Source organism: Xanthomonas hortorum pv. cynarae (assembly GCF_002939985.1).
GTDB lineage: Bacteria > Pseudomonadota > Gammaproteobacteria > Xanthomonadales > Xanthomonadaceae > Xanthomonas > Xanthomonas hortorum_D.
Map to the genome: position 1 here is coordinate 115,343 of NZ_MDFM01000004.1, position 57,671 is coordinate 173,013.

50 protein-coding genes and 1 pseudogene (1 of these 51 cut by a window edge) are annotated in these 57,671 nt (G+C 63.9%); all 51 read right to left on the reverse strand.

Translation table 11 applies throughout. The features are described 5' to 3' along the window. Positions 1 to 7, reverse strand: the 5' portion of a protein-coding gene (locus XcyCFBP4188_RS04150) for an ankyrin repeat domain-containing protein (RefSeq protein ID WP_110090235.1). Its footprint begins 827 nt before the window's first position; only the first 7 of its 834 coding nucleotides appear in the window; it begins with the start codon at positions 5 to 7; its stop codon lies beyond the left edge, outside the window. A 175-nt stretch (positions 8 to 182) separates the two neighbouring features. Then, positions 183 to 671, reverse strand: a complete 489-nt coding sequence (locus XcyCFBP4188_RS22490; protein WP_139051556.1) for a hypothetical protein — start codon at positions 669 to 671, stop codon at positions 183 to 185. A gap of 197 nt (positions 672 to 868) precedes the next feature. After that, on the reverse strand, positions 869 to 2,608 hold the full coding sequence (locus tag XcyCFBP4188_RS04155) for a type IV secretory system conjugative DNA transfer family protein (RefSeq protein WP_104591679.1): 1,740 nt from the start codon (positions 2,606 to 2,608) through the stop codon (positions 869 to 871). Between the two features lie 181 nt (positions 2,609 to 2,789). Next, complete coding sequence (gene flhA / locus XcyCFBP4188_RS04160; RefSeq protein WP_023903920.1) at positions 2,790 to 4,883, reverse strand: flagellar biosynthesis protein FlhA; 2,094 nt, start codon at positions 4,881 to 4,883, stop codon at positions 2,790 to 2,792. Continuing rightward, a complete protein-coding gene (gene flhB / locus XcyCFBP4188_RS04165; RefSeq protein ID WP_104591680.1) occupies positions 4,880 to 6,010 on the reverse strand; it encodes a flagellar biosynthesis protein FlhB in 1,131 nt (376 codons plus the stop codon). The genes flhA and flhB overlap by 4 nt, the downstream gene beginning before the upstream one ends. A gap of 252 nt (positions 6,011 to 6,262) precedes the next feature. After that, positions 6,263 to 7,825 carry a putative bifunctional diguanylate cyclase/phosphodiesterase gene (locus XcyCFBP4188_RS04170; RefSeq protein ID WP_104591710.1) on the reverse strand — a complete coding sequence of 521 codons (1,563 nt, stop codon included), beginning with the start codon at positions 7,823 to 7,825 and terminating at the stop codon, positions 6,263 to 6,265. A gap of 74 nt (positions 7,826 to 7,899) precedes the next feature. Beyond that, positions 7,900 to 10,821: a diguanylate cyclase gene (locus XcyCFBP4188_RS04175; protein WP_167393502.1), complete on the reverse strand. Its 2,922-nt coding sequence runs from the start codon at positions 10,819 to 10,821 to the stop codon at positions 7,900 to 7,902. Positions 10,822 to 11,111: 290 nt separating this feature from the next. After that, positions 11,112 to 14,060: a ligand-binding sensor domain-containing diguanylate cyclase gene (locus XcyCFBP4188_RS04180; protein WP_104591682.1), complete on the reverse strand. Its 2,949-nt coding sequence runs from the start codon at positions 14,058 to 14,060 to the stop codon at positions 11,112 to 11,114. Positions 14,061 to 14,167: 107 nt separating this feature from the next. Next, positions 14,168 to 14,959 (reverse strand): flagellar biosynthetic protein FliR, encoded by a 792-nt coding sequence (gene fliR / locus XcyCFBP4188_RS04185; RefSeq protein WP_104591683.1) that lies wholly within the window; start codon positions 14,957 to 14,959, stop codon positions 14,168 to 14,170. A 13-nt stretch (positions 14,960 to 14,972) separates the two neighbouring features. Continuing rightward, positions 14,973 to 15,242 carry a flagellar biosynthetic protein FliQ gene (locus XcyCFBP4188_RS04190; RefSeq protein ID WP_005917968.1) on the reverse strand — a complete coding sequence of 90 codons (270 nt, stop codon included), beginning with the start codon at positions 15,240 to 15,242 and terminating at the stop codon, positions 14,973 to 14,975. 365 nt (positions 15,243 to 15,607) lie between these two features. After that, positions 15,608 to 16,447 carry a flagellar type III secretion system pore protein FliP gene (fliP, locus tag XcyCFBP4188_RS04195; RefSeq protein ID WP_104591684.1) on the reverse strand — a complete coding sequence of 280 codons (840 nt, stop codon included), beginning with the start codon at positions 16,445 to 16,447 and terminating at the stop codon, positions 15,608 to 15,610. Between the two features lies 1 nt (position 16,448). After that, positions 16,449 to 16,856 (reverse strand): flagellar biosynthetic protein FliO, encoded by a 408-nt coding sequence (gene fliO, locus XcyCFBP4188_RS04200; RefSeq protein WP_006449776.1) that lies wholly within the window; start codon positions 16,854 to 16,856, stop codon positions 16,449 to 16,451. Then, the gene (gene fliN / locus XcyCFBP4188_RS04205) at positions 16,853 to 17,191 is read right to left on the reverse strand and encodes a flagellar motor switch protein FliN (RefSeq protein WP_006449777.1); all 339 of its coding nucleotides are present in this window, start codon (positions 17,189 to 17,191) and stop codon (positions 16,853 to 16,855) included. Before fliN ends, fliO begins: the two co-directional genes overlap by 4 nt. Beyond that, the gene (gene fliM, locus XcyCFBP4188_RS04210; protein ID WP_006449778.1) at positions 17,188 to 18,201 is read right to left on the reverse strand and encodes a flagellar motor switch protein FliM; all 1,014 of its coding nucleotides are present in this window, start codon (positions 18,199 to 18,201) and stop codon (positions 17,188 to 17,190) included. The genes fliN and fliM overlap by 4 nt, the downstream gene beginning before the upstream one ends. Positions 18,202 to 18,211: 10 nt before the next feature. Continuing rightward, a complete protein-coding gene (locus XcyCFBP4188_RS04215; RefSeq protein WP_006449779.1) occupies positions 18,212 to 18,763 on the reverse strand; it encodes a flagellar basal body-associated FliL family protein in 552 nt (183 codons plus the stop codon). Between the two features lie 164 nt (positions 18,764 to 18,927). After that, positions 18,928 to 20,229: a flagellar hook-length control protein FliK gene (locus XcyCFBP4188_RS04220; protein WP_006449780.1), complete on the reverse strand. Its 1,302-nt coding sequence runs from the start codon at positions 20,227 to 20,229 to the stop codon at positions 18,928 to 18,930. Continuing rightward, on the reverse strand, positions 20,226 to 20,681 hold the full coding sequence (gene fliJ / locus XcyCFBP4188_RS04225) for a flagellar export protein FliJ (protein ID WP_104591685.1): 456 nt from the start codon (positions 20,679 to 20,681) through the stop codon (positions 20,226 to 20,228). The genes XcyCFBP4188_RS04220 and fliJ overlap by 4 nt, the downstream gene beginning before the upstream one ends. Positions 20,682 to 20,684: 3 nt before the next feature. Beyond that, positions 20,685 to 22,067, reverse strand: a complete 1,383-nt coding sequence (fliI, locus tag XcyCFBP4188_RS04230) for a flagellar protein export ATPase FliI (RefSeq protein WP_006449782.1) — start codon at positions 22,065 to 22,067, stop codon at positions 20,685 to 20,687. Continuing rightward, the gene (locus tag XcyCFBP4188_RS04235; RefSeq protein WP_006449783.1) at positions 22,064 to 22,684 is read right to left on the reverse strand and encodes a FliH/SctL family protein; all 621 of its coding nucleotides are present in this window, start codon (positions 22,682 to 22,684) and stop codon (positions 22,064 to 22,066) included. Before XcyCFBP4188_RS04235 ends, fliI begins: the two co-directional genes overlap by 4 nt. Further along, on the reverse strand, positions 22,681 to 23,670 hold the full coding sequence (fliG, locus tag XcyCFBP4188_RS04240) for a flagellar motor switch protein FliG (protein WP_006449784.1): 990 nt from the start codon (positions 23,668 to 23,670) through the stop codon (positions 22,681 to 22,683). The genes XcyCFBP4188_RS04235 and fliG overlap by 4 nt, the downstream gene beginning before the upstream one ends. Before the next feature lie 10 nt (positions 23,671 to 23,680). Next, a complete protein-coding gene (gene fliF, locus XcyCFBP4188_RS04245; RefSeq protein WP_006449785.1) occupies positions 23,681 to 25,411 on the reverse strand; it encodes a flagellar basal-body MS-ring/collar protein FliF in 1,731 nt (576 codons plus the stop codon). A gap of 13 nt (positions 25,412 to 25,424) precedes the next feature. Continuing rightward, positions 25,425 to 25,796: a flagellar hook-basal body complex protein FliE gene (fliE, locus tag XcyCFBP4188_RS04250; RefSeq protein WP_006449786.1), complete on the reverse strand. Its 372-nt coding sequence runs from the start codon at positions 25,794 to 25,796 to the stop codon at positions 25,425 to 25,427. A 790-nt stretch (positions 25,797 to 26,586) separates the two neighbouring features. Continuing rightward, positions 26,587 to 30,090 (reverse strand): glycosyltransferase, encoded by a 3,504-nt coding sequence (locus XcyCFBP4188_RS04255; RefSeq protein ID WP_104591686.1) that lies wholly within the window; start codon positions 30,088 to 30,090, stop codon positions 26,587 to 26,589. 177 nt (positions 30,091 to 30,267) lie between these two features. Continuing rightward, on the reverse strand, positions 30,268 to 30,822 hold the full coding sequence (locus XcyCFBP4188_RS04260) for a class I SAM-dependent methyltransferase (RefSeq protein WP_104591687.1): 555 nt from the start codon (positions 30,820 to 30,822) through the stop codon (positions 30,268 to 30,270). Further along, a complete protein-coding gene (locus XcyCFBP4188_RS04265) occupies positions 30,819 to 32,690 on the reverse strand; it encodes a class I SAM-dependent methyltransferase (protein ID WP_104591688.1) in 1,872 nt (623 codons plus the stop codon). The genes XcyCFBP4188_RS04260 and XcyCFBP4188_RS04265 overlap by 4 nt, the downstream gene beginning before the upstream one ends. 198 nt (positions 32,691 to 32,888) lie before the next feature. Next, a pseudogene (locus XcyCFBP4188_RS04270) lies at positions 32,889 to 33,383 on the reverse strand (FkbM family methyltransferase); the annotation flags it as partial. A gap of 53 nt (positions 33,384 to 33,436) precedes the next feature. Next, positions 33,437 to 33,745, reverse strand: coding sequence for a hypothetical protein (locus XcyCFBP4188_RS04275; RefSeq protein WP_233368319.1), 309 nt, complete (start codon positions 33,743 to 33,745; stop codon positions 33,437 to 33,439). 345 nt (positions 33,746 to 34,090) lie between these two features. Next, positions 34,091 to 35,320, reverse strand: a complete 1,230-nt coding sequence (locus tag XcyCFBP4188_RS04280; protein ID WP_104591689.1) for an FkbM family methyltransferase — start codon at positions 35,318 to 35,320, stop codon at positions 34,091 to 34,093. A gap of 66 nt (positions 35,321 to 35,386) precedes the next feature. Then, positions 35,387 to 36,001 carry an LbetaH domain-containing protein gene (locus XcyCFBP4188_RS04285; RefSeq protein WP_104591690.1) on the reverse strand — a complete coding sequence of 205 codons (615 nt, stop codon included), beginning with the start codon at positions 35,999 to 36,001 and terminating at the stop codon, positions 35,387 to 35,389. Continuing rightward, the gene (locus XcyCFBP4188_RS04290; protein ID WP_104591691.1) at positions 35,998 to 37,137 is read right to left on the reverse strand and encodes an aromatic ring-hydroxylating oxygenase subunit alpha; all 1,140 of its coding nucleotides are present in this window, start codon (positions 37,135 to 37,137) and stop codon (positions 35,998 to 36,000) included. The genes XcyCFBP4188_RS04285 and XcyCFBP4188_RS04290 overlap by 4 nt, the downstream gene beginning before the upstream one ends. A 32-nt stretch (positions 37,138 to 37,169) precedes the next feature. Next, positions 37,170 to 37,829, reverse strand: a complete 660-nt coding sequence (locus tag XcyCFBP4188_RS04295) for an acetyltransferase (protein WP_104591692.1) — start codon at positions 37,827 to 37,829, stop codon at positions 37,170 to 37,172. Then, entirely contained in the window at positions 37,826 to 38,605 is a 780-nt protein-coding gene (locus XcyCFBP4188_RS04300; RefSeq protein ID WP_104591693.1) for an SDR family NAD(P)-dependent oxidoreductase, read from the reverse strand. Before XcyCFBP4188_RS04300 ends, XcyCFBP4188_RS04295 begins: the two co-directional genes overlap by 4 nt. Continuing rightward, positions 38,602 to 39,369, reverse strand: a complete 768-nt coding sequence (locus XcyCFBP4188_RS04305) for an SDR family NAD(P)-dependent oxidoreductase (RefSeq protein ID WP_104591694.1) — start codon at positions 39,367 to 39,369, stop codon at positions 38,602 to 38,604. Before XcyCFBP4188_RS04305 ends, XcyCFBP4188_RS04300 begins: the two co-directional genes overlap by 4 nt. Next, complete coding sequence (locus XcyCFBP4188_RS04310) at positions 39,366 to 40,406, reverse strand: ketoacyl-ACP synthase III (protein WP_104591695.1); 1,041 nt, start codon at positions 40,404 to 40,406, stop codon at positions 39,366 to 39,368. The genes XcyCFBP4188_RS04305 and XcyCFBP4188_RS04310 overlap by 4 nt, the downstream gene beginning before the upstream one ends. Before the next feature lie 5 nt (positions 40,407 to 40,411). Further along, on the reverse strand, positions 40,412 to 40,636 hold the full coding sequence (locus tag XcyCFBP4188_RS04315) for an acyl carrier protein (RefSeq protein WP_006452276.1): 225 nt from the start codon (positions 40,634 to 40,636) through the stop codon (positions 40,412 to 40,414). A gap of 63 nt (positions 40,637 to 40,699) precedes the next feature. Further along, entirely contained in the window at positions 40,700 to 41,809 is a 1,110-nt protein-coding gene (locus XcyCFBP4188_RS04320; protein WP_104591696.1) for a DegT/DnrJ/EryC1/StrS family aminotransferase, read from the reverse strand. Positions 41,810 to 41,930: 121 nt separating this feature from the next. Then, a complete protein-coding gene (locus XcyCFBP4188_RS04325) occupies positions 41,931 to 43,415 on the reverse strand; it encodes a sigma-54 dependent transcriptional regulator (protein WP_104591697.1) in 1,485 nt (494 codons plus the stop codon). Then, positions 43,408 to 43,791, reverse strand: coding sequence for a response regulator (locus tag XcyCFBP4188_RS04330; protein WP_005997154.1), 384 nt, complete (start codon positions 43,789 to 43,791; stop codon positions 43,408 to 43,410). The genes XcyCFBP4188_RS04325 and XcyCFBP4188_RS04330 overlap by 8 nt, the downstream gene beginning before the upstream one ends. An 8-nt stretch (positions 43,792 to 43,799) precedes the next feature. Further along, positions 43,800 to 45,203 carry an RNA polymerase factor sigma-54 gene (gene rpoN / locus XcyCFBP4188_RS04335; RefSeq protein WP_006452273.1) on the reverse strand — a complete coding sequence of 468 codons (1,404 nt, stop codon included), beginning with the start codon at positions 45,201 to 45,203 and terminating at the stop codon, positions 43,800 to 43,802. A 223-nt stretch (positions 45,204 to 45,426) separates the two neighbouring features. After that, entirely contained in the window at positions 45,427 to 46,059 is a 633-nt protein-coding gene (locus XcyCFBP4188_RS04340; protein WP_003482986.1) for a response regulator transcription factor, read from the reverse strand. A gap of 70 nt (positions 46,060 to 46,129) precedes the next feature. After that, positions 46,130 to 46,696, reverse strand: a complete 567-nt coding sequence (locus tag XcyCFBP4188_RS04345; protein WP_006452272.1) for a PilZ domain-containing protein — start codon at positions 46,694 to 46,696, stop codon at positions 46,130 to 46,132. Then, positions 46,696 to 46,989: a hypothetical protein gene (locus tag XcyCFBP4188_RS04350; protein WP_006452271.1), complete on the reverse strand. Its 294-nt coding sequence runs from the start codon at positions 46,987 to 46,989 to the stop codon at positions 46,696 to 46,698. The genes XcyCFBP4188_RS04345 and XcyCFBP4188_RS04350 overlap by 1 nt, the downstream gene beginning before the upstream one ends. An 8-nt stretch (positions 46,990 to 46,997) precedes the next feature. After that, on the reverse strand, positions 46,998 to 47,411 hold the full coding sequence (gene fliS, locus XcyCFBP4188_RS04355) for a flagellar export chaperone FliS (RefSeq protein ID WP_043910397.1): 414 nt from the start codon (positions 47,409 to 47,411) through the stop codon (positions 46,998 to 47,000). 150 nt (positions 47,412 to 47,561) lie between these two features. Further along, positions 47,562 to 48,887 carry a flagellar filament capping protein FliD gene (fliD, locus tag XcyCFBP4188_RS04360; protein WP_006452269.1) on the reverse strand — a complete coding sequence of 442 codons (1,326 nt, stop codon included), beginning with the start codon at positions 48,885 to 48,887 and terminating at the stop codon, positions 47,562 to 47,564. A 248-nt stretch (positions 48,888 to 49,135) separates the two neighbouring features. Continuing rightward, positions 49,136 to 50,335 (reverse strand): flagellin, encoded by a 1,200-nt coding sequence (locus XcyCFBP4188_RS04365; protein WP_006452268.1) that lies wholly within the window; start codon positions 50,333 to 50,335, stop codon positions 49,136 to 49,138. 317 nt (positions 50,336 to 50,652) lie between these two features. After that, complete coding sequence (flgL, locus tag XcyCFBP4188_RS04370; RefSeq protein ID WP_046932596.1) at positions 50,653 to 51,858, reverse strand: flagellar hook-associated protein FlgL; 1,206 nt, start codon at positions 51,856 to 51,858, stop codon at positions 50,653 to 50,655. After that, on the reverse strand, positions 51,858 to 53,732 hold the full coding sequence (gene flgK / locus XcyCFBP4188_RS04375; protein ID WP_006452266.1) for a flagellar hook-associated protein FlgK: 1,875 nt from the start codon (positions 53,730 to 53,732) through the stop codon (positions 51,858 to 51,860). The genes flgL and flgK overlap by 1 nt, the downstream gene beginning before the upstream one ends. A gap of 11 nt (positions 53,733 to 53,743) precedes the next feature. Next, positions 53,744 to 54,934, reverse strand: coding sequence for a flagellar assembly peptidoglycan hydrolase FlgJ (gene flgJ / locus XcyCFBP4188_RS04380; protein ID WP_006452265.1), 1,191 nt, complete (start codon positions 54,932 to 54,934; stop codon positions 53,744 to 53,746). A gap of 1 nt (position 54,935) precedes the next feature. Beyond that, on the reverse strand, positions 54,936 to 56,054 hold the full coding sequence (locus tag XcyCFBP4188_RS04385; RefSeq protein WP_006452264.1) for a flagellar basal body P-ring protein FlgI: 1,119 nt from the start codon (positions 56,052 to 56,054) through the stop codon (positions 54,936 to 54,938). A 10-nt stretch (positions 56,055 to 56,064) separates the two neighbouring features. Continuing rightward, a complete protein-coding gene (flgH, locus tag XcyCFBP4188_RS04390) occupies positions 56,065 to 56,757 on the reverse strand; it encodes a flagellar basal body L-ring protein FlgH (protein WP_006452263.1) in 693 nt (230 codons plus the stop codon). Between the two features lie 38 nt (positions 56,758 to 56,795). Beyond that, positions 56,796 to 57,581, reverse strand: a complete 786-nt coding sequence (flgG, locus tag XcyCFBP4188_RS04395; RefSeq protein ID WP_104591698.1) for a flagellar basal-body rod protein FlgG — start codon at positions 57,579 to 57,581, stop codon at positions 56,796 to 56,798. Positions 57,582 to 57,671: the final 90 nt, after the last annotated feature.

Sequence of the window (57,671 nt, forward strand, 5' to 3'; positions counted from 1 at the left end):
TAGACACATCGCATCCTTATGGCGCGGCGAGGGCGTAGGCACGCCAGCGGGAAGCTGCACGTATCGCTACCATAGACCTTGTAAGTGACCTGAGCGACTATGCCGTCAAGGTTACGGAGCAATCGCTTGCTTCGCCCTGTATGCATACCAGTATTTCAGATGTCAATGCCAAGAATAAAAAATTATAACTTCCCTTGCTGGACATCCTTATGTGTTCTTCCATGAATTGTATGAATGAAGTGAATTGAATAAATTCCAACCAAAGTTCCTGCTGGAGCTAAAAGGCAGCTTAATGCGGAAATTAATTTGAGTGATTTTGGTTTTTTGAAGCGATATAAGGCTCCTGCCGTTACTGTTAGTGTGACGGCAGAAATCACTCCATATGCCATTGCTACGAAGAGGCATGCTGGGCGAAAGAGATAAGGGATAAGGCCGAGGCCCCATGTGATCCAGATACCAAGCTTTTCGCTTTCGCTTAGATTGAGTCGCCAATTAAGCCACTCTGTCCATGCCCAGAGTGTAATGGCAAGTTGACATGTTGCAGCTAGCAAGTAAAGCCACGCAATGCGTCTAGCCTTTTCTCGTGCACCAAGTGCCCAAACGGCAGCATCTGGCAGGTGTGGCTGTTTTGATGAAAGTGGTGGGGCAATGGGGCGATCTGGCTTATTCATAAGATCTTTCCCGGTTTGAGTGGGATGTTGTATGCGTTGATCTTCATGTGCGGTGCAACATCAGTCTGGCGGCCAGTAGCATGATGTATGCTATTAAAATGTAATTACATGTTCGAAAATACTGCTGCAGTTTCATCCTTATAAGCAGGGCAAGTCGCACAGAAAAATATGTGCTAATGCCCCGCGCTGTGTTGTGATTAAGATTTAACCGCTGCTTGGTCGAGCGCCAGCGCAGGCACCGCTACCGGGTCCATGATGCGGCTCTTCAGCAGCTTGTCCTTGAAGAACCAGTTCTTTTCGCAGCGGATCGGCTTGCTGCCTTCGAAGAACAGCAGCTCATCGTTGCCGGGCAGTTCCTTGATTTCCTGCGGAAGCATCAAGGCGCGGCGTTCTTCGGTGTAGTTGTAGGACACGTTGCTTCCGCCACCGCCCTTGCTTGTCGAGCGGTGTTGTTTGCGGATGGTGCGGTAGCCCAGCATGTCGCTGTAGGCATTGGCGTCTTCCTGCTCGCGCGGGGTGAAGGCGATGCTGGCGGCGTGGTTGGTGATGAAGTTCTGGGCATCGTCGGGGCCATAGGTGGCGCGCAACTGCGACTGGCTCTGGATGATGCACAGATCGCGCACGCCATAGCTGGCCGAGATCGAGATGCGCTTGGCCCACACATCGACCCGGCCCATGGCGGTGAACTCGTCCATCAGCATCAGCATCTGATACTTGAGGGTGGGTTCTTCGTTGAGCTGTTTGTCCAGATTGTTGCCGATCACCGAGCTGAAGAAGATGTTGAGCAGCTTGCTGCTCTCGTCCAGCTTCTGGGTCGGGATGATCACGTAGACGGTGGTGAGCCGTTTGCGGATGGCGGTGACGTCGATGTCGGTGGCATTGGTGGCCGCCGCCAGGATCGGGCTCAGGAACTGCTGCAGCGGCGCCTGCATGGTGGCCATGACCGAGGAAAAGGTCTGCTCGGCCAGGCCTGCCAGTGCGCTGAAGGTAGAGCGTGTCTGTGGGCTGATGTATTGGAAATTCTTATGTGTAATGATTTTTTTCAGCAGATCGGATGTGCTTTCGCCACTGCCCCCACCGGTGGAAAAGCGCAGGATGCGTTCGAAGCTGGGAAACACCTCGCTGGTATTGGGGTTTTCCACGCCAGGGAATCCTGTGCTTCGCATGTCGTCCCAGTTCTCGAACATGAAAGAAGCGAACGCCACGAACGCGGCACGCGGCTGGGTCACCCAGAAGCTGTCTTTGCCGGGTTCGTCCGGATACATGATCGCGGCCATGGTCTGGATGGAGGCGATGCGCTCGCGCGGATCTTCCGGCACCAGCGTCAGTGGATTGAAGCGATGCGTTCTGCCGTCGGTGGCATAGGGCGCCCAGACGTAGATCTGTTGACCCTGCGAGGCCCGGTACCCGCTGGTGGCCTTGAACAATTCGCCCTTGAGGTCGAGCACCACCATGGACTGCTGGTAGGTCAGCAGCACGGGGATGGCAATGGAGGTGGTCTTGCCCGAACGGGTGGGGGCCACCACGATCACATGCAGCGCACCGTTGATGTAGATGGAGCGGCCCTTGAGCTTGCCGACCAGGATGCTTTCCGGCTTTTTGTCGAGCATGCCGGCTTTTTTCAGATCCGCGACGGTGGCAAAACTGGCTTCTCCGTGCAGGGATTCCTTCTTGGTCTTGAGCATCGGGATCAGCAGCAGCGCCCAGCCCAGTAACGGCAGACCGAAGCCGATGATGCCGCTGATCTTGATGCGCAGGACGTACGGCTTTACCTGCGGTAGATCGAGCGCTCTCCAATACTCGAGATAGGTCGTCGCCTTCAGAGGCACCTGCAGTTTCAGCAACATCAGCGTCATGAAACCGGATAAGTACACCCCGGCGACCAATGCGAGGATCAACATGATCGCTGCAAGCCCCGCCTTTCCCTTATTACTCATGCGTCCATCTCCATGTGTGACTGCTCCTCGCACGCGCACAGGCAGTGACCGGGATGCAGTCGTTTCCGAACCCGCGCTCATCATAGAGGAGTGCAGCCGGGTCTGGCATTGCGGAGACGGTTGAAAAAAAGGACGCTGCGTGCGTGCGTGCGTGCGTGCGTGCGTGCGATGCGTCAAGTCATCAGCTGATCGTGCCTACCAGCTTCAGGCGCTTGTCTTCCGGCACTTCGCTGTACGCCAGTACCGACAGGGTCGGCACGCTATGGCGAACCAGGCGGGCCAGCGCAGCGCGGACCTGGCCGGGTACCAGCACCACTGCCGGTTCGTTGCGGGCTTCCTGCTTGCCGACGCAATCGGCCAGGCTCTGGTGCAGGCGCTCGGCCAGGCCGGGTTCCAGTGCCACGCCGTTGCCGTGGGTGGATTCCTGCAGCACGCGCTCCAGCTGCGGGGCCAGCGTGTAGACCGGTAGTTCGGCCGACATGCCGGCGATCTCCTGCACGATGAAGCGGCCCAGCGAGGTGCGCACTGCGGCGGTGAGGGTGGTCGGGTCCTGGCTGTGCGGGGCATGTTCGACCAGCGCTTCGACGATCTTGCGCAGCTGGCGCACCGGGATGCGCTCGATCAGCAGGTTCTGCAATACGCGCACCACCACCGACAGCGGCAGCGCCTTGGGGGTGAGGTCTTCGACCATCTTCGGCGCGGTCTTGGCCAGGGTTGCCAGCAGTTGCTGCACTTCCTCGTGGCCGAGCAGTTCCGGGGCGTGTTCGCGGATCAGGTGCGACAGGTGGGTGGCAATGACGGTGGCCGGATCGACCACGGTGTAGCCCATCGATTCGGCATAGGCGCGCTGATGCGGCTGGATCCAGGTGGCGTCCAGGCCGAATGCCGGGTCCTTGCCGGGAATGCCGTCGAGCTGGCCGAGTGCACCGCCCGGGTCCAGCGCCAGTTCGCGATCGGGATAGATTTCGGCGGTGGCCACCGGCACGCCGTGCACCAGCAGGCGGTAGGCGTTGGCCGACAGCTCCAGGTTGTCGCGGATATGCACCGGCGGCACCAGAAAGCCGATGTCCTGGGTGAGCTTGCGGCGCACGCCCTTGATGCGCGCCATCAATTCGCCGCCCTGGTTCTTGTCCACCAGTGGAATCAGCCGGTAGCCCACTTCCAGGCCCAGCGGGTCGATCGGACGCAGCTCGTCCCAGCTCAGCTCCGAACTGGCCTGGGCGGCAGTGGCCGCGGCGGCGGCCTTGGGGTCGGTGGCGGGGTCGCCGGTGGGCGGGATGACCAGGCTGCGCTTGTACATTTTCCAGGCGATCACGCCCAGGATCAGGCCCAGCGTCAAAAACGCGACGTTCGGCATGCCCGGCACCAGGCCGACCAGGCCCAGGATGGCCGCGGCCACCGCCAGTGCGCGGTGCTGGCCGAACACCTGGCTGATCATGGCGCCGCGCATGTCCTGCGCTCGCGAGGCGCGGGTCACCAGCAAGGCCACCGAGGACGACACCAGCAGGGCCGGCAGCTGCGCCACCAAACCGTCACCGATCGACAGCAGGGTGTAGGTGGACGCGGCATCCACAAAGCTCATGCCGTGCTGGAACATGCCCACCGCCATGCCGCCGATGAGGTTGATGAACAAAATCATGATGGCGGCGATGGCATCGCCGCGGATGAACTTGTTGGCGCCGTCCATCGCGCCGTAGAAGTCGGCTTCCTCGCGCACTTCTTCGCGGCGGGCCTTGGCTTCCTCACGCGTCAGCAAACCGGCGTTGAGGTCGGCGTCGATGGCCATCTGCTTGCCGGGCATGGCGTCCAGGATGAAGCGCGCGGTCACTTCCGACACGCGCCCGGCACCCTTGGTGATGACCACGAAGTTGATGATGGTCAGGATCGCGAACACCACGATACCCACCGCGTAATTGCCGCCGATGACGAACTGGCCGAACGCCTCGATGACCTTGCCGGCCGCGGCGTGGCCGTCCTGGCCGTTGATCAGGATCACGCGGCTGGAGGCCACGTTCAGCGCCAGGCGCAGCATCGTGGTCATCAACAGCACGATCGGGAAAATGGTGAATTCCAGCGGGCGCTGCACGTAGATCACCGCCAGCAGCACCATCAGCGAGATGGCGATGTTGAAGGTGAACAAGGCATCCAGCACCGGTGCGGCCAGCGGCACCATCAGCATGGCCAGCATGGCCATCAGCGCCAGCGGGGCGCCCAGGCCGTTGCGCAGCAACTCCATGATGCGACGGGCATTCAGCGGTGCGGGTTGGGCGCTCATGCGCTGGCTCCCTTGCCGAACTCATCCACTTCGAGGGAAGGCAATTCCGGCATCGGGCCGCCGTTCCAGCCACGCAACTGGTAGACGTAGGACAGCACCTGGGCCACGACCGAATAGAGTCTCACGGGAATTTCCTTGCCAATTTGAGCTTCTCTATACAAGGCGCGTGCCAAAGGAGGGGCGGTGACGATCGCCACCCGGTGTTGTTCGCAGACTTCGCGGATGCGGAAGGCCATTTCGTCCACGCCCTTGGCCACCACGATCGGGGCGCGCATCTTGCCGCCCTCGTACTTGAGCGCCACCGCGTAGTGGGTCGGATTCATCAGCACCACGTCGGCCTTGGGCACCGCTTCCATCATCTGGCGCTGCGACATCTGCATCTGCATCTGGCGGATGCGGCCCTTGACCTCCGGGCTGCCCTCGCTTTCCTTCATCTCGCGCTTGATCTCTTCGCGGGTCATCTTGAGCTTCCGCATCCAGTTCCACTTCTGGTACGGCGCGTCGATGGCGGCCAGCAGCACCAGCGCACCGGCGGTGTAGAACAGCAGGCTCTTGGTGAAGTCCAGACCGTTGCCCACGGCCTGTTCCAGCGGCTGGTTCACCAGCGAGCGCAGGCCGTGCAGGCCCTTGGAGATGCACAGGCTGGCGGCCAGCCCGACGAACAGCAGCCGCAGCACCGACTTGACCAGCTCGGCCAGGCTATTGCTGCCCCACATGCGCTTGATCCCGTTGGCCGGGTTGAGCTTGTTGAGGTCGGGCATGATCGCCTTGCCGGAGAAGTGCAGACCGCTCATCAGCAGCGGGCCGGCCAGGCCGGCGGCCAGGCAGATGCCGATCAGCGGCACCATCACCCACAACAGTTGCAGCAGCAGGTCGCCGAAGTGGCCGAACAGCGCCATCGGGTTTTCACGCATTTTCGGGTCCGGGCTCAGCGCGGTCTTCATCCAGACGCTGGCGCCATCGCCGATGCCGCGGGCCAGGGCCATCAGTCCGAACACGCCGGCACCGAACACCGCAGCGGTGGACAACTCGCGCGACTGCGGGATGTTGCCCTGCTCGCGGGCTTCGCGCAGGCGTTTTTCGGTGGGAAGCTCTGTACGTTCGCCGCCGTCTTCGGACTCGGACATGGAGGTGCCGGTGACTTGTCAGCCCTGCCTCATGCAAGCGGCGTTCCAGATTGGTGGGGCTGGGATTGGGGAATCGGGACGCAGCGGCCGCGCGTGGAGCCGCTGGCGGGGTGTTGTAGTTGGGTGGTTAGCGGGAGGGCCGCAGGTCGGGAATCGGGCGCGAGGGCTGACCAACTGCAGGCTGGGGCTCGGCTCGGTTGGCGGGTCGTCGAGCGTGGATGCAGGTCTACGGTCGTTTTTGATGCTTTTTGCTCAGCTGGCCTGGCGGCGCACGCCATCGCGCTGGGCCACCACTGTTGCGATAAAGCGCTCTGCGTCCATTGGCGCGCCCAGCAGATAGCCTTGCAGCTGGTCGCAGCCCAGCCGTTCCAGGGTGTTGCGCTGGGCAGTGGTCTCCACGCCCTCGGCCACCACCTGCAGGCGCATGGTGTGGGCCAGCGCCACGACAGCAGCGACGATGGCGATGTCTTCGGGGCAGGTGTCCATCGCCTGCACGAAGCTGCGGTCGATCTTGAGTTCGTGCGCGGGCAGCTTGCGCAGGTAGAGCAGGTTGGAATAGCCGGTGCCGAAATCGTCGATGGCGATGCGCACGCCCAGCGCGTTGAGCTGGCCGAGCGTGCGCAGGCAGGCGTCGGCGTCGCGCATGGCCATGGTTTCGGTGATTTCCAGGGTGAGCTGGCCAGGCGGAATCAGATGCTCGGCCAGGGTGGTGGCTACTTCGTCCAGCAGGCTGGGCGAGGCCAGCTGCGTGGCCGAGAGGTTCACCGCCACCCGCCAGTCGCCATGCCCGGCCTCGCGCCAGGCGCGCATCTGCCGGCAGGCCTGCTGCAGCACCCAGCTGCCGAGCGGGCCGATCATGCCGCTGCGTTCGGCCAGCGGGATGAAGCTGTCCGGCGGCACCAGGCCGCGTTCGGGATGTTGCCAGCGGATCAGCGCCTCGGCGCCGATCGGGCGGCCATCCTCGGCGCAGTATTTGGGTTGGTAATGCAGCACGAACTGGCCCAGCTCCAGCGCGCGCGGCAGATCCTGCAGCAGCTGCAGGCGCTCGCGGGTGGTGCCGGTCATCGAGCGCTCGAAGAAGCTGTAGCGGTTGCGCCCGGCCTGTTTGGCGTGGCGCATCGCCGCATCGGCATGCGTCATCAGCTGATGCTCGCTGCCGGCGTCGTCCGGTCCGGCGTCTTCGGGATATAGCGCAATGCCGACGCTGCTGCTCAGGCGCAGCTCCTGGTCGCCGACCAGGAACGGCACCGCCAGCGCCTGCAGCAGATGCGCGGCGATCGCGGCGGCGTCCTCGGGGTCGGCGATGTCGGACACCAGCGCGAACTCGTCGGCGCCCAACCGCGCCAGGCTGCCGTTGGCGCGGCGGTGCGCGCTCATACGCCCGGCCACCGCGACCAGCAGCTGGTCGCCGAACTGGTGCCCGTAGCCGTCGTTGACCGCCTTGAAGCCATCCAGATTGATCAGCATCACCGCAAAGCGCTGCCCGTCGTGCTGGGCGCGGTCGATGCTCTGCAGCACGTGTTCGTGCAGCAGCACGCGGTTGGGCAGGCGAGTGAGCGGGTCGTGCAGCGCGGCCAGCACCAGCTCGGCATTGGCCTGCGCCAGCGATTGCGCCAGCACATCGGTGCGCTGCTGGAAGCGCCGCGACAGCACCGAGATCACCAGCGCCAACACCAGCAAGGCCAGCGTCACCACCACCACTACTGCGGTCAGCCATGACAATGGCAACTGCGCGCCGGTTGTGGCGACGCAGAGACTCGCTGGTGCGAGATGCGCGGCAGCCGTGCCGTCGGCCCGGATGCAGCGCGCACGCATGCACGGCGGTTGCGGCACATCGCGCACATCGGCCCGGCAGCCGTTCGCGGCACTGGGGTGATGGGAGTGACTGCTCATGCCACCGACGACGCAGGCTCCTCCGGTTCGATGCGATTGCGTCCGTACCGCTTGGCCCGGTACAGCGCCTCGTCGGCGCGCGCCAGCAGCGTGGCCGCCGTGTCGCCGATCCGGAACCAGGCCACACCGACCGAGCAGGTCACCGGTAGCGGGCGGGCGGTGCCCACTTGGTACGGGGCCACGCTGAGCTTTTCGTGGATGGCGCGCAGCCGGTGCTGGCTGTGTTGCGACATGCCCGGCAGCAACAGCAGCAATTCTTCGCCGCCGTAACGGCCCACGCGGTCCGAATCGCGCAGGCAGGCGGTCAGCCGCGCGCCGACCTTGGCCAGCACCGCATCGCCGACCAGATGCCCGTGTTCGTCGTTGACCAGCTTGAAGTGGTCCAGGTCGATCAGCACCACCGCCAGCGGATGCGCACCGTGGGCACAGGCCTGCAGTTCTTCGGCCATCGCCTCGAGCACGCCGGAGCGATTGAGCAGGCCGGTCAGCGCGTCGTGGCTGGCCTTCAGTGCCAGCGCCGCGCGGGCGCTTTCCAGCTCGCGTTTTTCACGCTCCAGCTGATAGGTGCGCTCGGCGACCAGCTCGGCGAGCATGCGCTCGCGCGCGACCAGATGACGGTGCCGCCAGCGCCACAAACCGGCCAGCAGGGCGCTGCCGATCAGCAGATACAGCGCGATTGCCGGCGGGCTGCGCCACCACAGCGGCGCCACTGCGAACGGCAGGTCGGCGATCGGCGAGGTGGTGCGTCGGTAGCGGTCCAGCAGCTGCACCTGCAGGCGGAAATGCCCGGACGGCAGCGGCGGTTGGTCGATCGACAGCGTGTCGCTCTGGATCCATTCGTTGTGCAGACCGAGCAGGCGATAGCGCACCGTGAGCCGGCTGGGGTCGTCGTAGACCTCCATGCTGGACAGCTCGATATGCAACGGCCTGTCGCTCCAGGCGAGCAACTGGCCGCGCTGCACCGGCACACCACCGCGGCTGACGCTGTCGATACGCACGCTGGGCTGGCGCTGATCGAACAGGCGCGCCGGGTCGCGCAGATGGCTCACCCCGCGCGCGGTGCCGATCCACACCGAGCCATCGGGATCTTCGGCAAACGCCGCTTCGGACACGTCGTCCCACAACAGCCCCTGCGACTGCGACAGATGCGCCCAATGCTCGCCGTCGTAGACCTCCACGCCGCGTGCGTGACCCACCCAGACCCGGCCGACGCTGTCGCCGCGTAACTGGTACACGCTGACGTCGGCGAGCGCTTCATCGCTGACCGCCTGCAGATCCACTTCTTCGTCCAGCAACAGGCCGTGCCATAGCCCGGCGCGATAGAACGCCAGCCACACTTCGCCGCTGTCGCTGATATGGAATTTGCTGATCCACGGATCGGAGGCGCCGCCATTGACCTTGACCTTCACCTTCGACCAGTGCGCGCCCTGCAGCCGGAACAGGCCATTGGCGCTGGACACCCACAACGTGCCGTCGGCAGTCTGCTGGATATCGGTGTAGGCAATGGCCGGCATCTGGCTCACCAGGTGCAACGTGCCGCCGTCCAGCGGCCGTTCGAGCGCAAACAGGCCACCGGCAGTGAGCACCCACAGCCGGCCCTGGCGGTCGATGATCAGACGCCGCCCGGTACGCGGAAGTTTGGCGACCTCGGCGCTGCGGCCATCCGGCCAGTTGCGGCGCACGAAGCCGGCCGAGTTCAGCGTCCACAGGCTGCCGTCGGCACTGCGCGCCATGCCCACGATCTGGATCCCGGAGTGGGGTAACGCAGCAACGAAGCGCCCTTTCGGGTCGGCCTGGCGACCTACGCCATGTTCGTTGCCGACCAGCAGCGCGCCCTGCGCATCGCGGGCGATCGACCAGGTCGGCGCAACCGGCATGCCTTGCGAGGCGTCCCAGTTCTCGATCCACTCGTAGCCGGCCCAGCGCACCAGGCCTTCGCCGTCCACGGTCATCCAGATGTCGCCGTCGCGGTCCACCACGATGGCATCGCTGCTGCCCGGCGGCAGCCCGTTCTCGGTGCCGAAACTGCGCCACTGGCCGTTTTCCCAGCGCACAAGTCCGTCGTTGCGGCGCACCAGCACACGTCCCTCGCGGTCGAGCACCAGCGGCGCCTGTTGCCCGACGGTGCTGCCATCCAGCAACGGCAGCGGCCGCACGCTGAAGGTGCTTGCGCCCGGTGCGCGGTAGAGCAGGGTGCCGGTGCCACGTACCGACAATGCGCCGTCGTGGTCGCGCAGCACGCTGTACCAGCGATCTTCCGGCACGCCTTGTTCGGGCCCGTACACCTGCACCTTGCGCTGCGCATCGATGGCGCATAGCCGCTTGGCACAGCCGGCCCACAAGGTGTCGCCATCCACCGACAGGCTCAACACCTTGGACAACTCGGGCACGCGCACGCGGGTGGCGGTATCCAGCAGCGGTTCGCTATGCCAGCGGCCGTTGCCGCGTGCACTCAGCCGCTCCAGCGTGCCGCCATTGGCCAGCACCGTGCCCCACGGCGGGCTGGCCAGCAGCATGCCTTCCTGCAGATGCTCGGCCTCGTACGGCGCCAGTCTGCGGAAGCCGTGTTCGTTGCCGACGAACAGCGTCTGGAAGCCGGCCACCCACAACGTACCGTCGGCGGTTTCGGTCATCGAGCTAATCGATTCGTTGCGCAGGCCATCCAGCACCACCTGCTGAAAGCTGCGCCCATTGAAGCGATACAGGCCGCTTTCGGTGCACACCCACAGCAACGTGGCGCGGGTCTGCAGCAGGCAGGTGCCGGCCAGCCCGAGCAGACCCTGGTCATGGGCGTAGCGGCGAATGCTTGCGGTCTGCGCGCCGGCCAGATCGGCCAACGACAGCAACGCCAACAGCAACACCGCGGCAAACGGCGCGCGCCGGCTCGACGACCTCCACTGGCGGTACTCACACCCCACGAGCGTTGCACTCTCCCACGCGTCGGCAGGTGTGGTCCGCGCCTTGCGCGGGTGTCTCACGCTTGCCATGGGCGGCCCCCATAGTAGGCCGCAGTAAACCGACTAACGGCTGTTCACGCGTGTTTCTTTAATGCGCGCAGCAACACGATGGCGTGATTGCCGCCCGGCAGTCCATTGCATGCGAGCTCGACAGGCGCTGGCATCGGTTTGCCGGCAGCGCAGTCGAATCGAGTTGTGCGTTCGCTGGAACGCCGCTTTCGATGTATTTCAAGGCGCTTCGGCGCTAACGCTCAACTCTCAGCGGCGTGCCCAGACGCGGTGTGGTCGTAGTCGATGCGATTGCGTCCACTGCGTTTGGCGCGATACAGCGCCGCGTCCGCGCGTGCCAGCAACTGTTCCAGGGTTTCGCCCGGCTGAAACCAGGCCACGCCGATCGAGCAGGTCACCGCCAGCACGCTGCCGTCGATCGGGTAATCGCCGCAGATGCCGCGATGCAAGGCCTGCAAGCGATGCGTGGAGTCGGCATTCAGACCGGGCAGCAGCGCCAGCAATTCCTCGCCACCGTAGCGGCCGATCCGGTCGTCGCCGCGCACCAACGTATCCAGGCGCCGGCCGACCTCAGCCAGCACCGCATCGCCGGCCAGATGGCCGTGTTGGTCGTTGACCAGCTTGAAGTGATCCAGGTCGATCAGCACCACCGCCAACGGCTGCGCCTGGACCGTGGCACGCGCCAGCATGCCGCGCAGCGCGTGCAAGATGCCGGCGCGATTGAGCAGGCCGGTCAGCTCGTCGTGGGTGGCCTTGAGCGCCAGTTCGGCGCGCGCGACTTCCAGCTCGCGCTTGTCCTGCTCCAGCTCGGCGGTGCGTTCGGCCACCAGTTGCTCCAGCTCGCGTTTGCGCCGCAGCAGTTTGCGCGTGCGCCAGCGCAGCAGCACGATCACCGCCGCGATGCCCAGCAGCACGTAGCCGATCAACGCGGGAATGCCACGCCACCATGGCGGATGCAGCACAAAACGAAAGCGCGTGATCGGGCTGCTGCTGCGTTGATAGGCATCCAGCACCTGCACTTCCAGCGTGTAGGTGCCGGGCGGCAGCAGCGGATAGGTCAGATGGCTGAGCGAGGTGGTGGTCCAGCGCGCCTGATGGCCTTCCACCCGGTAGCGGAAGCTGATCCGGTCGGCGCCGCCCTCCACACCCGGCGTGGCCAGATCGATATCCAGCGGAATGTCGGACCACTCCAGCGCCGCCCCGGCGCGTACCGTCTCGGTGCCGCGCCGCACGTGCGCGATCTCCACCTGCAGCGGTTGTGCGGCGAACAACCGCTGCGGGTCGAGCAAGTGGCTCAGCCCGCGGCTGCTGCCGATCCACAGGCTGCCGTCGTCGTCTTCCAGAAACGCGTTGGACGACAGGTCGTCCCACAGCAGGCCCTCGCTGCGCGTGATACGCGACCAGCGGCCTTGCTGATACAGATCCAGCCCCTGGCTGCTGCCGACCCACAGCCGGCCCTTGCGGTCGTGGCGCAGGATGAAGGGCATCACCTTGGAGATCAGCGGGTCGTCGACCGTTTGCACCGATAAGCCGCCGTCGGCTTGCAGGCGACCGTGCCAGAGCCCGGCTTCACGCAGCGACAGCCAGATTTCGCCATCGGGTGCGAAGTCGATCTGAAACATGTCCTGGCTGGGCAGCGAGCCGCGCACCGGCACGCGCACCCACTGCGTGCCCTCGCGGCGATACAGCCCGTCGCCGGTCGCCGCCCACAGCCGCCCCTGGCGGTCGACATCGATGTCGCCGACAAACTTGCCTTGCAGCGCCGGCTCGAAGTTCAGCGCATAGGGCGGGGTGGTCTGACCGCGTGCCAGCCCGCGCGGGGTCGAGATCCAGACCGAACCGGCGTTGTCGAACAGCAACTTGTAGCCCGGCCTGGGCATGTCCATCACCACGCGGGTCAGCCCGGTGTGCGGATCGCGCCGGGCAATGGCGCCGGAAAAGTACGACACCCAGGCCGCGCCATCCGGTGCCACCGCAAGGCTGAGCGTTTGCGACAACGGCTTGCCGCTTTCCAGCAGCCACGGCTGGGCGCGCTGGGCATGCCGGGGCAGCAGGGCGGCGCCGCCATCGGCACCAACCGCGAGCATGCCGTTGGGCAGGCGCTGCATCGCCCAGGTCGGCGCCGATGGCATGCCTTGCGGCTCGGTCAGATGCTCGATGCTGCCGTAGCCGAGCAGGCGTTGCACCCCAAGCCCACGCGTGCCGATCCACAAGGTGCCGTTGCTCTGCAACAGCAGTGGGCCGACCATGGCATCCAGCTGCAGGCCCTGGTCGGGGCCGATGTCGTGCCAATGGGTGCCGTCCCAGCGCACCAGCCCATGATCGGAGCGGGTCAGCATGCGTCCGCGCGCATCTTCCACCATGGTGGTGGCACCGGACATGGTGCTGAAGCTGCTGTGCGCGCTGGCCGGATGGGTTTGAAAGCGGCGCGCGCCCGGCTCGCGCGACACGATGGCGCCGCCGCCACGCAGCCACAGCCGACCGCCGCGTTCGCGAAAGATCACCCGCCAGCGCCGCGCTGGCACGCCATCGGCTTCGGAGAGGGATTCGACCACCTTGCCGGCTGCATCTAAACGGCAGACGCCAGCGCCGCACGACGCCCACAGAAACTGCCCATCGGCCAGCAGGGTGCTGCCCGATGGCTGCAGGATTCCATCGGGCGTTCGCAGCGGCAGTGGTTGCACCTGCCATTGCTTGCCCGCGCCCGGCGTTACCGCCAGCAGCGCCCCTGCGCTGATCACCGCGACCCCATCGCGGTAGTCGGCGATCACATTGCCGGCATCGGCGCGAATGCGCTTGCCCTCGCGCAGCACCTGGACGAACTGCTCGCCGTCCCGCACGAACACGCCATTGGCGGTGGCCACCCACAAGCGCCCGGCGCTATCCAGCGTGAGGCCGCGGGTGAAGCGCGCGTCCAGGCCCTGATCCTGGCCGACGGCAATGAAGCGCTCGCGCTCGAACCGGTGCAACGCCAATTCGGTGGCCACCCACACCACACCACGGCGATCCTCGACCAGACCGGTGATGGTCATGCCCTGCAGGCCATCGGCCTGGGCGTAATCACGGAAGCTGTAACTCTGCGCCTGCACGCTCGCGATACTGGCCAGGCCGGTCACAAGCAGGCAGAGCCATGCCCATGACGCAATGCTGCGCATGGCAAGACGAGCGAACAGCGCAGACACGTTGGGCATCGGTTCCCGCAGGCGTGGCAGTGAGGATGTGATGACTGGCGATTGGCGTCGTCAGTCATCCTGTGGCGTTGACGGCTTGCCGGCCAAAAACTTGAGGCAGTTCACACTTACGTTGTCAATGCTTTGGCGGCGTCGAACGCAGTGTCGAACATGCGCTGCACGGGCGGTGCGAATTCGCTGGCAAAACTGGAGAGCAGAAACAGGCCCAGCAATACCGTCAGCGGCAAGCCCAACTGCACCGGATTCAACGCCGGCGCCGCCTTGGCCAATGCGCCGAAGGCCAGGTTGACCGCCAGCATCGCCACCATCATCGGCAAGGCCAAGGTGAGTCCGCCGCGCAGGATCTGCAGGAACAGCGTCGGCGCCACTTCGGCAAAGGCGGCCGCATCCGGCACTGCGGTGCCGATCGGCAAGGCCTTGTAGCTGTCCACCAACAGCGAGATCACCGCCAGGTGCCCGTTGGCCGCGAAGAACAGCAGCCCGAACCCGATATAGAACCACTGCGCGATCACGCCGGACGTCACCCCGCGCAGCGGATCGGACATCTGCGCAAACGACAGACCGGTGGATTGCGACACCAGTTCGCCGGCCAACGCGCCGGCCTCGAAGATCAGCTTGAGCATGAAGCCCATGCTGGCACCCACCGCCAGCTCGCGTGCCACGCTGAGTACCGCCTGCGCGGTAAAGCCATCCCACTCCGGTACCGGCGGTAGCAGCGGCGCCAGCACCATCGACAAGGTGCCGGCCAGCATCACCCGCACCCGCCCGGGCACCGCACGCGTGCCGATCAACGGCATCGCGGTCAGCAACGCGCCGGTGCGCAGCATCGTCCACATGATCGCCCCGACCATCGCGAACGCGCGCTGGCCGTCGATCACCATCTGGGTGGCAGCATCCATCCGATCTATCCCGCTAACCGATCAGATGCGGAATGCGCTGGAACAGCGCAATGGTGAACTCCACCAGATGCCCCAGCAGCATGCTGCCGGTGGCAAACAAGGTGGCCGTCAGCGCAACGGCCTTGGCAACGAAGGCGATGGTCGGTTCGTTCAACTGGGTGGCAGCCTGCACCACACCAATCACCACGCCGACCACCAGCACCGCCAGCAACATCGGCCCGGCAATCCACAGGACGGTGACCAGGCCACCACGCAATTCAGTCAGGGCGATTTCAGGGCTCATGGAGGGGTCTGATGCAAGTGGGGTGCCAAAGGACGGGATTGGGGATTGGGTATTCGGGATTCGGGAATGAGATTTGAGCTGGTGCAGCGGTGTGTGAGCTGACGAACGTGCGATCTGCAGACACTAGCCCCTCTCCAGCGGGAGAGGGGTTGGGGTGAGGGTACGAGGCGAAGCCGCGCGTGTTGTATGGCTCCGCTAGCTCTTGCTCAGCTGTGGGCTTCGGCTGCTATTGGCTGCACTGGCTATCGTTGTGGCTGTTTGCTCTCCGGTAGCTTTGGCGTTTACTGCTCGGCCTCGGGACCTCACACCGAATCGGCAAGCCGGGTAGACATCCCGGCAGTGCAGCGCGCATGCAAACCCCGCGGCTACGACGCGTTGAAGCTCGCTGCCAGCGTGCCCACCACCAGCACCCACCCATCCACCAAAATGAAGAGCAGAATCTTGAACGGCGCCGAGATCAGCATCGGCGACAGCATCATCATGCCCATCGACATCAGCACGCTGGCGACCACCAGATCGATGATCACGAACGGAATGAAGATCAGAAAGCCGATCTCGAACGCGGTCTTCAACTCGCTGGTCACGAACGAGGCCACCAGCACCGGGAACGGCACTGCATCCGGGCCGGCGTACTTACCGTCGCCGGCCATGCCGGCCAGGGTCATCAGATCGGTCTCGCGGATCTGCGCCAGCATGAAGGCGCGTAGCGGCTGGGTGGTGAGCGTCCAGGCGGTGGAGAAATCGATCTGGTTGTTGAGGTACGGCGACAGGCCGGCGCCCCACATCTTTTGCCACACCGGCATCATCACCAGCGCGGTCAGGAACATCGACAGGCCCAGCAGCACCTGATTGGACGGGGTCTGGCCGGTGCCCAGCGCCTGGCGCAGCAGGCCCAGCACGATGGTGATGCGGGTGAAGGCGGTCAGCACCAGCAGCATCGACGGCAGCAGCGTGATCGCCGTCATCAGCAGCAAGGTCTGCAGCGGCAGGCTTACCGGTTGGTCGCCGATGCGGCCAACGCTCACGTTCGGCAACGAAGGCAACTGATTGGCGCCGGCCGGAGCGGGCGCCGCGGCGGGAGCGGCGGCCTGAGCCATCGCCGGCAAGGCGGCAGGTGCGGCGGCGGCCAGCAGCGGGCAGCTCATCACCAGCAGGATCAGGATCAGGCGCAGGCTGCGCCCCCAGCGATTCCAACGACTGAACATGTCACGGGTCCTTGCGCAGCTTCTGTGCCAGCAGCTGGGCGAAATTGGGGAGTTGCTTGAAGTTGGGCAGGGTGGGGGCAGGCGTGGGCGGCAGCGGTTCGGGCAAGGTGTGCAAGGTGCTGATGCCGCCGGCGGTGACGCCGAGCAACAACTGCTGGCCGTTCACCTCCACCACCACCACGCGTTCCTTGGCACCGACTGCCAGGCTGGTCACCACGCGCAGGCCCTCGGTATTGCGGAAACCGCTGCCGGGCAGGCGCTTGAGCAACCAGCCCAGGCCGACGATCAGCGCGAGCACCAACAGCAATGCAAAGACCGCGCCAAACAGGCTGGGCGAGGACGGTGCCTGCGCGCCGACCTGGCTGGCCTTGGCCGCGACCGGCGCGGCAGTGGCCAGCAGGCCGATCACCGCAGCCTCCGGATCCGTTCGCTGGGGCTGACCACGTCGGTCAAACGGATGCCGAAGCGGTCGTTGATGACGACCACTTCGCCATGCGCGATCAAGGTGCCGTTGACGTACACGTCCAGCGGCTCGCCGGCGCCGCGTTCCAGTTCCACCACCGAGCCCTGGTTGAGCTGCAGCAGGTTGCGGATCGGGATGCGCGCGCGGCCCACTTCCAGCGACAGCGTCACCGGCACGTCCAGGATGACGTCCAGGTTGAGGTCGGTGGCATTGAGGTCGCGCTCGGGCTGCAGGCTGTCGAAGGTGGCGGGCGCGGCGTCGAGGATGTCGGAGTTGATCATTTGCTGGGGTCCTGGGATGGAACGGCACGCGGGGCTTGCACGCCGGGCGGGCGTACGGCGGTGATCTTGACGGCGTTGTTGCCATTGGAAACGCCGAATTCGCCGGTAAACAACGGGATTTCTTCCACGCACAGCGGCACCTGTGCGGGCAGGTCGATCGGCAGGATGTCGCCGACCTTCAGACCGGTGAGCTGGCGCAGACTCATGCGCTTGCTGGCCAGCACGCTGGACAGGGTGACCTCGGCGGTGTCCAGCTGCTCGCGCAGCATCACGTTCCAGGAGTCGTCGCGGTCGTTGCGGTCGCTCTGGATGCCGGCATCGAGCAATTCGCGGATCGGCTCCAGCATCGAATACGGCAGGGTGATGTGGATCTCGCCGCCGCCGCCTTCCAGCTCCACATGGAAGCGGCACACCACCACGTACTCACGCGGGGTGACGATATTGGCGAAGTGCGGGTTGATCTCCGAGTTGATGTACTCGAAGTCCACTTCCATCACCGGCGCCCAGGCTTCCTTCAGATCGGCGAAGGTCTGCTTGAGCATCAGCTGCACCACGCGCATCTCGGTGGCGGTGAATTCGCGCCCTTCGATACGGGTGTGGTAACGGCCGTCGCCACCGAAGAAGTTGTCCACCACGGTGAACACCAGGGTGGGTTCGAACACGATCAGGCCGGTGCCGCGCAGCGGCTTGAAGCGGATCAGGTTGAGGTTGGTCGGCACGTACAGCGAGTGCATGTACTCGTTGAACTTGACCAGATCGATGCCGCGCACAGACAAATCGGCCGAACGCCGGATCAGGTTGAACAAGCCGATGCGCCACAGCCGCGCAAAGCGCTCGTTGACCATCTCCAGGGTCGGCATGCGCCCACGGATGATGCGGTCCTGGCTGGACAGATCGTACTGGCGCGCCTCGCCGGGCAACGGCTCCGGCTCGGTGTTGACCACGCCCGAATCCACGCCGTGCAGCAGGGCATCGATTTCGTCCTGGGAAAGCAGATCGCTGACGCTCATGGGCGGTGCCTTACTGGGTAACGAAACTGGTGAACAGCAATTCTTCGACGCACTTCTTGCCGGTCTCGCTGGTCATGACCTTCTGCGCTTCGACCAGTGCGGCTTTCTGCAGCTTCTGCTTGCCGACCAGGTCGGCCACGTCGGTGGCCTTGGTCTGCGACAGCAGCATCAGCAGATGTGCGCGGATGGCCGGGGCGTTTTCGGTGATGAGCTTGAGTTCTTCCGGGTCGCGGGTGACCAGCTGTACTTCGACCTGCAGGTACTGCGGGCCATCGCCGGGGTCGGCCAGGTTGACCACGATCGCCGGGTCCATCGGGAAGTACTGGGCCGGCTTGGGCACTTCGGCGACCTTGGGCGCGGCGTGCTTGCCGCCCTTCTCATCGCCCTTGTGGCCGAAGAAGAACCAGGCGCCGCCGCCAGCGGCCGCAAGTACCACCACACCGATGGCGATCAGCAGGATGGACTTCTTGCCACCCTTCTTCTTTTCGCCTTTCTCGTCTTTGTCTTCGGTCTTCTTGGGTTTTTCGGCGGCTGCCACAGTCTGCTCCAGGGGAATGCTCACCCTGTGGATGCAATTGGCATGCCAAAACCGCGACGGTTTCCTGGCGCGGCCTGCGCGCCAACACGAAAAGCCCCGCAAGCCTTGCGCTGCGGGGAGGCGGGGGGCGCGCGCATCACGCCGACGCGCGGTTTTCAGTCGCGCCGGGGTGGATCCGGCGCAGTACTTCAGGCGTAGGCGTCCAACAATCCACGCTGGCGTAACACCACCGACGGAATTCCGACGGGCGGGCTGTCGTCCAGGGTAAGGCCGTTGCCATCGCGCCCACTGCCGTTGCGGTTGCCGGCCTGGCCCTGCTGTTGCTGGCCCACATCGGCCTGACCCAGCTGGAAGCCGTTCTGGCCGAGCATTTCGCGCAGCCGCGGCAGGCTTTGTTCCAGCGCCTGGCGCACCTCGGCGTTGGCCGAGGTGAAGCTGGCGCTGACCTTGTCGCCATCCAGATGCAGACGCACCTCGACCGGGCCCATCTCGTTCGGGGTCACCTTGATGTGCGCGTGACCGATCTTCTGGTCGGCCAGCCAGCTCATACGCGCGCCGATGGCATCGTCGAAATTGTCGCTGCCCATCTCCGGGGTCGGGGTGGGCGAGGCACTGAACACCGGCGCCGGATCCTGCAGGCGACCGAGCGTGGCTGCCGTGGTGGTCGGCAGCACGAACGCCGGGGCGTCCGGGCCCGCCGTGGCGGCGGCGTCATCGGCGCTTGGGTCCAGTGCCTTGGTCGCCATGCTCATCAACGCGGCCGTTTGAGCGTCGCCGCTCAAGGCGGTGACGGAGGTGGGCTTGGCGCCTGCGGCGGCGGCCGGTGCCAGCGCCCCCAACGCGGGCAGGGCGGTGCCGGTTGTTGCCGTTGCGGCAGGTGTGGCGGCATCGGTGGGCAGGGCGGTTGCACTCGCCGTGCCGCCCGCTGCGCCGGCCATGCTTGCGGTCAAGGCCGCTGCGGCAGCAGCCAGTACCTCACCACCGGGTAAGGCTTGCGCCAGCAGGCCCATGCCGAAGCCGCCCAGACCTGGCGGTGGCCAGGTGGAATCGGTCGCCGTGGCTGCCTCGGCCGGTGCGTCTTCGCTGGCAGTCGCGGGTTTTGCGTTCTTGCCGGTCTTGGCGGTGCCTGCGGCAGAGCTACTCTCGGCTGTAGCTGATTCTTTGGTGGAGCCCGACTTGGCGGGCTTTGCAGCCTTGCTGTCGCCGTCCTGCGCACGCGGCCGTGCAGTGGCATCGCCGGCTGCATCGTCGCCGTTATCGTTGTCGTCGCGCTGCTTGTCGGACTGGCTGGGCTTGGGCGCGGCCTGCTTGGCCGGCACGCGCTCGGGCGCCTGCGGCGGGGCCTGGTTGGGCGTGTTGGCCGGATTGAGCATGCGCGCGAACTGGTCCTGGCCGGCGTCCGGCTCGGACGACGGGTCGCTATAGCTGGATTTCTTGCCGGTGCCGGCAAGCGCGCCAAGGCCGGCGGCAAAAGCGGACAGGGGGTTCATGCGGATTCTCCGTGGGTATCTTCGCTGCGGGCCAGGCGCGAGCGGCGCGCGCCGAGGTCGTCCATCTCACGCTGGTCGCGGCGTTCGATCACCTTGTTCTCCTGTGCGCGGTAGCTGGCCGCCAATTGCTCCAGCACCTGTTTTTCGCGGCTGGCCAGCAGCAGGCGGGTGCGTTCGGCCTCCACCTTGTTGCGGTTGCTTTCCACGGTCTGCGCCTGCTGCAGCACCGCGCTGTCGAGCCGGTCCAGAAAGGCGCGGCGGTTGGTCAACGCCGCGGCGCTGGTGCCGGCCATATGGCTGTTGGCGTATTCCTCGGCGTAGCGGCGCAGTTCCTCCAGACGCGACTGGTGCGTGTCCAGGGCGCGCTGACGCTCGGCCAGATCGCGCGCGATCTGGTCTTCCTGTTCCTGGGCGCGGCGCAGCAGTGGGTCGATCCGTTTGGACTGCATCATGGATTAGTTCTCGGGTTCGACCAGCCGCTGCAACGCGGACAGGCTGTCGGGCAGGTGGGCGGCCTTGTGGACGTCCTGTCCGAGGAATTCGACGATGTCCGGCCAACGCGCCAAGGCTTCGTCGGTGGCCGGGTCGCTGCCGCGCTGGTAGGCGCCGATGGCGATCAGATCGCGGTTGGACGAATACGCCGAGAGCAGCCGCTTGAGCTTGCGGATGCGCAGGCGCCAGGTGTCGTCGGCGATGTCCTGCACCACACGGCTGACTGAGGATTCCACATCGATGGCCGGGTACAGGCCGCTGTCGGCAACCCGACGCGAGAGCAGGATGTGGCCGTCCAGAATCGCACGCGCGGCATCGGCGATCGGGTCCTGCGGGTCGTCGCCTTCGGTCAGCACGGTGTAGAAGGCGGTGATCGAACCGCGGCCCTTGGCGCCGTTGCCGGCACGTTCCACCAGCGCCGGTAATTTGGCGAACACCGACGGCGGGTAGCCACGGGTGGTCGGCGGCTCGCCCACCGACAGTCCGATCTCGCGCTGCGCCTGGGCGAAACGGGTCAGCGAATCCATCAGCAGCAGCACGTTCAAGCCCTGGTCGCGGAACCATTCGGCGATGGCAGTAGCGCGGTAGGCGCCATGCAGACGCGCCAACGGCGGGCGGTCGGCCGGGGCGGCCACCACCACAGCGCGGCGCAGGCCTTCTTCGCCCAGGGTGGTTTCGACGAAATCGCGCACTTCGCGGCCACGTTCGCCGATCAGCCCGACCACGATCACGTCGGCCGAGGTGAAGCGGGTCATCATGCCGAGCAGTGTCGATTTACCGACGCCGGAGCCGGCGAACAGGCCCACACGCTGGCCGCGGCCGATCGGCAGCAGCGCGTTGATCGCCCGCACGCCGACGTCCAATGAGGTAGTGATGGGCTCGCGCGCCAGCGGGTTGATCGACACGCCGGCCATGCTGACGCTGCCTTCGCCGCGGATCGGGCCCTTGCCGTCGAGCGGGGTGCCGTCGCTGTCGATGACGCGGCCGAGCAGGCCTTCGCCCACTTCCACGCCGCCGCGGCGGCGCGAGGGGACCACGCGGGCATTCGGCAGCAGGCCATGCAGTTCTGCGCTGGGCATCAGATAGGTGCGTTCGCCGGCAAAGCCGACCACTTCGGCATCGACCCAGCCGCCGTCGACTTCGACCTTGCAGGTGGCGCCCATCGGCGCTTCGCAACCGGTGGCTTCCAGGGTCAGGCCGACCGCGCGGCGCAGGATGCCTTCGCGGATCAGGGTGCGGCCGGCAGTGGGCTCCAGTCCCAGCCCGCTCAGGCGCGTGGCCAGGCGCAGGTTGCGCGCGTCCAGCCAATCGGCCGGGGCTGGGGTGGCTGCCAACACGTCGCTCACAGGCCCGCTCCGGATTTGCGCATGACGGTCTCCAGCGCGGCCCGCAGGCGCGCATCCAGTGTTCCATCCACGCGCACGCTTTCGGCGTGCACGCGCAGGTCGCCGCGGCTCAGGCTCAGGTCCGGGGCCACGCGGGTGGTGCTGCTGGGTGCCAGATGCGGCAGCAGCGCGGTGATGTCGTCCGGGTGCAGGCGCACCTCGACTTCGCGACCGGCACTGCCGACCGCGTCGATGGCTTCGTGCACCAGATCGGCCAGCAGCTGCGGTTCGACCTGGTAGGCACGCCCGACCAGGGAACCGGCGATGCGCACGGCCAGCTCGCCGAGCGCGCCGACCACTTCGTTCTCCAGCCGCGCCAGCGGGCGGGTGAAGTTGTCCAGGATGCCGTCGATCTGCGCAGTCAACCGGCGCACCTCGGACTGGCCCTGGGCGAAGCCTTCGGCATGCCCACGCTCCAGACCTTCCTGACGGGCGGCGTCTTCGATGGCCTGGATCTCTTCCAGGGTCGGCGGACGCAGCACCGGCTCATAGATCGCCGGTTCGTCGAAGTCGGTTTCCGGCAGCGCCGGGGCCATGTGCAGGTCGGGGGCCAGCCAGCGGGTGACGATGTCGTTCATACCATCGCCTCCGCACCGGCGCCGCCCAGGCTGATGGCACCTTCGTCAGCCAGACGGCGGACGATGGTGAGGATTTCCTTCTGCGCCGCTTCCACGTCGGCCAGGCGTACCGGGCCACGCGCTTCCATGTCTTCGAGCAGGATTTCGGCGGCGCGCTGGGACATGTTGCGGGTGATCTTCTCGCGCACCTTGGTGTCGGCGCCGCGCAGGGCCAGGCCCAGGCGCTCGCCGGAGACTTCGCGCAGCAGCGTCTGCAGGCCGCGGTCGTCCAGGTCCACCAGATTGTCGAACACGAACATCAGGTCCTGGATCTTGCTGGCCAGGTCGGCGTCGATCTTGCCGATCTCGCCCAGCACGCCCTGCTCGGGGCCGGTGTCCAGGAAGTTGAGGATATTGGCAGCGACCTTGATGCCGCCCACGTTGGACGACTTGAGGTTCTGGTTGCCGGAAAACTGGCGCTCCATGATGTCGTTGAGCTCGCTCAGCGCATTCGGCGGAATGCCGTCCAGGGTTGCGATGCGCAGCAGCACGTCGGCGCGGGTGCGCTCGGGCAGCAGCTTCAGCGCTTCAGCGGCCTGGTCGCTGTCCAGATGCGCCATGACGATGGCGATGATCTGCGGGTGCTCGTTGCGCACCAGGTCGGCGACCGCGCGCGGGTCCATCCACTTCAGGGTGTCCAGACCGGTGGTATTGCGGCCGAGCAGGATGCGGTCGATCAGGCCACCGGCCTTGTCGGCGCCGAGTGCCTGGATCAGCACGTTGCGGATGTAGTCGTCGGCCCCCACGCCCAGCGAGGTCTTGCCGGCCAGTTCGCCGTTGAAGTCGTCCATCACCCGCTCGACCTGGTCGCGCGAGATGCCGGTCATGGTGGCCATGGCGATGCCGATCTTCTGCACCTCCTTGGGGTCCATATGCTTGAGCACTTCGGCGGCGTCGCTTTCCCCAAGCGACAGCAACAGCACGGCGGCGCGCTGTACTCCGGTCATCGGCGGTGTTTCAGGCTTCACTGGCGACCCATCCCTTTACGACTTGTGCGACACGTTTTGAATCGGCTTTGACGGCTTCGCGTGCGACCCGCATGCGTTCTTCGTAGGCGTCCGGCAGGGCGATCGGGACTTTCTTGTCCTGACCGAGCTGGGCGGTGTCTTCTTCCAGGCGCGGCATCAGGTCGTCGTCATCGACCATCCGTACATCCGCGCTCTGCGGAGTGCCATCCTTGCCGCCCTTGCCTTGCTTGTCCTTGACCACGGTCACGCCGGTGAGCTGACGCAGGGTGGGGCGCACCACACCGAACAGCAGCGCCAGCACCACCACCGCACCGACCAGCAGGCGCAGACCGTTCTGCACGCGCGGGTCTTCCCACCACTTGGGGCCCTCTTCGCCGGCCACCGCTTCACGCACGAACGGGGCATTCATCACCGACACCGTGTCGCCACGTGCCGCGTCGAACCCCACGGCCTGCTTGACCAGACCCTCGATGCGGGTGAGCTCGGCGGCAGTCAGCGGCTGTTCGACGATCTTGCCCTTGGCACCGGGGCGCGGCACGTTGTCCAGCAGCACCGCCACCGACACCCGCTTGATGCGGCCGGCCGGCTGACGGGTGTGTTGCAAGGTGCGGTCCAATTCGTAATTGCGGGTGGCGCTCTTGGAACTTTCGGTCGGCGCGGCAGGCGCGGCGGCCTGGCCATTGGCAGCGGCCGGGGCGCCCGGTGCGCCGGCAGTGGCGTTGGCGGCCGGGGCCGGCGGCTGGCCGGGGCTGTTGCTGGTGGCGCCCGGGGGACCTTGCGGGCCGGTGGCGCTGGTGCTGGTGTCGTTTATCTGCTCGCTGCGCAGCTTGGCCGGCTCGCCGTTGTAGAGCTCGCGGGCTTCTTCGACCACCGAGAAATCCATGTCCACGCTGACTTCCGGGTTGACCCGGCCGGCGCCGGTCATCGGCTCAAGCAATTCGCGGATGCGCTGGTTGTAGGAGCTCTCTTGGCGACGCACCTGTTCGAACTGGGCGGCGTGCTGGGCGGCGTCGCTGTTGGGGTCGGCGATGGAGAGCATGCGGCCGCTCTGGTCGACCACGGTCACGCGCTCGGGGGTCATGTCCGGGATGCTGGAGGCGACCAGGTTGACGATGGCGTCGACCTGATTGCGTTCCAGGCCCTGGCCGCCGCGCAGCTCCAGCACCACCGAGGCGCTGGCCACATCACGCTGGCGTGTGAAGGCGCTGGGCTTGGGAATGGCCAGATGCACGCGGGCCTCGCGCACCGGGCGCAGGGTGCCGATGGTGCGCGACAATTCGGTTTCCAGGGCGTGCTGGTAGCGGGCGTTTTCCACGAACTGGCTGACGCCGAAGCCGGGGTCTTTTTCCATCAGCTCGAAGCCGCCGCCGGTCTCTTTACCGGTCAGGCCGGAGCCGGCCAGCTTCAGGCGGGCATCGTACAGACGGTCCTGCGGCACCGAGATGGCGCCGGTGTTCTGGTCGATCTTGTACGGGATCTGCGCGGTACGCAGCAGGTCGGCCGCTTCGGCATTGCCCTTGTCGTCCAGGCCGGTGTACAGCGACTGATAGCCAGGTTTCTGCGACCAGTAGAACACCGCCAGACCGGCGCCCACCGCCAGGGCGATCATCGCCATCATGGTCAGCTTGCGGGTGATCTGCAGGCTGCGGACACGGTCGAACCATTGCCCGGCCTTTTCGGCATTCTGGTTGATGTTTTCTTTGGAAATCGCGAGTGCCATGTGTCGTTAACCCTTACAGCGGCATGTTCATGACGTCCTGATAAGCCTGGACGAGACGGTTGCGGACTTCCACGGTGGCGCGGAAGGCCACCTGGGACTGCTGGGAGGCGACCATGACCCGTGCCAGATCGGCACTGGGGTCGCCCATTTCGAATGCTTTGGCCAGCGCGCCGGACTTCTGCTGGGCCTCGTTGACGCCGCCGATGGCGCCGCGCAAGGTCTCGCTGAAGCTCGGTGCCTGGGTGGCCGGGGTGCCCTGCGTGCCGGCCAGCCCCTGGATCTGATTGCCGCGCGCCGCATCGCCCACCGCGCCCATCGGGCCTTGGCCCATCTGCGTCTGGTAGCTGCGGATCTGCGAGAGGATGGAGGTAACGGAATCGCTCATGGGTGCGGTCAGCCAGGGAGGCATCCACACCAATGCAAGCGGCGTGCCGAAACCGCGCCGGGATTCCGGCGCCGGGGCGGGGAGGGTGCTGTCGCTGGGCTGCGGGGCGGTCTGCGGCAGCGATTTCTCTGCGCTGGCGACGCGGGCACCTAAGTGTAGAGTCCGGTGCTTCTTTAGCCGGGCCTTGTCGACACGGCGCGCGTCTGTTCAGCCGGTTTGTCCAGCAAGACGCGGGCCTGTCTGGCGAAGAGCAGCCGATCTGCGGGTTTGCTGCGGGGCCCTTGCCCGCCCACCATCGCGGGACACGCTGCAAGTACGTCCTTGTAAGCTCTTACGCGGCATCCATGCCGCGTAAGGTCCCGCGACGGTGGGCGGGCAAGGACCAGCCGAGGTGGTCGGTGTGCAGGGTGTAAGCAATGCATGACGTGCTTCTGATGCGCTGGATCTCTGTAGTTGCGGCCCGTACTCGCAAGCCAATGCAACCTGCGAGATGGCCCGCCTTTTACTTGGCTACCGATCAACTTCCTGGTGCGGTGTCCTCGCCGCTTGCGGGACCGTGTGGCGGCATGGATGCCGCCACCGAGCCCCCAGGGACGGGTTCACGGCGTGTCCCGCAAGCGGCGATGGCACCGCGCGCTCGACCAACCAGGCTTTTGATCTATTCACTTGACTGTAGCTAAACGACGCTACGACTCGATATCTGTGCGGCTGTGAGCTGATTGAGTCGGCGGGCTTGGTTTCGATGACAACGTGTCTTAACACTAGTGCATGCACCCACGCACTTGACCAGCTAATCCGGCAACCACGCCTCACGCCAGCGATCGAGATTGCTGCCGGTCAACATCCAGTCGCGGCGAACGACTTCACGCAATGCCGCGCCCTTTGCCGCTGCAGCAGCCGGGTCGGCCAGATGCTCGCGGATCGCGCCGATCCAGTCGCGGTAGCGGTTCTTCACCAGCGTCACCGGCAGGTTGCCTTGGTAGCAGCGCACGTCGCTGGCGATCACCGGGTAGCCGCAGGCACCGTATTCGAGCAGGCGCAGGTTGCTCTTGCACGCGTTGAACAGGTTCTGCTCCACCGGCGCCAGGGCCAGATCCAGATCCAGCGCGGCCAGCGCGGCCGGGTAGTGATCGATCGGCACGCCAGGCTGGAAGTGATGGATGTGCTGGCGTAGCGCGAACGGGTACATGCCCATGAACACCCAGTCGACCTCGTCAGCCAGCTCGCGTACTACATCGGCGATCAGTTCCAGGTCGCCGGTGTGGCTGGCGCCGCCGGCCCAGCCGATGCGTGGGCGACGTCCGCGTTCGAGCGAACGCTCCGGCAGTGCGTTCCACCAGTGCGGCGGCAGGCGGTTTTCGGCCACGCGGATATCGCTGTGCAGCCCGGCAAACGCCTCGGCCAGCGCCGGGGTGGAGACCACAAAGCGATCCACCAGGCCCAGCCCGCGCCGCACGGTCTTGAGAATGTCCTTGGGCATGTGCTCGCGGTGGGCATTCTTCAGCGGCAGGTTGGGCAGGTAATCGTCCAGCTCGTAGACCTTGAACGCGCGCGATAACGCCTTCATGCGGCGCATCGCCTCCAGCCGCGCTTCGCCCACCTGGCGTTGCAGGATCACCACGTCGGGATCCTGACGCGCCAGCTCGCTGATCTCCAGATAGCCGTTGAACAGCACGCCTTCCACCATGCCGCCCTCGCGTAGAGCACGCAGCGGCTGGATCACCCGATAGTGGCCGCAGCCTTCGATATCGGCAGGTAGCGCGATGACCGTCGGCAGTGGTCGCCACGATTGCAGCGGCCGCCAGCTGGCACGTGGGTCGGCCAATTTGAAGCCGGCGCCGGGGTCCAGCGAAAAGCCAGGGTTGTAGGCCGGGTCGTTGGCCATCGCCGGCAACCAACGTGCGTACATCGCCTCTTCGTCGAGGGCAGTGGCGGGCGCTGCTTCGGGCGGGTCGATCAACACCTGCGCGCGCGCGGCATACACATTGAGATAGCCGGCCTGCTGCAGGCGCAGGCACAGATCGACATCGCTCCACTGCGCCAGTGCCGGCTCCAGCGCAAAACCGCCTGCGTCGATAAACAACTGACGCGGCAGCATCAGGCATTCGCCACTGAGTGCGCTGTAGTTCTGATCGAGTTGCAGCCGCTGTAGATAGCCGGATTCGTCGAACGCAGCGCCTTCGAATGCGCGTGCTGCCGGTGCACCCAGGCCCAGCAGTAGACCGGCGTGATGCACGGTACCGTCGCCGCGCAGCAACTTGCCGGCTACTGCGCCGACCTCTGGCCGCAGCGCATGGTTGAGCAACTGCGCCAGCCAATCGGCCTTGATCGCTGCCGCGCCCGCTGCCAGCCACAGCAGCAGGTCCCCATGTGCCTGCTCGGCTGCGGCATTGCAGGCCGCCTCGCGCGAGGGTTCACCCTCAAAGTGCAGCACGCGGATCTGCTGCAGGCCGAGGTTGTCGATGCCCGTCAGCCAGTCGCGCAGCTCCGGCTCGGTGCTGTCGCCGCGATCCAGCAGAAGCAACTCGTAATGCGGATAGGCGGTATTGGCGAGCACGCTTTCCAGGCAACGCTGTACCTGCGCGAGGCGTCCATCGACCAGCACCAGGATGCTGACCAAGGGCTGCGGCGCATGCTGGTAATCCACAACATGGCGGCCGGGACCGTTGCTGCTCACCACCGCTTCCACATAGCCGCGCGCGGCGAGATGGCGGGTGATGGCGCGTTGTTCGTCCTCGTCACTGTGCCGGGAGGTGGTGGCTGATGCCACAAGTAAGGGTTCGGCGATGTGTTGGATGCAGGCCAGGCCGTAGCGCTCGACCAGCCCAAATTGGTAATCGAGCTCGAATGCGTCGCTCGTTTCGGTTGGAAAGCCGCCATCGGCCAGCAACGTGCGGTGCCGGAACAGCCAATGCCGCGACATCGTCGATGGCGCGCTCAACAGCATGTCCAGATACAACGCCGGCCGCATCGCCAGCCCCAGCTGACCGTCGTCCAGCGCGACCACTTCGTCGGCGTAGACAGCCTGGCAATCGTCCGGCAGAGCGAGCATCTCCAGCGCCAGCATCAACAGGCCGCTGGCAGTGAAGAGGCTGCCGGCTTCGACCAGCAACACCCAGTCGATGGACTCCTGCGTGGCGATGGTCCGATTGAGTGTGGACAACAACCCGTCGGGGCCGACCAACACACCGCACTCCCCATGCTCGGCGACCTGCTGCGGCGAGCTGCTGAAAACCCAGGTCTGCTGATTCCGATAACACGCCACCGCCGCCAGACTGGCCTGAGTTGCGGCCACCGCTGCCGCATCGCCATTGCTGTCGACCAACATCACTGCGATCTGCGGGCCGCCTGCATGCGCCTGCAAGCGTGCATCGATCAAGGCGCGTTGGACCTCGCTCGGATGCCGCACGCCCAACCAGGTGGACGGCGACACGCGCTCGGCCATGCCGGCGCTTTGCATCAGCGCATTGACCAGATCCACCGACTTGAACACCCGCGCCTTGTGCGGGCTGAGCGGGGCCACGCGCACCTGGCGATTGTCGCCGTTTTCGCGTCGCCAGCCGAGTTGGCGGATGCCTTGGCGCAAGTCTTCATGGCCCTGATCGCCGATGCCGGGTTGATCGCGGCCGGCCTGACTGAACTGCGCGCTGGACACGCGAAAATGCGTGAGCGTGCTGGACAGCAGAGCCAGGTTGCCGTGACGCAGCAGCTTGACGTAGATCGCCAGATCGCCAACCCAATGGATGGCCTTGCCGTTCAACATCATCAGCTCGCCACCCAGCGCCACCAGGTCGGCGCGCCGTGCAAGCACGCAACTCGGCTCGCCGATAAAGTTGATGGTGTGGTCGGCCAGGAACGACACCAGCTCCGGCCCGTCGATCAACACGTCTTCGTCGAACGGGAAGCTGGTGGCCAGGATGTCGGGCAACGGCGCACCGTCGTCGTCGATGCGCAGCCGGCACGAGGACGCCAGCGCGGTGCCAGGATTGCGCTCCAATGCGCTGACCAGCTGTGCGATGCAGTCCGGCTGCAGCACATCGTCGTCGTGCAGGAACTTGACATACTCGCCCTGCGCCAGGCCGATGCCCTTGATGGTGCTAGCGAGTTCACCAAGGCGGGTTGTATTGCGGTGGTAGCGGATCGGAAAGGGGACGTCAGCCAGCCTCGACGCCAACACGGCCTCGATGGCGCCATCGGCGTTGTCGTCGCAGATCACCAGCTCTAGCGCCGTGTAGGTCTGCGCCAGCACGCTGTCCAAGGCCTGCGCAAAGTGCCGGGGCTTGTAGGTCGGCATGACGATGCTGACCAGGGCGTTCGAAGGTAGTGGAGCGTCAGGCATCTGTGTGATGAAGGCTGTGGCGGGGGAGAGTATTACGGTCAAACTGTAGGGGAGCCATCGTGCTTGGGTCCGCTCGGTCGACCCGGTTTCTGCTCGTAGAGGCTTCGAGCTAGCGAATAGCGAACGCTGCAGTCAGATTTCCGCAGTGTCGGTCTGCTTTAGAGGAGTGGCAGCTTCTCGCCGCGCAATCAAATTCAGGTGCCAAGGCTCGCTGTCCGGGCCTTCCGTCAGTCTTTGCACATCGGTGAAGCCGATATCGGTGAGCAGGGACATCAGAGATTGCTCGGTGTAGCCCCAACGATGCGCATCTTCCCTACTGCCTCCGCGTGCCTCGTCGCGCCAACCCCAGAACCCGGCGAATGCATGCAAGTTCTGGTCCGCCAGGGAGCTGCGCTCCAAGCCGAGAAGTTGGCGCGCATGGAATGTAATGTCGGGGACAATCACATGCAGCATGCCCGCGGGTGCAAGTAGCGCGTGCCAGTGCGTCAATGTGGCAAGCGCATCATTCGGATCGAGATGCTCCAACATGTGCCGGGAATAGATCTCCGCAACGCTACCGGGAGCAGCGATCCTGATCGCTCCTGCATCACAAACGTGGTCGGTAGCTTCAGTCTGCCTGGAATCAATATTGATATAGCCGTCCAGTCGTTTTGAAGCACACCCGACATGTAGCTTGAGCTGATTCATAGGTTGCTGATCACACAGACAATGTGAGAGGCGTTGTCGTGCCGAATCGAAATATCGTAAATGCGATAGTCGGGAGACTGTTGCAGGAAGAGATGCAGCCAGACGTCCGGCGGAAAGATCGAGACATGGCTATGACCATCGTCGTAGCAGGCGATGACATGAAAATTAAAGCGAGCTGTTCGGTGCAAAGATCTTGTCAACTCGGCTAGCTCATGGGGCTGGATATGCTCAAGAACATCGGCAGAACAATTAAGGTCGACATGCTCCAATGTAGAACTGGTTAGATCCTGTTGGGAAAACTCGATGTTGTCGCCTTCTGGAAATTCCGGCGACCTGGCCCAATCCAGGCCGATAACGCGAGGCACGGACTTCGCGATTTCGGCGACGAAGGCACCATTTCCGCAGCCAACCTCTCGCACGTTCGCAAACCGACGTTCGGCAAGAAATTTGGTATACGGCATAAGCCAGTTGTTGCGTTGAAACAGCGGATTGTTTTCATGCAGACGTTGGTAGTACGCCGCGTCCAATACCTTGTTTGCATATTCGGCAGGAGCGCTATTTGCGCTTAAAGCATGCCCGATCGATGTGTAGGTCGCAGCGAGCCTTGTATAGAGCGAAATGGAAAGTTCTTTGTGAAGCGCAGCGTCTTTTGAAGTTCCGCGCTTTATTCCTCCGTTCGTGGATGCGCTACCGCCCTCAATCGTGCTTTCGATCTGTTCAAGACGCTGATGAACCAGTCCTCCCCCCGAGCGGATAAATGCCTCAGCCGGAAAGCTGCGTTCCCAAAGCATGACTTTGGAATAGTCCCACCAATGGTCGAGTGTTTCGCGAGCATGATGATGTGCCAATGCGGGCAAAGCGGGGAGGCGTGGTGCTGCACGTTCGGGGCATAACAACTGGTTCCAGAATGTTGGCGAAAGCAATGTCTGGAAATGGATCTGCTCGTAGGCTTGGCTATCGTCGTGACCTTGCTGGGCAAGCGGGACAAATGGTTGATAAAGCATATGGGCGGTTTTATCGAACCATTTGGCTTCTTGCAGTAGGCCCGATGAAATGCCTACCAGCTCAACATTCTCGCGCGTACCGAGAATCTGGTAAGCATTGTGCAGGCAGCGGATCGGGGATTGGCCGGTGATTCGCTGTAGCGTTGCCATCTCCTCGCTCGCGGCATCTTCGGCCATAGGATGCGCTTTGTACAGAAGACGCCTGCCTGCGCATAATGTCCGCAACTGATCAGAAAAGTCCGCACACTTTAATACATGTCCGTCAGCAGAGATCAATGATGCATCGTATGGCGCCTGACCGACAAAGACGATGCCGCCGTCCAGTGGAGTAAAGGAATAGCTGCGCTCGTCGTGCAGGCGGCGCTGATGCATTCGCACGTTTGCTGCAAGTGTTGCGGCTTCGAGACGTAGTTCCTCCGAGGTAACGGTATGCGTGGACACACGCTTGGTCATCAACTGCTGCGAACTACGCAGCGCCACGTACAGATCACGCGCGAAGCGAAGCGGCGAGACACGGATATCGAGGAAAGGGATGCTCGCCTGAGTGCAAAAATCCATCAGCCATGGCGGCATTTCAAGTGAAATTAGTAGGTCGCATGGTGGTAAGTGTTGCTTCAAATATTCTTCAGCCCGTTGCGGCAGCTGGTAGTAGTGCTTAGACCAAGAGCCAGAATCGGAAAATGCGAGTCGGCGAAAATAATCCAGATCAAAGCTCTGATAACGACAGTAGTCGCTATCGAGCGCAAAGCCGATCTCGATTCCTGAGCCCTGTAAAATAGGCTCTCTGATCAGATCGAAAAAAGCTTCCGGAAAGGCGCGCGTATCTCTCAGTAAGTCCGGAACAAGAATGATGCTGGTGGTCATCTTAAAATTTATCCAGTGCGGGCGCTTTGGCTATTCGACATGGAGAATAGTGTTGTAGAAGAAAATTGTCAGCGCCCCGTAAAATTGATCCAGCCATGGCCGGAGGCCTCCGAGGATTCAGGAGGGGCGGAGTTGAAGAGAAAAATTCGAGGGCGTCAGTCATCGCTCTATCTTTTCCAAATCGCAAATCTCCTTGGCTTACTCCGCCCAGGGCGGCGGTGCGGCACCGGCGACGGGCGATGCATACAAAACGAGGTCGTAGTAGTGGGCGGGAGAGTGCTGGCGTAGACGGAAGTGATAGCCATCCACCAATTTTTCCAGTTGCCCCACGATATCCAGTAGATCCTGGGCGTAGTGGTACACGCAAATAGCCATACGGGGGCGCTGGGTACGGATGAGGTGAGATGCGCCTTCAAGTGCCCTGGCTTCAAACCCTTCGATGTCCAACTTCAGTAGCGTTAGCCTTTCCAATTCGTCGTCCAGGCGTGTAGTAGCCACGGAGATACCGCCATCCGGCGAGACATGGCTGGAAACGGTGCCGGTCTCCTCGAAGCGCAGCGTCGTCTGTTCGTTGGAGATGGCTTTTTTGATGGCCTTGAAATTGTGCCGGGGAAGGGGGATGGCGCTGGCGATGCCCTCTAGTTTCTGGAAGTTGATGCTATCGGGTTCAAAGGCGGTGATGCTTTCGTAGGGAAGCGCAGGCGATTCCAGGCCAGCACCAATGGCGTAAATTCGAACGCGAGTCACTACACGAAAATGCCCGTGTCTGGTGACTTCAGTCGACGCGATACTTGCAACTCCGGTAGCAAACTGGATAAGTCCTGCAGTTCCTGCAGCAGTGCGATGCTGCCGTGATCGTAATCGACCGCACGCACCGTACGGAAACGACCATGTGCCTTTGCAATCTGATTCATCACCTCTGGCGAGTGATTGGAAAAAATGACGATCAGCGCATCGTCGATCGATTCCTCCTCCAGCGCCGAAGGTGATCTGACTGGTAAGCCATGGACGGTCGTACCCTGATTCTCCGGCCGCGGGCAGATGGTGTACTGCAAGTTCAGCTGTTGGCTGACGCAAGGATAAAAGTCGCGGAAAAACTGCCCCGCGCCCCAACCGATTAGCTTGGTCTTGGCTGGATCCAGTCCTGGATATTTGATGCTGGCTCACGCGATGGAGCCGGTGGCTAGCGCCATGGTGATGAGTTCCTGTTCTCGGCCGCAGATAGGAGTTGCGGCAAACGTGTCCTTAGTTCCATGTGGCTACTCTGGCCTTGGATTAGGCAGGGCCTTTGCCAACATGAGCGCACTTGCCTGGAAGCCATCTTTGCGACATGCATTAATGCAGCCACCAAGGCAGACCGCTCCTGGCTGGAATAGACAGCGATACGCAAAGCGGATCGTTCAATAAAAATAGAGACAGGTATCCCAGCGATCCTCGGTATGGTGGCGCAGGCCGATACGGTAGTCGTCGCGAATGTTTTCAACTGCATCAACCAGGTCAAGCAGGTCCGAAGAGCGATGGTAGGCAGAGATCGCCAGAGTTGGACGTCCCTTTGCGATGTGCGCGCTGGCACCGCGTAACGCACCCAACTCGGCACCTTCAATGTCCATTTTTATCAGTGTTGGTGTGCGATCGAGCAGGTCGTCCAGACGGCGCACTGGGACGTTGTGGCAGTGTGCCTGCCCCGACGGTACCAACACCAGTTGGCCACCGTGTCCGCCCTCGTGCAGAAACGGCAGTTCGCCGTCGGCTTCTCCCAACGCGCAGGGTATCAACTCGATTTGACCGTCATCGCTATGCAGTAAAGGCCGGCTCCGAATGAACTCCTGCAGCGTGCTGCCGTTGATCTGGTCTGGCTCGATCATCCAGATTTTTTCAAATCGTCCATCCACGCTGTCGAGAAACGCGCGGCTCGATTCGGCGATCGATGCACCGCAGTCGGCGAAGCATTCTTTTAAGCCCGGCACAAACAGGCCTGAGCGGAAATACAGACTCGAATACGGCTTGGCTGCGTGAAGGACCCACTCCGGGTTACAGGTCAAATGCGCCAATAACACACTGAACAGGGTAAAACGCGAATAAGGGTCGTCAAGGCGGGCAGCCAAAGCATCGAAGCGCGGCAAGTTGCACACGATGTAGCTACCCCAGTCGCTAACGCGGTGATCGCTGCACGCTGTGATGCCTAGCCAGCGGATAGCCTGCTCGTAGTTGAGCAGAGGGATCTTGTGCGCAAGCGCGAGATGTTTGAAGTAGCGGCGTGAGTAATCGAAGCGACACGTGTTTACGCAGACAATTTGGCGCGTACTGGCCCACTCGATCAGGGTAGCGGAGCTGATAAACGGGATGCCGTGGAAAGTATGGCCACTGTCGACCTTGTAATCGTCGACCACGCCAACAATGTCTACCCGCGCTGCGGCTTCTCTTACGAATACGTTTCCGAAGAGTTTGCTGCCGAGCAGCACTACCTGCACCTTCTCGCCTTTCTCTTTCAAAATTCGACGCGCTTCTTGCGGTACGCAGAAATCTAGCTCGCGCACATACGAATCGGCGTAGGCAGCAAGGCATTCACGCAGGATGCGATCGTCCCCGTTGGGATCGATGCTCATCCGGGGATATTTATCCAGCGTCATGACATATTCTCGAGAAAGTGGAGGTGAGCAAACCTGTCGTCGGGGCTGCCCGGATGATCAGGCCAATCATAGAATGTGAGCTCCCTGCGGCATCAGCGCATCGTGAAAAGAACGGTCCGGCAGGTTGGCCGGCAGCGGACCTGGCAACAGCCATTCGCAATGTCGACCAACCTTGGTGCCTGCGCCTGCGATACTGCCGCTGCCCAGCGTGCTGCCTTGCCCGATGTCCGCACCGCGCCCAATGGAGACGCCGGCATGCATCGTCGTGCAGGCACCCAGGTGGGCATCGGACTCGATGACAACCTGGCGGTCGAGCCAACTGCCAACGCCAATGCGTGTTCCAGCAGCCACGTTGCAGCCGGGCCCGATGTAGACATTGCCCATCAGACGCACATCGTCGTCGACGATGGTCGTCGGCGAAACCAGGTTCGCCAGTCGATAACCGGCAAGCCGCAGCTGCGCGATCAGCTTGTGGCGTGTGTAGTTCACTGCACGCGCGTCTAGCGCGACGAAGATTTTCGTGTCAGTCGCCGGAAACTGAGCCAAAATCTCGCTCAGGTCGAAGTTGTGGCGGTCTGCCGATTGCAACGCAACGACGGTATGCGCCAATCCACATGCGCTTGCCAGGCGCACCGCATGGGCAAGCGCATCGTCCTGCCCTAGCAGCAGGAGCGACGTCACGGCGCGTCCTCCAGCACCGCATCACGGTACCAACGGTGCTGGCGCACTAGTTGAATCTCGTAATCGCCGTGCATGATGAGGTCGGAGTGCGGTCCAAAACCGGCCTGCATGCGTTCCAGCAAGGCGGTGTCCTCAGCAATGACCGTGCGCTCACCTCGGATCAGATCGCTTAACAGGGCCGTGAAGTCGGTGCGCTCGTGCTTGCGTTGTGCCGTCATCACCCAAAGATGGTAGTCGGTTTCCGATGGCGACACCGGATCGTATTGCTGCAGCAGGAAATAGTCGCCCCGAACGCTGCAGAAGTTGACGTTCGGGTAGACGAACCAGTTGTAGTAGGCCTCGTCCTCGCCATAGCGATCGCATAGCGCACGAAACCAGCTGTTTTGCGCGGTGATGTGTGCCTTGACCGGAAAGCTGAGCTCGCTCAACGCGGGAACGGCTTGCGATCGCAGCAGCTGTTTCACCGGCGAAGCATTGTCGGATGCGGACTCTTGCGTACGTGCCGCCTTGTCCGTACTCGTCATCAACGGGCCAAAGGTCTTGGGATGAACGAAAGGGACATGGTTGTAGTCCTTGACGTTCTCCATATTCAACTTCCAGTTGTAGCGCACCCGATGGCAGCTATAGATGATCTGCGTATCCAGATGCGAGGACGCCAGGCGGAGCTGCTCCAGATACTCGGGTGAAAACTGTTCGGTCAGCGGCAGCGGCTGCTCGGCGAAATTGACGAACAACAGCTGGCCGACTTGCTCGATATGCAACTTGCGCAGGCAGATGGCGTCCTTCTCTTCAGCGGTGAACTGGTACAGACCTGGGTTGGGCAGCCCACGCAACTCGCCTTCCGGCCCGAACGACCAGGCGTGATACGGGCATACCAACGGTCGCTTGCCATGGCTGTCGATCTGGATGGCCGATTGGCGATGCGGGCACTGATTGATGAAGGCGCGAATGCCGGCATCGGTGCGCTGTACCAGCACCGGCACGCCGGCCACCTGGCGCGCGAAGAACTGATTGCGCTCGGACACAAGCGAAGAAAAGCCTACGAATGTCCACAACCGGCCGAACAGCCGCTGCTGCTCCAAACGGTAGGTCTCCGGATTGGTGTAGTGCTGAACGTCGAGCGCGTGGCGCGTCATATTCCCAAAGTCCTGATCTGCATTTTCCTGGCCTACCTGCTGAAAATCACACGCGCAGGATTACCAGCCACGGTACTGTTGGAGGGCACGTCTTTCACAACTACGCTGCCAGCTCCGATGATCGCGCCGTCGCCGATCCTGATGCCGGGAATGATGGTGGCGTGCGGGTGAATCGTTACCTCGTTGCCAATGACTACGCCGCCGCCGATGAAAACGAAACTGCCAATCTGCACGTAGTTACCGATAGTGACTTCGTGCGCAATGATGGAGGTGGAAAGCACAGTGACGAACTCACCGAGTCGGCTGCCTGAGCCGATAGAGACGCGCGAATCGAACACGCCTCCGCGCCCGATGTAGCCGGCAGCGGCCTCGCGCGACGGCGGCGGATGAAACACGATGAAGTCCGCACCCTTGTCGATCAGCGCACGGGAATAGCGCCGTCGCGCTGCAGGGTCTCCGATCGCGCAGATGAAGATATCGCCTTCTACGGGGTGATAGGTGGAGGGGTCTCCTACGATCGGCCAACGCGATGTGCCATGCAGATGCGTGCGGTTATCCAGAAATCCCTTGATGTCCCACTCCACCCCGTAGGCTGGATCTTCGTGATACGCCAGCGATGCGATATCCCGCCCAAAGCCACCGGCGTTGACGATCAGCAGGTGGTAGGGCGGGGCAGGTGTATCGGCGGTCATGCGAATTCCACGCCTCCATCCATGCTGAAGGCCTGTCCGGTCACCTTGCTGCTGGCATCGGAAAGAAAATACAGACAGGCCAGCGCCACGTCGTCGGGCTGTCCGATGCCCAGCGGATAGCGCTTGCGGCTTTCTTCGAACCAGGCCTTGTCCTCATTGATCAACGAGGTCTCGACCAAGCCGGGGCACAGCGCGTTCGCGCGGATCTTGCGGCGCGCCAGCTCCAGCGCCAACGGCCGTAGCGTGCCGACCAGTGCAGCCTTGGAGCCTGCGTACGGGCCCACACCCACCGTGCCGGTGAGTGCGGCGATGGATGAAAGGAAGATCACCGAACCTCCAGGCTTCAGCGATTGCCGCGCCAACAGGTGGCGGGTCAGCATCACCGGCGCCAGATAGTTTATGTCCATGACCTCGCGCAGGAATTTTTCGCTGACCAGTTTCATGGGCGACAGCCCGCGAATGCCGGCGCTGTGCACCACACCGTCGACGGACCCGCAATCGGCAGCGAGTTGTTGCACGACAGCCGCATCGCTCAGGTCGCCAGCAAACAGGCGATGGCCATCGCCGTGCAGCGATGCCAGCGTGGTTTGCAGACGCTCCGCATCGCGCCCGGTGACGATCAGGCGTGCCCCTGCGACAGCGCATGCACGTGCGACCGCTTCGCCAATGCCTTTGGATGCGCCGGTCACCAGTACGGTCTTGCCGTGCAGGCCATACATGTCGCGCAGCAGCGCGGAAACGGGATCGTCTGCTGCCATGATGGTGTCGATGCTCATAGGCGGATGGGCAGGGAAATCCCGCCATCGATGGTCAAGGTGCTGCGGGTAATCCAGCGGCTGGCCGCCGACAGCAGATACACCGCGCCTTTGGCGATGTCGTCCGGGTCGATGCGCCCCAGCGGCGTCAGCCCGATCTTGTCGTCCAGGTCTGCTGCGGTGCCCAATTTCTTCAGCATGGGCGTGTCCACGTAGCCTGGCGCGATGCAGTTGGCGCGGATGCCGTGTTTGGCCTGTTCGAGCGCCAGCGTGCGGACCGCAGCTTCCAGCGCTGCCTTGGATGCTGCGTAGCCGGCGGCGGCCTGAGGTGCCGCGCGTGCGGACAATGCCGAGATATAGACCAACGATGCGCCTTCGCTCAGGCGGCGCTTGACCAGCAACTGCTGCGTCAGCGCGATCGGTGCCAGATAGTTCACCGACAGCATCTGTTGCAGATGCTTTTCTGCGGCCATGCGGAACGGCACCAGCGCCGCGATGCCCGCGCAGGAAACCAGCCCGTGATACCGCTCTGCAGCGTTGAGCAGACGTGTACGAGTGTCTTCTTCGGTCAGATCGCCGGCCACTACCGCATGCCCGCTGCCCTGCAACGCGCCGGCTACCGTATCCAGTCGCGCGATGTCGCGCCCGGTGAGCACCACGCTCGCGCCCAGACGCGCGCACAACGTAGCGACCGCAGCGCCGATGCCCGACGACGCGCCGGTCACCAGAACGGTCTTGTTTTGCAGCCCGAACGCATCGGTGGTTGCTGCAGGTGTGGCCGTCATGACTCGATCAAATCAGGAAACACCGCGCCCTCGATATCCACCAGGCAGGTGCCCCACGACAGCCCGATGCCGAAGCCGCATAGCAGCACGCGCTTGCGGCCGGCTTCCAGTTCCTTATTGATGCGCGCGGTCATGGTGACCGGCAGCGAGGCGCCGCTGGTGTTGCCGAAGTCGCGCAGCGTGGAGGGCACTTTTTCCGTCGGCAGGCCGAGCTTCTTGCGGATGGTTTCGTTGATCATGCGGTTGGCCTGGTGGAACACGAAGTAATCCACCTCCTCCTTTGACACTCCGGTGTAGTCGAGCAGTTTCTGCACTGCTGGCGGGATGCGCTGGGTAGAGAAGCTCAGCACTGCCACGCCGTCCAGGATCAGGTCCACGCCACGTTTCCAGGCACCATCCGCCTCGTCGCGATACGGCACCAAGTGCTGGATGCCGACCGGTTCGCGGTGGCCGCCCACCGGCAGGATGATCGCCTTGTAGCCACTGCCATCGCTGTTGAGATCGAAATGCATCGGCGGCGCGTCGGCACTGAACTCCAACGCAGTGGCGGTGCCGGAATCGGAAAAGATCGGGTCTTCCAGATTGGCGCTGCGGTCGCCGACCAGCAGCAGGCCCTTCTTGACGCCGCCGGCGGCGATCATCGAGCCGAGCAGATTGATGCCGAACGGGTAAGCCGAACAGCCCAGATTGACGTCGAAGGCGACGGTGGCATGCGACAGCCCAAGCCGGTCCTGCAGGATGATCGCGGTGGCCGGAATCGGATAATCCGGTGATTGAGTCACCACGATCAGTGCGTCGATCTCCTCGCGCTTCCATTGCAGTTTTTCCAGCAGCACCTGCGTCGCATCGAAGGCCAGGTCGGAGAAGCACTGCCACTCCGAGGCCATGCGGCGCGTCTCGATACCGATGTTGCGCACCAGGCGCTCGCGCTCGGAACGGATCTGCGGCCGGCAATCGGTGAGATTGGACACCACCCGCTTCGGCACGCATGTCGCCATGCCGGCAAAGCGAACATTGTGCAGCGTGGAGGTCGGCATGGTGCTTACGCCTCGGTCAGTTTGTAGAGATCGCCGACAGTGATTGCCGTAGTCAGGTCCTCGCCGGTGATGGTCTTGCCGTATTCCATATCGAACATCACGATCACGCCCAGAGCGGCCAGCGAATCCCATTCCGGGAGTTCGAGCAGCACGGTGTCGGTGGTGACCTCGACCGGCTCCTGAAAGTCGGTAGCGGAGAGGAAGTTCTCGATAAACGTTGCCTGGGTCATGCGATCTCGCCTGGTTGCCTGTTGAAGTTTCGGGAGCCTGAAAAAACGTGAAGCGTGTTGCGGTCATGTTGCCTGTTGGCCGGCGATCAGATCGGCAATGGTATCGACCTGGTCGCGGGTCAAGCCAGGAAAGATCGGCAGGCACAACACCTGCGCCGCCACCGAACGCGCCACCGCCAGCCATGCCGGTGCGGACGAGGGCAGGGCGCGATACATCGGGAAATCGCTGATCAACGGATAGAAGTAACGTCGTACCAGGATGCCGTGCTCGCGCATCAATTGGTAGAGCGCATCGCGCGCCAGCGGGTAGTCGTCCTGCACCAGAATCGGAAAGTACGCGTAGTTGGCAGTGGCGTGATCGGGCCGCGCAACGCAGCGGATGCCGCGAATATGGCTCAATCGCTGCCGATACTGCGCGTCGATGGCGCTGCGCTGCGCGATGGCGTGATCGATGTGCTTGAGTTGCAACAAGCCGAACGCCGCGCTGATCTCATTCATCTTGCCGTTGATGCCCGGCGCCACCACCGTGGTTTCGTCGACGAAGCCGAAGTTCTTCAGATGCCCGATGCGTTGATAGGTTTTTTCGTCCGGGCAGATAATCGCGCCGCCTTCGAAGGTGTTGAACACCTTGGTGGCATGAAAGCTCAACACACTCAGATCGCCATGGCGCAGGATCGAGCCGCCGGCATCGCGCACACCGAAGGCATGCGCCGCGTCGTAGATCACCTTGAGGTTGTAGATATCGGCAATACGCGTGATCGCCGCGGTGTCGCACGCCGTGCCGTAACAATGCACCGGCATGATGGCGGTGGTCTGCGGGGTAATGGCCGCTTCGATCTTGGACGGATCCATGTTGAGCGTCACCGGGTCGATGTCCACAAACACCGGGGTGATGCTTTTCCACAGCAGCGAATGCGCGGTGGCCACGAACGAGTAGGGCGTGGTGATTACTTCACCGGTGATGCGCAGCGCCTGCAGCGCGGTGATCAACGCCGTGGTGCCGTTGGTCAGCAATGCCAGATGCGACACGCCGAGGTAGTCGCACAGTGCGCGCTCGAGTGCGCGATGCATCTCGCCACCGTTGCTGAGGATGCGGCTGGTCCAGATCTGCTCCAGATAGGGCAGAAATTCTTCCAGCGGCGGCAGCAGCGGACTGGTGACGGGTATGGTCATCAAACACTCGGCAAGTGGAGTCGGCACGTCGATGTCGATTCCGTTCGCAGCCGATGGCTGCGAACGGAGTGATCCTGCTGAAGCAAGCGCTATGCCAGCAAACGTGGCCAGTGCGCCGGTCCTAGTTCGCCAGCTCGGTTTGCTCGCGATCGATGCCGTACTTGCGCAGCTTTTCCACCAGCGTGGTGCGGCGCAGGCCAAGCAGCTGCGCTGCATGCGCCACCACGCCCTGGGTGCGTTCCAGTGCCTCGTTGATCAGCGCCAGCTCGATGTTGGCCATGTGACCACGCAGGTCGATGCCATCGTCGGGCAGGCTGGACGCGGTAGCCGGTTCGGCAGTGGCCGATTTAGGCTGCAACGTCACCACATTGCTCGGCAAGGTGCTGACCTCTGCCGGTGCGGCAACCAACGCCGGCTCGGGCGGAAGTTCGAGCGCCGTGGCCGCGGCAAAATCGCCGCGATAGCGTGCCGGCAGATCCTGCACGCGCACCAGACCGCCCGGGTGCAGCACCGCAAGGCGCTCCACCAGATTGGTCAGCTCGCGCACGTTGCCCGGCCAGTCGTAGCTGCGCAGCGCCTGCAAGGCTTCGTCGGCAAAGCGCACTTCGCCGCGCCCGGTGCGCGCCAGTTGCCCGGCGATGGTCTGCACCAGAATGGCCAGGTCGTCCACGCGTTCGCGCAGCGCCGGCATTTCGATCGGAAACACGTTGAGGCGATAGAACAGATCCTCGCGGAACTGGCCATCGCTGATGCGCGTTTCCAGATTGCGGTGGGTGGCGGCGATCACGCGCACGTTGCAGCGGATGGTCTGGCCACCGCCCACGCGCTCGAAGCTGCGCTCCTGCAGCACGCGCAGCAGCTTCACCTGCATCGGCAGGCTCATGTCGCCGATTTCATCGAGCAGCAGCGTGCCGCCCTCGGCCATTTCGAAGCGGCCCTTGCGGGTGCTCAGGGCGCCGGTAAAGGCACCTTTTTCGTGGCCGAACAGTTCGCTTTCCAGCAGGTCCGGCGGAATCGCGCCGCAGTTGATCGCCACAAACGGCCCATCGCGCCGTGGCGAGTGCTGGTGGATGGCGCGCGCGACGACCTCCTTGCCGGTGCCCGATTCGCCCAGCACCAGCACGGTGGTGTCGAACGCCGCCACCTGGTCGATCAAGCGGCGCAGACGGGTCACCGCCTCGCTGTTGCCGGTCGGGCCGGTGTCCTGCTGCACGCCGGCCTGATGCTCGGCATCCAGCCGCTTGAGGCTGGCACGGCGCAACAAGGCTTCCAGCTGCGCGTGACGCAGCGGCGTGTCCAGCGTCCAGACGTTGGCTTCGTGCAGCCCGTGCGTCTGCGCGAACGCGCTCGGGCTGCCTTCCATCAGCAGCACCGGTGGCGGCAGCTTGGCATCGGCCAGCCAGTCGAAGAACTTGTCGGCCTGTGCAGCATCCTGCGCCGAGCCCACCATCACCGCCATCCACTCATCGTGGCGATGACGGCCAGGATTGATGTCGGCGCCGTCGGTGACCCAGCGTGGATTGAAGTCCATGAACTCGAGCAGCGACACGGTACGCTCGGCGCGCACGGCATCGCTGTCGATCAGCAGAATGCGGGACTCACTCATTCCTGGCTCCTTCCGTCAGGCCCTCCAGGATTGGCATGACTTCCTGGATATAGGACAGCTTGCTAACAAAATTGTCAGCACCCGCGCGAAGGGCATGTTCACGATGCTCTGCATCGTCAAAGTGGCTCGCGATGACAATATACGGCGGATCGTCTTGCGTCTTGATCAAACGGGTCGCCTGCAACCCGCCCATCTCCGGCATGGCCAGGTCCATCAACACCACATTGGGGCGCAGCGACTCAGAGCGCTCGATCGCTTCCAGCCCATTGGCGGCACTGCCCACGATATTGAGCCACTCCACTTTGCGAAAATGACGCATCGCAGCGTTGATGAAGCCCTCGTGGTCGTCGACCAGCAGCACGGTGAGTTTGCTCATAGTAGTCCTTATCCTGCCCGGGCAAGCAGCGGTTTGTTGATGCGGCGGCGCTCGCGTGCCGGGGCGATGTCGAGTTGTTCGCGGTACTTGGCCACAGTGCGACGGGCAATGTTAACGCCCTGACGCGACAACAGCCCGGCGATGGCTTCGTCGGCCAGCGGCCGGCCGGCCGGTTCGCTTTCGATCAGTCTGCGCACCATCGCCTTGACTGCCTGGCCGGAGACGCTGGCGCCTTCCAGACGCACGGCAAAGAAATGCTTGAGCTCGAAGGTGCCGCGCGGGGTCTGGATGTATTTACCGGTGGTAATGCGCGAAATCGTCGATTCGTGCATGCCGATCTCATCGGCGATTTCCTTCAGCGTCAGCGGTGCCATGGCTTCTTCGCCACGCACCAGAAACGCAGCCTGACGCTCGACGATGGCACGCGTGGCACGCAGCAAGGTCTCGTAGCGCATCGACAGGCCACGGGTCAGCCAGCGCGCTTCTTGCAGCATGTCGCGCAGCGGCTGGGCGGCTTCGCCGGCCTCGGCCAGTGCGCGTTCGTGCACGGGATTGATGCTCACGCGATGCGTGGTGGCTGGATTCAATGCCACGCGCCAGCTGCCATCGGCATGCCATGCGAGCACATCCGGAATCACGCTGGCGTTGCTCTCCTGCAGCAGGTCGTCGCCTGGACGCGGTTGCAGCGAGAGGATCAGGCGAACTGCTTCGCGCGCATCGTCGAGCTCGGCGTCGTGTGCGCGTGCCAGCAACGCGTAGTCGTGGCTGGCCAGCAATTCCAGATCGCCGGACAGAATGCGCGCAGCCAGATGGCGTGCCGGCACGCGGCCGGGCAGGGCGCTCAGCTGGGCTTGCAGACACTCGCGCAGATCGCAGGCGGCCAGGCCGGCCGGGTCGCCGTGCAGCAGGCGCTGACGGATCGCTTCCACTGCCTGCACGGTCATACCCAAGCGAGTGGCGCCGAGCTGCTGCAGGGTCGCCAACGCTTCGCTCAGATAGCCGGCGTCGTCGGTCTGCTCCAACCAGAACGCGGCGGCCGCCAATGCGGCCTCGTCCAGGTCCAGCGCCAGTTCGCGCAGGATGCGCACATGCGGGTCGGTGGATTCGCCAGCGGCAACGCGCTGCATGCGGTCGTCGTCGCCATCGTTCCAGTTGCTGCTTTGCACATCACACATCGTGCTCTCGGGGAGCTCGTCGAAGGCGGCGATATCTGAGGCGCCATCATCGCTGGTCGCGGCGTCGTCGCTGCTGTCGGCCAGTTCTTCCAGCTCCAGCAGCGGATTGGTTTCCAGCGCGCGACGGATTTCCAGCTCCAGCTGCATGCCGTCCAATTGCAACAGACGGATCGACTGCAGCAACTGCGGGGTCAGGTGCAGTTGCTGGCCAAGCTGGGCGGAAATGGTCGTCTTCATCGAAGCGCTTCCGTAAGGCGCCGCATGTAGCGGCGATGGAACGCATCTTGCAGGACAACGCGACGGGTTTCTAATCAGGGAGTGGTGTGAGGTGACTCATGATATTCCTGACAGCATGTCAGGAACTTCCTGACACTACAGGCGGGCTCAAGCATGCCCGCCGGAATCCCGTCACTGTTTTGGCCTTCAACTACCTGCCAGACGCTCGAATCGAGCGAACGCCTCAGACCAGCTCGTTGTGATGTTTGGCGGCCAGCAACACCAGGTCGTTGGCACGCCGGCAGCCGAGCGATTCCATCATGCGCGCGCGGTGTGTCTCCACCGTCTTGACGCTGATGCCCAGGTCGGCGGCGATTTCCTTGTTGCTCTGGCCGCGGCCGATCTCGCGCAGGATCTCGCGTTGGCGCGGGGACAGCGCGGCGATGCCGACCGGTTTTTCGCGGCCCAGCATCGGCGCGATCATCTTGGAAGAAATCTGCGGGCTCAAAAACACCTGGCCGGCGGCTGCAGCACGCAGCGCCAGTTCCAGTTCGAGCGGCGCGGCGTCCTTGACCACGAAACCGACCGCGCCGCGATCCAGCGCGTCGCGCACATGCACCGGGTCGTCGTGCATCGACATCATCACCACATGCGTACGCGGCGCAGCGCGCAACACATCGGTCATTGCATCCAGGCCGCTACGGCCGGGCAGGGACAGGTCCATCAACACCAGATCGGGTCGGTGCAGGGATGTCATATCCAGGGCTTGTTGCGCATTGCTGGCCTCGCCAACGACATCGATGCCGGCGAAGGTTTGCAGCAGCCTGGACAGGCCGGCACGTACAAGGGTGTGATCGTCGACGATGATGACTCGCACGGCGCAGAAGAGACCTTTTTTCAGTAAAGGGCACCTTAGCCGACCCAGCGCCTCGCGCCAACAGGCGGCGTCAGCGCTGGCGGCGGGCGTCGGCGATCTGACGGCGATGCAGACGGAACAGATGGCGTTCCAGTGCGTCCTGCAGGCCGGGCGAGAGCGGCGCAAACCGCAGCCACAGCCAGTGATCGTGGTCATCGTGGGCGCTCGCCAACACCTCGGCGGGCAGCTGTACCAGTTCAGGAAGCCAGTCGGATGGCTGCAGGCAAACGCTGCCAACCGTGCCCGGCGGCTGGCTGCTTGCGCAACTCAGGCGGATCCCGCGGACCGACCAGCGCACCGTGCCCTGGATCAGTCCGGTGTCGGCTTGCCGCACCAGGCGGCCGATCAAGGCCAGCATCAGGTCGAGTTTGGCATCCATGCGCTGCACCAGCAGCGGCAGGTCGCCGCGGTCTTCGCTGGTTTCTTCGCTGCGCAAGTCTTCCACCTGGCCCAGGCTGCGCAACAGGGTTTCTGCGGCACTGTGCGAGCCGGCATCGCTACCGGCGCGAAAACCGGCCGGCAGACGCAATTCGCAGCTGAGCGTGTCGGCGAACAGCGCGGCATCGGCGGATGGCGCGAGTGTGCCGAGCGTACTCATCAGATCCGTCCGACCCGGGCGTAGGCGCGGCTGGCTGTCGATGAGGTGCGCTGTGCGCGGATCATTTCCGCCAACTTGCGTTGGCGCTCGCGCATCAGACGCATCAGGTCGTTGTGCATCGTCAGCAAGGTTTGCAATGCGTCGCGATCCTGGTTCAGATCCACATGTTGCGCATATTCGCGCAAATGCAAGTCGTGGTTGTCCAGCATCTGCGGCATGACCTCGAACTCCTCATGCGCCATGGCCAGGCGGATGTCGGAGATTTCGGCTTGAAGACTTTGCACGCTATGCATGGTTGAACTCACGAGACGGCAGCAATGCCGCGTTGATTCAAGGGGATGGAATTCCACGCCGAGTCGATTTCGCTGAGCAGTTCCAGCGCTTCGGTCAACGCAGTTTCGTCATTATGCAGATTGGCTGCGGTCAGCCGCTGCATGACGTAGTCGTACAGCGCCGACAGGTTACCTGCGATCTCGCCGCCGGCTTCGTGATCGAGCGAACCGTTCAAGTGACCGACAATGGCGCATGCTTCGCCGATGGCCTTGCCCTTGCGCGCCTGGTCGCCCTGCGCCAGGCAGGCCTGGGCCAGACGAATGCGCTGGCAGGCGCCAGCAAACAGCAACGACACCAGCTTGTGCGGGTCGGCTTCGGTCACGCTGGTGGACACGCCGACCTTGCGGTACTGCTCTGCATATTGGCGATTGGAACCGTACATGGATGACTCCTCAATGGGCTGACCTTCGCTGGTCCCGGAGCGCTGTGCTCCTGCGACGACGCTCCTGCCAGAAGGCAAGGCCGCAATCACGATAGGCCCCTCTTGTATCGGCAAGACCCTCGCAGGACTTGAGGATCGGCATGACGAAACTCAGCTTGTCAGCAGGCTGCTGAGCGAGCCGGTGCTTGCCTGTAGCTTGCTGACCATGGTTTCCATCGCGGTGAACTGCGCGGTCAGGCGGTCGCTGAACTTCACCATACGTGCATCGAGGTCGTCCAGATCGGCCTCGTAGCCTTTGATCTGCTTGTTCAGGCTGTCCGAGCGCAAGGTCAGGGTGCCAGTGGTGACGTTGACATTGCTTTCCAGCAATTTGGTCATCCCGGAGCCGAACTTGCTGTCCTTGCCCAACGCGTCGGTGGCGGCACCGCCGTCGGCGGCGATGGCGGTATCGAACTTGCCGCCATCGAAGCTCATCACGCCATCCTTATCTATGGTCAGGCCCAGCGCCTTGAGTTCATTGACGTTGCCGCTGACCTGACTGCGCAGCTGCTGTTGCAAGCTGCGCACCAGCGAGTCGCCGGTCAACGCCGAGGCCGTCTTGGTGGTGGCGTTATAACTGCTGCTGTTCTTCAACAGCGTGTTGGCTGTGTTGTAGGCGGCGGCGAAGGCGGTGAGATTGCCCTTGAGGCCGCTGGTGTCGGCTGTAACGCCCAGCGTGACCTTTGTGCCTTCGGCTGCCTTGGTGAGGTTGAGCACCACGCCCGGTACGATGTCGGTGATAGTGTTGGAACTGGAGCTGCGCTCGAAGCCATCCACGCGCACCAGCGCATCGGCAGCCGCCGCAGTCTGGGTCAAGCCGCCAGTCGCGCCGCCGCCATATGCCAGGCGGCTCAGGCTCGGGTCGCTGGCGCTGACGGTCAGCGCGCCCTTCACGCCGGTGTCTGCTGCGTTGAACACCAGATGTTGGCCATCGTTGGCGGTCACCACGCTGGCGGTGACGCCCTTGCCACCAGCTGCCTTGTTGATGGCTGCGGCGATGTCGGTGAGCTTGTCGGTACCGCTGATGTCCACGGTGATGCTTTTGTCGCCATACCCGATCGTCAGCGTGCCGCTGCCCACCGTGGCATCGGCAGTGAAGGCACCGGACGCCAGCTTCTGCGCACTGGCCAGCGAGACCACTTCCACCGAGTAGTTGCCGGGTGCGGCCGAACTGGTAGTGGTGGCGGTGAAACCGGCATCGGTCGGCACGGTCGCCTTGTAGGCGTTGGTGTCGGCGCTGCTGACGACCTTGTCCAGCGCAGATTTGAGCGTGGTCATGCTGCTCTTGATCTGGCTGATTGCCGACAACTGGGTCGTCGCGGCGGTGCCGGCCTTGTTGATGCGCGCCTGCTCCGGATCCTTGCGCTGGGCCACAAGCGTGGAGACCACGGTAGGAATGTCCAGTCCGGAACTGGAGGTGCTGACCAACGATGCCATGGTGCGTTCCTCGTCTAGGCGTCCAGCGACAGCGGACGCATGGGGTTACGAGGCTGGTATCGGCCGTATCCGGGAGGACTTTAGCGGCAGCGACCGTTCTCGCTCACAACGACGGCTGTAGCAACTTCCATGCCCGGAATGCGTCAAGAAAACCGCGTCAAAAAACCGTGGCGAGGCCGCGCCAGGTCCGCAGCCACAAAAAAGCCCCTCCGAAGAGGGGCTTTTGACTTGCTGCAAAGCGCTTGCGATTACTGCAGCAGGCTCAGCACGTTCTGCGGAACCGACTTGGCCTGGGCCAGCATCGCGGTGCCGGCCTGCTGCAGGATCTGCGTGCGGGTCAGCTCGGCGGTGGTCTTGGCGTAGTCGGTATCGGCGATCCGGCTGCGCGAGGCCGTCAGGTTCTCCGAGGTGGCGGCCAGGTTGGCGATGGTGGAGGTGAAGCGGTTCTGCACCGCACCCATGTCGGCGCGCGAGGAGTTCACCGAGGTCAGTGCCTTGTCGACGATTTCCAGAGCTTTCTGGGCGCCCGAGAACGTCGAGATATCCAGGCTGCTCAGGGTGGACGCGGTGGAGCCGGAAGCGGCCGAGGCGGTCTGGATGCCTGCACCGGCGGTGATGCCAGCGGCGCCGGAGGTGCCGCCGGACAGCGAGGTGAAGTCCTGGCCAGCCTTCAGCGACTCGAGCTTCACGTTGCCGCTGGTGTCGATCGAGGCATACATGCCGGTCTGATCCAGCTTATCGTTGATCGCCGAGGCAACTTTCTTGTTGATGTCTGCCGCAGTATCGCCGGAAGCGATCTTGATATCGGCGACGGCAACGCTTTTTGCAGCGCCGGAGGCATCCTTGAAGGCCAGAGTGATACCGCTGAGCGAACCCGACGCGGTGGCCGTGCCGGTGACGCCAGCACCGGACACCGATGCTGCGAAGTTGGCCTTGCCCAACGAATCGACATTGGCGTCGACGATGCTGTTGATGCCGATGGTCTGGCCAGCGTCGGCGCCGACCTGGAACAGCGCGCCGGAGAAGTCGCCGTTCAACAGCTTGGTGCCGTTGAAGCTGGTCTGGTTGGCGACGCGATCGATTTCCGAGGTGAGCTGCTTGACTTCGGAGTTCAGTGCTTCACGGTCGGTGGCCGAGTTGGTGGCGTTGGCCGACTGCACCGACAGCTCACGGATACGCTGCAGGTTGTTGCCGATTTCGACCATCGCGCCTTCGGCGGTCTGGGCCAGTGAGATACCGTCGTTGGCGTTACGCGAGGCAACGTCCAGGCCGCGGATCTGCGTGGTGAAGCGCTCTGAAATCGCCAGACCGGCCGCATCGACCGAGGCGCTGGTGATGCGCTTGCCCGAGGACAGCTGCTGGATGCTCAGCGCCATGCTCGAACTGTTGGTGTTGAGGTTACGCTGAGCGTTCAGCGACATTACGTTGGTGTTGATTACCTGTGCCATTTTGATTTCTCCTAAGCGATTTTTCCGGCAAGGGGGACTTGCCCGGAGCCTCCGCAGGGGGGCCATCAAGTTGGCCGTTGCCGCTGCTGAGATGAATAACGGCGTTGCGTCGGGAACCTTTAGCGAAATCCAGTATTTTTTTACTGTTTTTCTGCATCGGGACGAAATACGGAAACGTTGTGTAGCAAGGGGTTTGGTTTATTCGGCAGCACTCCGCAGATCTTTAGCGCTGGTATAACTTTCTACAAATAAACTCCGTCAGCCTGCGCAGGTGCTCACACGCAGGAGCGAAGAAAAACCAAGTTTCTACTGCAAAATCAGCGGAGCAGGTTGAACAACGACGACGACTGCATCTGCTGAAAAATCGTTTGAGCGGCCTGCAACGAGGCCTTCTCGAGTTGGTACTGCCCAATCGCCGAGGCGTAATCCAGATCGCGGATCGACGACAGGGTGGTCTTGAGCGTGACTTCGTTGGATTCGAGCAGCGCGTTGGCGTTATCGATCGCCGACAACTGCGCGCCGCCCGAGGCGCGTGCATCGATCATCTTCGACGAGGCCTGGCTGATGTCGCGCATGGAGGTCTGCAGCGTGTTGATCATCGCTGCCTTCTGCGGCGGGGTCAGGGTGTCGGAGTTGAGTGCGCCGACCAGGTCGTCGATGGTGGAAAACACGTCCTTGGTGGTGGAGGCGCCGATCTGGAAACTGTCGCCCACCGCCGGTGCGCCGCTGATGCGCATGCGCACGCCGGCCGCGGTGATGTCTTCGCCATCTTTGTACGTGCCGGTGCTCACCACTGCGTTGGTGCTGTCGCGCACCTCATAGGTGTTGGCAGCGGTGAACTGCACGCTGTAGCTGCCGCCATTCCAGCTGCCGGTACTGGCATCGCGGCTGAAATCCAGCAGCAGTCCGGTGCCGGTATTGGCACTGTTGGCATGCGCATCCACATTGCCGTCGCCGGTGCGGATGCGCATGAAGATCTCGCTGCCGGGCAGGGTGTCGCTGACAAAAGTGTCCGGCGCCACTTCCACCTGTCTCTGGGTCTGGTCGCCGTTGTAGACAACGCCGCCATTGCTCTTGATGAACGGCGCGCTGCCATCGGCGGTGCCGCCGAACAGGTAGCGCCCGGTGCCGTCGGTACTGTTTGCCAGGCTCACCATGCTGTCGCGCAGCGCGGTCAGTTCCGAGGCAATCGCCTTGCGATCGTCTGGCCCCAGCGCGGAGCTGTTGGCCTGGATCGTCAGTTCGTTGACGCGGGCCATGGCGTCGCCGGCCTGCGCCAGCACGTTTTCCTGCAAACCCAGCCGATTTTTTACGTTGTTGGCATTTTCGCCAAATCGTGTGATCGCCGCCAGGGCGCGATCCAGGCCGACCGCGGTGCCGGCGGCGACCGGGTCGTCCTTGGCGGTGACCAGGCGCTGCCCACTGGCGAGCTGGGCCTCGAGTTGGTTCAGTCGCGACTGCTTGGCCGTCATCGACGACACCGACTGGCTGTACATCATGCTGGTGGAGATACGGTCGGTCATCAGCGTACGGCGCCCAGGATGGCTTGGAAGATGGTGTCGGCGGTGGAGATCATCTGTGCGGCGGCCTGATAGGCCTGCTGCAGTTTCAGCATGTCGGCGGCTTCCTCGTCGAGGTTGACGCCGGAAATCGAATCGCGGCTGGCCTGTGCCTGGTCGTTGATGACCTTCTGCGCATCGGCCGAGTAACTGGCCGCACGTGCAGCCGAGCCCACCGAGGTGGTCAGGCCGGACAGCGCACCATTGAGCGTGACCGTGCCGCCGTTGAGCGCCTTGGCGTCTTCCACCTTGGCCAGCAGTTTGGCGTTGCCGTTGTCGCTGGAGCCGGCGCCCATCGGGCCGACGCCGAAGGTGTCGCCGGCCTTGGGCGCGCCATCCAGCGCAAAACTCCAGCCATTGGCGCTGATGGTCTGGCCGGCGGTGTAGGGAAACGGGCCGTTTCCATCGATGGTGTACTGGTTGGCGTCGATGAACTCCACCGACGACGGCGTCAGCAGCGCAGGGTTCTGCGCATTGGTGACCTTGACGTCGCTGATCTTGCCGGTGCCCAGGTTGGCGAGCGTGGCGGTGGCCTTGACCGGCGTTGCCGCGGCAATCCGCGAGGGGTCGGTGATCGCCACCGAAATGCTGCCAGCCAACCCTGCGGTGGGCTGCAGCAGGAATTTGTCGCCATTGGCCGGCGTGCCGCCAACCACCAGGCTGACACCGTTGAGCACCAGTGGATCGCCCGTGCTGCCGGTGCCGGTGATCGGCACGGCGGCGCCGGTGTCGGCGCGCGTGGCCTTCCACGCCGCACCGTCGAAGCTGAGCGTGACGTTCTGCCCGTCCACTGCGCTCATGTTGCTGAAACTGGCGCTCAGCGCCGCAGTGCCGGTGTTCTTGGGATTGGCAGCGGTAGTGGGCGAGCCGATGTTGAAGAAGTTGCCGCCCATCGCGCCGTACAGGTCCATGCCCTGGGCGTGACCGGCATTGAAGGTGCTGGCCATGCCCACGGCCAGGCGCCCCAGTTCGGCCTGGGTCGGTTCGAGCACGCTGCTACGAAATTCCAGCAGGCCACCCATCTGGCCGCCCAGTGAGTTGGCGCTGAGGCTGACGTTCTGGCCCTGGGTCTGCAACGCCACCTGCAGCTTGGTCGGCTGATACGGGTCGGCCACGGTGGTCAGTTTGGCCGCCGTGGTCCCCACCACCAGCGCCTGGCCGCCGGCGGTGAAAACGTTCATGAAGCCGCCGTCCTGGATCACCGCGGTGCCGCCGGTGAAGCCGACCAGCTTGGACACCAGCGCATCGCGTTGATCGAGCAGATCCGGCGAGGCGTTATCCACGCTGTTGCCGATGGTGCCGTTGATCTTGGCGATCTGCTGGGTGAGGCGATTGACCTCGTCCACCGAGGACGTCAGCCCGTTGTTGACCTCGTTGCTCAGGCTGTCCATCTGCCCATTGAGCTGCTTGAAACGGGTCGCCAACGAGTTGCCGCTGTCGAGCATGCTCTGCCGCTCGGCGGTGGAGGAGGCGTTGGACGACACCGCGCTGGTGGAGTCGAAGAAGTTCGACCACAGCCCGGCGACATTGGTGGCGGTGTTGGAGTACAGGCTGTCGACGCGATTGGTCAGCGAGGACAGCTGCTGCAGGCGCGAGAGCTCGCCGCCGCTGTCGAGCAGGCGCGAGATGGCCAGCTGGTCGGCCACCCGGCCCACGTCGGTGATCTTGGCGCCATTGCCCACGAACGCGTAGCCCATGTCGGTGGGCGTGCGCGTTGCAAATTCCACACGTTGGCGGCTGTAGCCTTCGGTATTGATGTTGGCGACGTTATGGCTAACGGTCGACAACGCCCGTTGGAAGGCGATCAGCGCACTGGTCCCGGTGGACATGATGGACATGGGCGTTTACCTCAACGACGGATGGTGCCAAGCCCGGCGGGCTCGGCGGTGCTGGCATAGCGATTGGACAGGTCGGCCGCCGCGTTGCCGATGGCGGCCACCGCGCGGTCGATGGTCGGACCGTTGGCGATCGCCGCGATCTTGGCTGCATAGCCCGGATCGGTGGCGTACCCAGCCTGTTGCAAGCCGCGTGCAAAACCCTTGATATCGGTGCCGGCCTGCAGTGCGGATTGGTAACGACTGTTGTTCTTCAGCAGCCGCACGTAGTCGGCAAAGCTCTCTTCGGCCGAGCCGTAGGCACGGAAATCGGCGGTTTCGGTGGTTTTGACGCCATTGACGTATTCGTGGGTGCCGGTGGTGACCTTGTCGCCGCTCCAGCCGGTGGCCTTGATGCCGAACAGGTTGTTGGAATCGCCGCCATTGCCGATCCCGCGACGGCCCCAGCCGGTTTCCAGTGCCGCCTGCGCAACAAGCGCACGCGGATCCACGCCCAGTTCGCGCGCGGCTTTCTGCGCATGCGTCCAGATCTTGGCGACGAAGCCTTCCGGGGTGCGCTCGCCGAGGCTGGCGGCGGCGCTGCTGGCCGCGCTCGCATTGACCGCGGCACTGGCATCGGCGGCATCGCTGACCGCCACATCGCTCCAGCGATCGTTGGCCGACGGCCAGCTCAGTGCGGCCGCATCGTCGCCGCCGGACTCGCCACCACCGGTACGCCCGGCGATCAGATCCAGCACCTGGCTCATGCCGATACCGGTCAGGCCGCCTGCGCCGATGCCTGCAGCGGTGCCGACCGCTGCGCCCAGGCTCGCACCGACGCTGGTTGCCGCGCCGTCGCGTGCCGGCAGCGGCAACGAGGCATCGCGCTTGCCGGCGACCAGGGCGTAGGCCTTGGCCGCATCGGCGGTGCTCAGCGAGGTGTTCAACGCCGGGCCGCCAGTGTCGCCACTGAGTTGCTTGGAGATCATCGCCGACAGGCCCAACCCCTTGCCTTCGGTCAGCGCCTTGGCCATCTGCTGGTCGTACATTTCGCGGAACATCTGGTTTTCACCCGGAAACATCGGGTCGCCGGAGCTCGCATCGCGCATGCTCTTGACCAGCATCTGCGCGAACTGGCCTTCGAGCTGACGTGAGACCTTGTCGATCTTTGCCGGATCGGCCTTGGTGCTCGGGTTGAGATCAATGGGCGAGGCTGCGATACGCATGTCAGATGACCTCTAGCTCCGCCGTCAGCGCGCCAGCCTGCTTCAGAGCTTCGAGAATGGCGACCAGGTCGCCGGGAGCCGCGCCCACTTCGTTGACTGCGCGCACGATCTGATCGAGCGTGGTGCCGCCTTCGAACTTGAACATGCGGCTGCCTTCGGAGGTGGCCGTGATGGTCGATTGCGGCGTCACTGCCGTACGGCCGCCACTGAATGCGCCCGGCTGGCTGACGTTGGTGTTTTCGCTGATGGTGACGGTGAGCGAGCCATGCGCAATCGCCGCCGGCATCACCCGCACCAGCTGGCCGATCACCACCGTGCCGGTGCGTGCGTTGACCACCACCTTGGCCGGCGCGTCGCCCGGAGAGAGTTCGACGTTTTCCAGCCGCGCCAGCAGGCCGATACGGGCGCCGGGATCGGTGGGCGAGCGCACCGACACGGTGACGCCATCGACCGCACGCGCGGTGCCGGCGCCGAAGCTGTTGTCGATCGCCGCGACCATGCGCGAGACAGTGGTGAAATCGTTCTGATGCAGGTTGAGCGTGATCTCGCCGGTGCCGGCAAACACGTCCGGCAATGCGCGCTCGACTGTGGCGCCGTTGGGAATGCGACCGACGCTGGGAATGTTGACCGACACCCGCGAGCCGTCCTTGCCCTGCGCGCCGAAGCCACCGACTACCAGGTTGCCCTGGGCCATCGCGTAGACCTGGCCATCGGCGCCTTTCAGCGGTGCCATCAGCAGCGAGCCGCCACGCAGCGACACTGCGTTGGCGATCGAGGAGACGGTGATGTCGATCGGCTGGCCAGGCTTGGCGAACGGCGGCAATTCGGCGTGGATGGCCACCGCCGCGACGTTTTTCAGCTGCGGATTGACGTTCGCCGGAACATTGACGCCCAGCTCGCCGAGCAGGTTCTTCAAACTCTGCACGGTGAAGGGCGCCTGGCTGGTGCGGTCGCCGCTGCCGTCCAGGCCAACCACCAGGCCGTAGCCGACCAGCGCGTTGCCGCGCACGCCGCCGACCTGGGCGAGATCCTTGATGCGCTCGGCCGAGGCTGGCGCGGCAATCGCGCAGACCGCAACAGCGGCAGCGAGCAGACGGAAGGGCAGGGAAGACAGATTCATGGTCGCAGGCTCAGTAGGGCGACAAACGGGAATTGAAGAAGCGGCTCAGCCAGCCCATCGCGTTGGACTGCGCGATCGCGCCGCGGCCGCCGTAGGCGATGCGTGCGTCGGCCACCTTGCTGGAGGGCACGGTGTTGTCCGGGGAGATGTCGGCGGCGCGCACGATGCCTTGCACCTGCACCAGTTCGTCGCCCTGGGTCAGGCGCAGATTCTTCTGCCCCTGGATCACCAGATTGCCGTTAGGCAGGCGCTGCATCACGGTGACGGTCACGCTGCCCTGCATGCGGTTGCTCTGCGCGGTATTGCCCTTGCCATCGAAGCTACGATCGCCGCTGGTGGAGTTACGCAACACGTCGGTGCCGTTGACGGTGAGCGGCACGCCGAGCAGCGTGGGCGTGCTCATGTCCACGGTGTCGGCCTTGCTGATGCTGGTGTTGGCGGTTGACGAGGCGGTCGTGTTTTCCACCAGGTTCACCGTCAGCAGGTCGCCGACATCGCGGGCACGGCGGTCGCCGTACAAGTTCAGGCCCGGGCCGGCGGCATAGATGGCACCGGCGGTGGGCTGCGCCACCGGCGCAACCACCGGCACGATCGGCGCCAGTTCGGCGAACGGCCGCACATCGCCGGCTGCCACGCAACCACCCAGCAGCGCGCTGCAGGCGAGGGCAAGACCCAGAGAGGAGAGAGGGGGCAGGCGTGACATGGCGTGGATTCCTGAGAGGGCAGCGACCGGCGAGCCGATCAGACGTTGTTGTTCAAGTAACCGAGCATCGAGTCGGTGGTGGAGATCGCCTTGGCATTCATTTCGTAGGCGCGCTGGGTCTCGATCATGCTCACCAGCTCTTCCACCGTATTGACGTTGCTGCCTTCCAGGGCGCCCTGCACGGTGGTGCCCAGGCCATTGAGGCCGGGAGTGCCGTTCTGCGCGGGGCCGGAGGCGGTGGTTTCGACGAACAGGTTCTCGCCCTTGGATTGCAGACCCGAGGGATTGATGAAGTCGGTCAGCGTCAACGCGCCGATTTCCTGCGCGGCAGCCTGGCCGGCCAGGGTCACGTTGATGGTGCCGTCGTTGCCGATGGTCAGCGACTGCGCGCCTTCGGGCACCTGGATGCCGGGCTGCAGCGGGTAGCCGCTGTTGGTGACCACTTCGCCCTGCGCATTGATCTGGAAGGTGCCGTCGCGGGTGTAGGCCGAGGTACCGTCGGGCATCTGCACTTCGAAGAAGCCGCGGCCGTTGACCATCACGTCGAGCGCGCGGCCGGTCTGCTGCTGGCTGCCCTGGTCGAAGCCCTTGAAGGTGGAGACCACGCGCACACCGGTACCCAGCTGCAGGCCGGTCGGCAACTGCGTCTGCGCGGAGGTGGAACCGCCCGGCGCACGCACCTGTTGATACAACAGGTCTTCGAACGCAGCACGATCGCGCTTGAAGCCGGTGGTATTGGTATTGGCCAGGTTGTTGGAAATGACCGACATGCGCGTCTGCTGCGCATCCAGTCCGGTTTTGGCGACCCACAAAGCCTGATTCATGACCCGATTCCTCGTTAGACCCGGGGATGTGTTCCGGGCACGGCTGGGTATATGCACGTGCTGTGCCAAACCCGCGCCGGATTTTTGCCG

Coding starts and splice junctions, on each gene's coding strand:
- XcyCFBP4188_RS04235 (WP_006449783.1), bottom strand. CDS start 22,684: ATGAACGACATCGTCACCCGCTGGCTGGCCCCCGACCTGCACATGGCC.
- flgH (WP_006452263.1), bottom strand. CDS start 56,757: ATGTCACGCCTGCCCCCTCTCTCCTCTCTGGGTCTTGCCCTCGCCTGC.
- XcyCFBP4188_RS04385 (WP_006452264.1), bottom strand. CDS start 56,054: ATGAATCTGTCTTCCCTGCCCTTCCGTCTGCTCGCTGCCGCTGTTGCG.
- XcyCFBP4188_RS04260 (WP_104591687.1), bottom strand. CDS start 30,822: ATGAATCAGCTCAAGCTACATGTCGGGTGTGCTTCAAAACGACTGGAC.
- fliG (WP_006449784.1), bottom strand. CDS start 23,670: ATGACCGGAGTACAGCGCGCCGCCGTGCTGTTGCTGTCGCTTGGGGAA.
- flgL (WP_046932596.1), bottom strand. CDS start 51,858: ATGACCGACCGTATCTCCACCAGCATGATGTACAGCCAGTCGGTGTCG.
- XcyCFBP4188_RS04295 (WP_104591692.1), bottom strand. CDS start 37,829: ATGACCGCCGATACACCTGCCCCGCCCTACCACCTGCTGATCGTCAAC.
- XcyCFBP4188_RS04350 (WP_006452271.1), bottom strand. CDS start 46,989: ATGCATAGCGTGCAAAGTCTTCAAGCCGAAATCTCCGACATCCGCCTG.
- XcyCFBP4188_RS04325 (WP_104591697.1), bottom strand. CDS start 43,415: ATGAGTGAGTCCCGCATTCTGCTGATCGACAGCGATGCCGTGCGCGCC.
- XcyCFBP4188_RS04365 (WP_006452268.1), bottom strand. CDS start 50,335: ATGGCACAGGTAATCAACACCAACGTAATGTCGCTGAACGCTCAGCGT.
- fliF (WP_006449785.1), bottom strand. CDS start 25,411: ATGGCACTCGCGATTTCCAAAGAAAACATCAACCAGAATGCCGAAAAG.
- XcyCFBP4188_RS04170 (WP_104591710.1), bottom strand. CDS start 7,825: ATGCGTGCGCGCTGCATCCGGGCCGACGGCACGGCTGCCGCGCATCTC.
- XcyCFBP4188_RS04180 (WP_104591682.1), bottom strand. CDS start 14,060: ATGCCCAACGTGTCTGCGCTGTTCGCTCGTCTTGCCATGCGCAGCATT.
- XcyCFBP4188_RS04310 (WP_104591695.1), bottom strand. CDS start 40,406: ATGCCGACCTCCACGCTGCACAATGTTCGCTTTGCCGGCATGGCGACA.
- fliJ (WP_104591685.1), bottom strand. CDS start 20,681: ATGATGCAGTCCAAACGGATCGACCCACTGCTGCGCCGCGCCCAGGAA.
- XcyCFBP4188_RS04190 (WP_005917968.1), bottom strand. CDS start 15,242: ATGAGCCCTGAAATCGCCCTGACTGAATTGCGTGGTGGCCTGGTCACC.
- XcyCFBP4188_RS04155 (WP_104591679.1), bottom strand. CDS start 2,608: ATGAGTAATAAGGGAAAGGCGGGGCTTGCAGCGATCATGTTGATCCTC.
- XcyCFBP4188_RS22490 (WP_139051556.1), bottom strand. CDS start 671: ATGAATAAGCCAGATCGCCCCATTGCCCCACCACTTTCATCAAAACAG.
- flgG (WP_104591698.1), bottom strand. CDS start 57,581: ATGAATCAGGCTTTGTGGGTCGCCAAAACCGGACTGGATGCGCAGCAG.
- flhA (WP_023903920.1), bottom strand. CDS start 4,883: ATGAGCGCCCAACCCGCACCGCTGAATGCCCGTCGCATCATGGAGTTG.
- XcyCFBP4188_RS04265 (WP_104591688.1), bottom strand. CDS start 32,690: ATGACCACCAGCATCATTCTTGTTCCGGACTTACTGAGAGATACGCGC.
- fliD (WP_006452269.1), bottom strand. CDS start 48,887: ATGGCATCGTTGGTCAGCACCTCCAGTTCCGGACTGGACATTCCTACC.
- XcyCFBP4188_RS04345 (WP_006452272.1), bottom strand. CDS start 46,696: ATGAGTACGCTCGGCACACTCGCGCCATCCGCCGATGCCGCGCTGTTC.
- flhB (WP_104591680.1), bottom strand. CDS start 6,010: ATGTCCGAGTCCGAAGACGGCGGCGAACGTACAGAGCTTCCCACCGAA.
- fliN (WP_006449777.1), bottom strand. CDS start 17,191: ATGATCAACTCCGACATCCTCGACGCCGCGCCCGCCACCTTCGACAGC.
- flgJ (WP_006452265.1), bottom strand. CDS start 54,934: ATGCGTATCGCAGCCTCGCCCATTGATCTCAACCCGAGCACCAAGGCC.
- XcyCFBP4188_RS04330 (WP_005997154.1), bottom strand. CDS start 43,791: ATGAGCAAACTCACCGTGCTGCTGGTCGACGACCACGAGGGCTTCATC.
- XcyCFBP4188_RS04280 (WP_104591689.1), bottom strand. CDS start 35,320: ATGACGCTGGATAAATATCCCCGGATGAGCATCGATCCCAACGGGGAC.
- XcyCFBP4188_RS04255 (WP_104591686.1), bottom strand. CDS start 30,090: ATGCCGACCTACAAGCCCCGGCACTTTGCGCAGGCCTTGGACAGCGTG.
- fliR (WP_104591683.1), bottom strand. CDS start 14,959: ATGGATGCTGCCACCCAGATGGTGATCGACGGCCAGCGCGCGTTCGCG.
- XcyCFBP4188_RS04305 (WP_104591694.1), bottom strand. CDS start 39,369: ATGACGGCCACACCTGCAGCAACCACCGATGCGTTCGGGCTGCAAAAC.
- XcyCFBP4188_RS04290 (WP_104591691.1), bottom strand. CDS start 37,137: ATGACGCGCCACGCGCTCGACGTTCAGCACTACACCAATCCGGAGACC.
- flgK (WP_006452266.1), bottom strand. CDS start 53,732: ATGTCCATCATGTCCACCGGGACCAGTGCGCTGATCGCCTTCCAACGG.
- XcyCFBP4188_RS04315 (WP_006452276.1), bottom strand. CDS start 40,636: ATGACCCAGGCAACGTTTATCGAGAACTTCCTCTCCGCTACCGACTTT.
- fliM (WP_006449778.1), bottom strand. CDS start 18,201: ATGAGCGTCAGCGATCTGCTTTCCCAGGACGAAATCGATGCCCTGCTG.
- fliP (WP_104591684.1), bottom strand. CDS start 16,447: ATGTTCAGTCGTTGGAATCGCTGGGGGCGCAGCCTGCGCCTGATCCTG.
- fliS (WP_043910397.1), bottom strand. CDS start 47,411: ATGTACGGTTCCAATCGCCAATATGCAGAGCAGTACCGCAAGGTCGGC.
- XcyCFBP4188_RS04300 (WP_104591693.1), bottom strand. CDS start 38,605: ATGAGCATCGACACCATCATGGCAGCAGACGATCCCGTTTCCGCGCTG.
- rpoN (WP_006452273.1), bottom strand. CDS start 45,203: ATGAAGACGACCATTTCCGCCCAGCTTGGCCAGCAACTGCACCTGACC.
- fliE (WP_006449786.1), bottom strand. CDS start 25,796: ATGAGCGATTCCGTTACCTCCATCCTCTCGCAGATCCGCAGCTACCAG.
- XcyCFBP4188_RS04320 (WP_104591696.1), bottom strand. CDS start 41,809: ATGACCATACCCGTCACCAGTCCGCTGCTGCCGCCGCTGGAAGAATTT.
- XcyCFBP4188_RS04220 (WP_006449780.1), bottom strand. CDS start 20,229: ATGAACCCCCTGTCCGCTTTTGCCGCCGGCCTTGGCGCGCTTGCCGGC.